The 57,671-nt window shown below is 41.2% G+C and carries 52 protein-coding genes, 1 pseudogene and 1 riboswitch (1 of these 54 running past the window's edge); of the genes and pseudogenes, 38 read left to right on the top strand and 15 right to left on the bottom strand.

The genetic code is table 11. From position 1 onward, the window contains the following. Both acnA and A8F95_RS05500 read left to right on the top strand, forming a co-directional pair. Positions 1 to 1,247, top strand: the 3' portion of a protein-coding gene (acnA, locus tag A8F95_RS05505; protein ID WP_065409628.1) for an aconitate hydratase AcnA. Its footprint begins 1,474 nt before the window's first position; only the last 1,247 of its 2,721 coding nucleotides appear in the window; the start codon falls outside the window, past its left edge; it ends in the stop codon at positions 1,245 to 1,247. Between the two features lie 223 nt (positions 1,248 to 1,470). Further along, on the top strand, positions 1,471 to 1,608 hold the full coding sequence (locus A8F95_RS05500; RefSeq protein WP_049661903.1) for an FbpB family small basic protein: 138 nt from the start codon (positions 1,471 to 1,473) through the stop codon (positions 1,606 to 1,608). 82 nt (positions 1,609 to 1,690) lie between these two features. On the opposite strand, the gene ggt is transcribed toward A8F95_RS05500, so the two are convergent. Continuing rightward, positions 1,691 to 3,382 (bottom strand): gamma-glutamyltransferase, encoded by a 1,692-nt coding sequence (gene ggt / locus A8F95_RS05495; protein ID WP_065409627.1) that lies wholly within the window; start codon positions 3,380 to 3,382, stop codon positions 1,691 to 1,693. Between the two features lie 24 nt (positions 3,383 to 3,406). Next, a complete protein-coding gene (locus A8F95_RS05490; protein WP_077247229.1) occupies positions 3,407 to 4,543 on the bottom strand; it encodes a M20 family metallopeptidase in 1,137 nt (378 codons plus the stop codon). Positions 4,544 to 4,685: 142 nt separating this feature from the next. On the opposite strand from A8F95_RS05490, the gene A8F95_RS05485 reads away from it, so the two are divergent. Beyond that, the gene (locus A8F95_RS05485) at positions 4,686 to 5,108 is read left to right on the top strand and encodes an acyl-CoA thioesterase (protein ID WP_065409626.1); all 423 of its coding nucleotides are present in this window, start codon (positions 4,686 to 4,688) and stop codon (positions 5,106 to 5,108) included. Positions 5,109 to 5,122: 14 nt separating this feature from the next. Then, positions 5,123 to 5,425, top strand: coding sequence for a hypothetical protein (locus A8F95_RS05480; protein WP_065409625.1), 303 nt, complete (start codon positions 5,123 to 5,125; stop codon positions 5,423 to 5,425). A gap of 138 nt (positions 5,426 to 5,563) precedes the next feature. Here the strand turns inward: A8F95_RS05480 and A8F95_RS05475 are convergent, their stop codons facing one another. Further along, positions 5,564 to 5,860 (bottom strand): HesB/YadR/YfhF family protein, encoded by a 297-nt coding sequence (locus tag A8F95_RS05475; RefSeq protein ID WP_065409624.1) that lies wholly within the window; start codon positions 5,858 to 5,860, stop codon positions 5,564 to 5,566. Positions 5,861 to 6,048: 188 nt separating this feature from the next. Here A8F95_RS05475 and A8F95_RS05470 point away from each other — a divergent pair, with 188 nt between their 5' ends. After that, on the top strand, positions 6,049 to 6,516 hold the full coding sequence (locus A8F95_RS05470) for a 2-thiouracil desulfurase family protein (RefSeq protein WP_065409623.1): 468 nt from the start codon (positions 6,049 to 6,051) through the stop codon (positions 6,514 to 6,516). A gap of 75 nt (positions 6,517 to 6,591) precedes the next feature. Here the strand turns inward: A8F95_RS05470 and plsY are convergent, their stop codons facing one another. After that, on the bottom strand, positions 6,592 to 7,173 hold the full coding sequence (plsY, locus tag A8F95_RS05465) for a glycerol-3-phosphate 1-O-acyltransferase PlsY (RefSeq protein WP_065409622.1): 582 nt from the start codon (positions 7,171 to 7,173) through the stop codon (positions 6,592 to 6,594). Positions 7,174 to 7,350: 177 nt separating this feature from the next. Here plsY and A8F95_RS05460 point away from each other — a divergent pair, with 177 nt between their 5' ends. After that, the gene (locus A8F95_RS05460) at positions 7,351 to 8,646 is read left to right on the top strand and encodes a purine/pyrimidine permease (RefSeq protein ID WP_065409621.1); all 1,296 of its coding nucleotides are present in this window, start codon (positions 7,351 to 7,353) and stop codon (positions 8,644 to 8,646) included. Between the two features lie 120 nt (positions 8,647 to 8,766). Here A8F95_RS05460 and A8F95_RS05455 read toward each other — a convergent pair whose 3' ends face one another. Further along, positions 8,767 to 9,189 carry a GlcG/HbpS family heme-binding protein gene (locus A8F95_RS05455; RefSeq protein WP_065409620.1) on the bottom strand — a complete coding sequence of 141 codons (423 nt, stop codon included), beginning with the start codon at positions 9,187 to 9,189 and terminating at the stop codon, positions 8,767 to 8,769. 277 nt (positions 9,190 to 9,466) lie between these two features. On the opposite strand from A8F95_RS05455, the pseudogene A8F95_RS05450 reads away from it, so the two are divergent. The 15 genes and pseudogenes from A8F95_RS05450 (at position 9,467) to A8F95_RS05380 (ending at position 27,580) form a co-directional block, all read left to right on the top strand. Next, a pseudogene (locus A8F95_RS05450) lies at positions 9,467 to 9,829 on the top strand (winged helix-turn-helix transcriptional regulator). Positions 9,830 to 10,027: 198 nt separating this feature from the next. Further along, on the top strand, positions 10,028 to 10,438 hold the full coding sequence (locus A8F95_RS05445; RefSeq protein ID WP_065409619.1) for a CoA-binding protein: 411 nt from the start codon (positions 10,028 to 10,030) through the stop codon (positions 10,436 to 10,438). 238 nt (positions 10,439 to 10,676) lie between these two features. After that, on the top strand, positions 10,677 to 12,632 hold the full coding sequence (gene parE / locus A8F95_RS05440; RefSeq protein ID WP_245671144.1) for a DNA topoisomerase IV subunit B: 1,956 nt from the start codon (positions 10,677 to 10,679) through the stop codon (positions 12,630 to 12,632). A 4-nt stretch (positions 12,633 to 12,636) separates the two neighbouring features. Next, positions 12,637 to 15,066 (top strand): DNA topoisomerase IV subunit A, encoded by a 2,430-nt coding sequence (gene parC / locus A8F95_RS05435; RefSeq protein WP_065409617.1) that lies wholly within the window; start codon positions 12,637 to 12,639, stop codon positions 15,064 to 15,066. 208 nt (positions 15,067 to 15,274) lie between these two features. Then, entirely contained in the window at positions 15,275 to 16,693 is a 1,419-nt protein-coding gene (locus tag A8F95_RS05430; protein ID WP_095407444.1) for an alanine/glycine:cation symporter family protein, read from the top strand. Between the two features lie 202 nt (positions 16,694 to 16,895). Next, positions 16,896 to 17,954, top strand: coding sequence for a HEAT repeat domain-containing protein (locus tag A8F95_RS05425; protein WP_141676229.1), 1,059 nt, complete (start codon positions 16,896 to 16,898; stop codon positions 17,952 to 17,954). Positions 17,955 to 17,971: 17 nt separating this feature from the next. Then, a complete protein-coding gene (locus tag A8F95_RS05420; RefSeq protein ID WP_065409669.1) occupies positions 17,972 to 19,378 on the top strand; it encodes a glycosyltransferase family 2 protein in 1,407 nt (468 codons plus the stop codon). Positions 19,379 to 19,427: 49 nt separating this feature from the next. Next, the gene (gene mscL / locus A8F95_RS05415) at positions 19,428 to 19,844 is read left to right on the top strand and encodes a large conductance mechanosensitive channel protein MscL (RefSeq protein ID WP_065409614.1); all 417 of its coding nucleotides are present in this window, start codon (positions 19,428 to 19,430) and stop codon (positions 19,842 to 19,844) included. Between the two features lie 3 nt (positions 19,845 to 19,847). Continuing rightward, a riboswitch (TPP riboswitch) is annotated at positions 19,848 to 19,948 on the top strand. 78 nt (positions 19,949 to 20,026) lie between these two features. Then, positions 20,027 to 20,791, top strand: a complete 765-nt coding sequence (locus tag A8F95_RS05410) for a thiazole synthase (RefSeq protein ID WP_065409613.1) — start codon at positions 20,027 to 20,029, stop codon at positions 20,789 to 20,791. Positions 20,792 to 20,848: 57 nt separating this feature from the next. Continuing rightward, entirely contained in the window at positions 20,849 to 22,027 is a 1,179-nt protein-coding gene (thiH, locus tag A8F95_RS05405; protein WP_065409612.1) for a 2-iminoacetate synthase ThiH, read from the top strand. Further along, positions 21,969 to 22,601, top strand: coding sequence for a thiamine phosphate synthase (locus A8F95_RS05400; RefSeq protein ID WP_065409611.1), 633 nt, complete (start codon positions 21,969 to 21,971; stop codon positions 22,599 to 22,601). Before thiH ends, A8F95_RS05400 begins: the two co-directional genes overlap by 59 nt. Further along, positions 22,585 to 22,788 (top strand): sulfur carrier protein ThiS, encoded by a 204-nt coding sequence (gene thiS, locus A8F95_RS05395; RefSeq protein ID WP_065409610.1) that lies wholly within the window; start codon positions 22,585 to 22,587, stop codon positions 22,786 to 22,788. The genes A8F95_RS05400 and thiS overlap by 17 nt, the downstream gene beginning before the upstream one ends. Positions 22,789 to 22,803: 15 nt before the next feature. Next, positions 22,804 to 23,817 carry a ThiF family adenylyltransferase gene (locus A8F95_RS05390; protein WP_065409609.1) on the top strand — a complete coding sequence of 338 codons (1,014 nt, stop codon included), beginning with the start codon at positions 22,804 to 22,806 and terminating at the stop codon, positions 23,815 to 23,817. A gap of 176 nt (positions 23,818 to 23,993) precedes the next feature. After that, positions 23,994 to 25,829 (top strand): DUF6583 family protein, encoded by a 1,836-nt coding sequence (locus A8F95_RS05385; protein WP_065409608.1) that lies wholly within the window; start codon positions 23,994 to 23,996, stop codon positions 25,827 to 25,829. 266 nt (positions 25,830 to 26,095) lie between these two features. Continuing rightward, a complete protein-coding gene (locus A8F95_RS05380) occupies positions 26,096 to 27,580 on the top strand; it encodes an aldehyde dehydrogenase family protein (protein WP_065409607.1) in 1,485 nt (494 codons plus the stop codon). 74 nt (positions 27,581 to 27,654) lie between these two features. Here A8F95_RS05380 and A8F95_RS05375 read toward each other — a convergent pair whose 3' ends face one another. Continuing rightward, positions 27,655 to 28,395 (bottom strand): YwaF family protein, encoded by a 741-nt coding sequence (locus tag A8F95_RS05375; protein ID WP_065409606.1) that lies wholly within the window; start codon positions 28,393 to 28,395, stop codon positions 27,655 to 27,657. A 181-nt stretch (positions 28,396 to 28,576) separates the two neighbouring features. Between A8F95_RS05375 and A8F95_RS05370 the strand changes: the two genes are divergently transcribed. After that, positions 28,577 to 29,209: an HAD-IA family hydrolase gene (locus tag A8F95_RS05370; protein WP_065409605.1), complete on the top strand. Its 633-nt coding sequence runs from the start codon at positions 28,577 to 28,579 to the stop codon at positions 29,207 to 29,209. A 133-nt stretch (positions 29,210 to 29,342) separates the two neighbouring features. Here the strand turns inward: A8F95_RS05370 and A8F95_RS05365 are convergent, their stop codons facing one another. Then, entirely contained in the window at positions 29,343 to 30,101 is a 759-nt protein-coding gene (locus tag A8F95_RS05365) for a TrmB family transcriptional regulator (RefSeq protein ID WP_065409604.1), read from the bottom strand. Positions 30,102 to 30,240: 139 nt separating this feature from the next. Between A8F95_RS05365 and A8F95_RS05360 the strand changes: the two genes are divergently transcribed. Further along, positions 30,241 to 31,425 carry an MFS transporter gene (locus tag A8F95_RS05360; RefSeq protein WP_065409603.1) on the top strand — a complete coding sequence of 395 codons (1,185 nt, stop codon included), beginning with the start codon at positions 30,241 to 30,243 and terminating at the stop codon, positions 31,423 to 31,425. 140 nt (positions 31,426 to 31,565) lie between these two features. Here A8F95_RS05360 and A8F95_RS05355 read toward each other — a convergent pair whose 3' ends face one another. Both A8F95_RS05355 and A8F95_RS05350 read right to left on the bottom strand, forming a co-directional pair. Further along, on the bottom strand, positions 31,566 to 32,273 hold the full coding sequence (locus tag A8F95_RS05355; RefSeq protein WP_065409602.1) for a glycoside hydrolase family 16 protein: 708 nt from the start codon (positions 32,271 to 32,273) through the stop codon (positions 31,566 to 31,568). Positions 32,274 to 32,286: 13 nt separating this feature from the next. Continuing rightward, the gene (locus A8F95_RS05350) at positions 32,287 to 35,451 is read right to left on the bottom strand and encodes a hypothetical protein (RefSeq protein WP_065409601.1); all 3,165 of its coding nucleotides are present in this window, start codon (positions 35,449 to 35,451) and stop codon (positions 32,287 to 32,289) included. Between the two features lie 230 nt (positions 35,452 to 35,681). Between A8F95_RS05350 and A8F95_RS23315 the strand changes: the two genes are divergently transcribed. Next, entirely contained in the window at positions 35,682 to 36,302 is a 621-nt protein-coding gene (locus A8F95_RS23315; protein ID WP_065409600.1) for a TetR/AcrR family transcriptional regulator, read from the top strand. A gap of 126 nt (positions 36,303 to 36,428) precedes the next feature. Further along, positions 36,429 to 39,506, top strand: coding sequence for an efflux RND transporter permease subunit (locus A8F95_RS05340; RefSeq protein WP_065409599.1), 3,078 nt, complete (start codon positions 36,429 to 36,431; stop codon positions 39,504 to 39,506). Positions 39,507 to 39,603: 97 nt separating this feature from the next. Here A8F95_RS05340 and A8F95_RS05335 read toward each other — a convergent pair whose 3' ends face one another. Next, positions 39,604 to 40,323, bottom strand: coding sequence for a class I SAM-dependent methyltransferase (locus A8F95_RS05335; protein ID WP_176713632.1), 720 nt, complete (start codon positions 40,321 to 40,323; stop codon positions 39,604 to 39,606). Positions 40,324 to 40,504: 181 nt separating this feature from the next. Here A8F95_RS05335 and A8F95_RS21580 point away from each other — a divergent pair, with 181 nt between their 5' ends. The 3 genes from A8F95_RS21580 (at position 40,505) to A8F95_RS05325 (ending at position 43,961) form a co-directional block, all read left to right on the top strand. After that, positions 40,505 to 40,639, top strand: a complete 135-nt coding sequence (locus A8F95_RS21580; RefSeq protein ID WP_077247227.1) for a YjcZ family sporulation protein — start codon at positions 40,505 to 40,507, stop codon at positions 40,637 to 40,639. A 681-nt stretch (positions 40,640 to 41,320) separates the two neighbouring features. Further along, positions 41,321 to 42,742 carry an amino acid permease gene (locus tag A8F95_RS05330; RefSeq protein WP_176713631.1) on the top strand — a complete coding sequence of 474 codons (1,422 nt, stop codon included), beginning with the start codon at positions 41,321 to 41,323 and terminating at the stop codon, positions 42,740 to 42,742. 103 nt (positions 42,743 to 42,845) lie between these two features. Continuing rightward, entirely contained in the window at positions 42,846 to 43,961 is a 1,116-nt protein-coding gene (locus tag A8F95_RS05325) for a M20 metallopeptidase family protein (RefSeq protein ID WP_065409597.1), read from the top strand. Between the two features lie 129 nt (positions 43,962 to 44,090). Here A8F95_RS05325 and A8F95_RS05320 read toward each other — a convergent pair whose 3' ends face one another. The 3 genes from A8F95_RS05320 to A8F95_RS05305 all read right to left on the bottom strand — a co-directional run bounded on the left by A8F95_RS05320 (position 44,091) and on the right by A8F95_RS05305 (position 45,183). Next, positions 44,091 to 44,327, bottom strand: a complete 237-nt coding sequence (locus A8F95_RS05320; protein ID WP_065409596.1) for a hypothetical protein — start codon at positions 44,325 to 44,327, stop codon at positions 44,091 to 44,093. A 282-nt stretch (positions 44,328 to 44,609) separates the two neighbouring features. Beyond that, positions 44,610 to 44,876: a hypothetical protein gene (locus A8F95_RS05310; protein WP_049661936.1), complete on the bottom strand. Its 267-nt coding sequence runs from the start codon at positions 44,874 to 44,876 to the stop codon at positions 44,610 to 44,612. Positions 44,877 to 44,895: 19 nt separating this feature from the next. Beyond that, positions 44,896 to 45,183: a hypothetical protein gene (locus A8F95_RS05305; RefSeq protein ID WP_245671140.1), complete on the bottom strand. Its 288-nt coding sequence runs from the start codon at positions 45,181 to 45,183 to the stop codon at positions 44,896 to 44,898. A gap of 138 nt (positions 45,184 to 45,321) precedes the next feature. Between A8F95_RS05305 and A8F95_RS05300 the strand changes: the two genes are divergently transcribed. The 8 genes from A8F95_RS05300 (at position 45,322) to A8F95_RS05265 (ending at position 54,279) form a co-directional block, all read left to right on the top strand. Then, complete coding sequence (locus tag A8F95_RS05300) at positions 45,322 to 45,795, top strand: Hsp20/alpha crystallin family protein (protein WP_065409594.1); 474 nt, start codon at positions 45,322 to 45,324, stop codon at positions 45,793 to 45,795. A gap of 76 nt (positions 45,796 to 45,871) precedes the next feature. After that, a complete protein-coding gene (locus A8F95_RS05295; RefSeq protein WP_065409593.1) occupies positions 45,872 to 47,149 on the top strand; it encodes a coiled-coil domain-containing protein in 1,278 nt (425 codons plus the stop codon). A 405-nt stretch (positions 47,150 to 47,554) separates the two neighbouring features. After that, positions 47,555 to 49,159: a diguanylate cyclase gene (locus A8F95_RS05290; protein WP_065409592.1), complete on the top strand. Its 1,605-nt coding sequence runs from the start codon at positions 47,555 to 47,557 to the stop codon at positions 49,157 to 49,159. Between the two features lie 29 nt (positions 49,160 to 49,188). Next, positions 49,189 to 50,787 carry a sensor histidine kinase gene (locus A8F95_RS05285; protein WP_065409591.1) on the top strand — a complete coding sequence of 533 codons (1,599 nt, stop codon included), beginning with the start codon at positions 49,189 to 49,191 and terminating at the stop codon, positions 50,785 to 50,787. A 20-nt stretch (positions 50,788 to 50,807) separates the two neighbouring features. Next, positions 50,808 to 51,167 carry a response regulator gene (locus A8F95_RS05280; RefSeq protein ID WP_049661942.1) on the top strand — a complete coding sequence of 120 codons (360 nt, stop codon included), beginning with the start codon at positions 50,808 to 50,810 and terminating at the stop codon, positions 51,165 to 51,167. A gap of 10 nt (positions 51,168 to 51,177) precedes the next feature. Then, positions 51,178 to 52,359 (top strand): M20 family metallopeptidase, encoded by a 1,182-nt coding sequence (locus tag A8F95_RS05275; RefSeq protein WP_281181741.1) that lies wholly within the window; start codon positions 51,178 to 51,180, stop codon positions 52,357 to 52,359. Positions 52,360 to 52,431: 72 nt separating this feature from the next. Then, entirely contained in the window at positions 52,432 to 53,175 is a 744-nt protein-coding gene (gene map, locus A8F95_RS05270; protein ID WP_065409589.1) for a type I methionyl aminopeptidase, read from the top strand. A 135-nt stretch (positions 53,176 to 53,310) separates the two neighbouring features. Continuing rightward, on the top strand, positions 53,311 to 54,279 hold the full coding sequence (locus tag A8F95_RS05265) for a metal ABC transporter solute-binding protein, Zn/Mn family (RefSeq protein WP_065409588.1): 969 nt from the start codon (positions 53,311 to 53,313) through the stop codon (positions 54,277 to 54,279). 44 nt (positions 54,280 to 54,323) lie between these two features. Here the strand turns inward: A8F95_RS05265 and A8F95_RS05260 are convergent, their stop codons facing one another. Further along, positions 54,324 to 54,941, bottom strand: coding sequence for a YitT family protein (locus tag A8F95_RS05260; protein ID WP_245671138.1), 618 nt, complete (start codon positions 54,939 to 54,941; stop codon positions 54,324 to 54,326). A 185-nt stretch (positions 54,942 to 55,126) separates the two neighbouring features. On the opposite strand from A8F95_RS05260, the gene A8F95_RS05255 reads away from it, so the two are divergent. Next, a complete protein-coding gene (locus tag A8F95_RS05255) occupies positions 55,127 to 56,647 on the top strand; it encodes an FAD-dependent oxidoreductase (protein ID WP_065409666.1) in 1,521 nt (506 codons plus the stop codon). 99 nt (positions 56,648 to 56,746) lie between these two features. Here A8F95_RS05255 and yhfH read toward each other — a convergent pair whose 3' ends face one another. Further along, positions 56,747 to 56,881: a protein YhfH gene (gene yhfH / locus A8F95_RS21575; RefSeq protein WP_077247226.1), complete on the bottom strand. Its 135-nt coding sequence runs from the start codon at positions 56,879 to 56,881 to the stop codon at positions 56,747 to 56,749. 294 nt (positions 56,882 to 57,175) lie between these two features. Here yhfH and cspD point away from each other — a divergent pair, with 294 nt between their 5' ends. Next, a complete protein-coding gene (cspD, locus tag A8F95_RS05250) occupies positions 57,176 to 57,376 on the top strand; it encodes a cold-shock protein CspD (RefSeq protein WP_049661945.1) in 201 nt (66 codons plus the stop codon). Positions 57,377 to 57,671 lie beyond the last annotated feature (295 nt).

Genomic DNA, 57,671 nt, shown 5'->3' with positions numbered 1-57,671 from the left:
ATGCTGGATTAATGGGCTATATGGAGAAACTCGGCTTTAACCTTGTAGGATATGGCTGTACAACTTGTATCGGTAACTCCGGTCCATTAAAAGAAGAAATTGAAAAAGCAATCGTGGATGCGGATCTTTTAGTAACATCTGTTCTTTCAGGTAACCGTAACTTTGAAGGCCGTATTCATCCGCTTGTAAGAGCGAACTACTTAGCTTCACCGCCATTAGTTGTGGCTTACGCTCTTGCTGGAACAGTAAACATTGACTTTGCTAAAGATCCAATTGGTAAAGATAAAGACGGCAACGATGTCTTCTTCAAAGATATCTGGCCAGCAACAGAAGAAGTGAAAGAAGTTGTACAGCGTGCAGTAACACCAGAATTGTTCCGTAAAGAATATGAGCGCGTGTTTGATAGCAATTCCCGTTGGAATCAAATTCAAACAAGCAATGAAGCTCTTTACAGCTGGGACAATGATTCAACTTACATCCAAAACCCGCCATTCTTTGAAGGACTATCTGCAGTTCCTGAGAAGATTGAAGCGCTTAAAGGCTTGCGTGTAATGGGTAAATTCGGTGACTCTGTGACAACTGACCACATTTCTCCTGCTGGTGCGATTGGCAAGGATACACCTGCTGGCAAATACCTACGTTCAAAAGGCGTAGAGCCACGTGACTTTAACTCTTACGGTTCCCGTCGTGGTAACCACGAAGTAATGATGCGCGGAACATTTGCTAACATTCGAATCCGTAACCAAGTGGCTCCTGGAACAGAGGGCGGATTCACAACTTATTGGCCAACAGGCGAAATTATGCCAATTTACGATGCATGCATGAAGTATCAAGAAGACGGCACAGGCCTCGTTGTTCTTGCTGGTAAAGATTACGGTATGGGTTCATCTCGTGACTGGGCAGCAAAAGGTACGAACCTTCTTGGTGTAAAAACAGTTATTGCAGAGAGCTACGAGCGTATTCACCGTTCAAACCTTGTTATGATGGGTGTGCTCCCATTACAATTCAAGCTCGGTGAAAATGCAACGACTCTAGGCTTAACTGGCAAAGAAGTGTTTGAAGTAGATTTAAATGATAACGTGAAACCACGTGACGTTGTGACAGTTACAGCGATCGATGAAGATGGCAACAAGACACAATTTGAAGCTCTTGTGCGCTTTGATTCTGACGTAGAGGTTGACTACTATCGCAACGGAGGCATCCTGCAAATGGTGCTTCGCGGCAAGCTGCAAGACATTAAAGCATAGTAAAAACAGTATTAAAAAGGGATCGGTAGGAATACTCATCCTTTACAGATTGCGCGTACAAAAAACCCTCATCGAACATATAAAGCTTTCAAGCGACTGGCATACTGCCAGTCGCTTTTTACTTTCTGCATAATTATTATAGTTATTAGAAAATTTAGTATAAAAAAGTTTTTTATGGGTAAGATAGTCGTAATGACTATTGATAGAAGGGAAGAAGTGCGCTATGAGAAAAAGACAGAGAAAGTCGTTTGCTGAGTTAGTAAAGGAAAACAAAAGTGAATTACTTCGAAATCCGGCTGCTATGAAAGAGATCGAAGACAGGTTAGAAGAACGTTTAGAAATTAAACGATCTGCTAAATAAAGCTTTTAAGGGGAAGTCGTGCAGCTCCTCCTACATAAGAAGAGCGGTCTCTCCTTTTGACAGGGGAGCCGCTCTTTGTGTTTTAGTTTAATTCAGATTTATTAACCCCTACAGGGATGCCTGGTCTTGATGAATCACTTGCTCCATATAATTGATTAGATTGATGATCAAATAGGACAGCCTGAACGTTACCCATTGGAAGAGCAATCTCGTCAAATTGATAGTTCATTTTTTCAAGCACCTGTCTCACTTCTTCGGGCAACCCTTCTTCCCACCAGATCAACGGTCCGGTACCGTTAAAGATGCGGGGTTCTTCAATCGCGTCCTTTAAGTCCATTTCATAATTAATTACATGAATTAGTGTTTGTAGGACAGAAGCAACGATCGTTGGACCGCCAGGAGAACCAAGTGTTAAAAATGGTTTCCCATCTTTAAAAACGAGGGTCGGTGTTTTCATGCTGACAGGATATTTATTCGCTTCTACACTATTAACGCCTCCAATGGAAGGGTCGAAGTCTGTCATATCATTATTTAATAAAAAGCCATAGCCCGGAACCATAATGCCTGACCCAAAATTATGCTCTAGAGAAGAGGTGCACATGGCAATATTGCCTTCCTCGTCCACCGCCACAAAGTGGGTCGTTTCGGAGCCAATTTCAAAAGTTTGTGCCTTTAGACCGCTTGGTTTTTTATCCTTATCATATTTCCAAGGGTTTCCGGCTGCAATTTTATCATTACGAAATGTAAAGTTATACAGCCGGATACGTTCATCCAGATAGTCAGGGTGAAGCAGACCTTCAAGTGGGATATCGTAGAAGGAAGGGTCGGTCATAAAGGTTAACTTATCGGCTGTCATGATTCGCAGGGTTTCCGCGATTAGATAGTATTTTTCCCACGACCGGACGTTATACTGTCCGATATTCAGCTTTTCTAATAACTTTAGCATGTAAAGAAGGGCAAACCCGCCTCCGTTTGGGGGGCTTGGTACGATGACATCAAATTCTTTATAAGTAGCTTGAAGCGGTTTGGCTATTTCTGCCTCATAATCAATCAGGTCCTCTAATACTAAGCAGCCTTTAAATTTTTGAACTTCTTCAGCAATCGCTTTTCCGATAGTCCCTCCATAAAAAGAGTCTGCGCCATTTTTTTGAAGTTCTTTGAGCGCGTTTGTTAAATCTTCATTCACAACTCTTTCACCTTTTGTTAAGGGCACATCGTCCGGAAAGAAAAAAGAGCGAGCTTCTTCTCCAAGGCGATTCCCAAATCTTTCGATCGCTGTGACCCATAAGTCATTGACTTCAATGCCTTCTTCGGACAAACGAATAGCGGGCTCAATCGCTTCCCCCCAGGTTTTACGTCCGTACAATTTAATCGCTTGATCAAACGCTTTGAGGATGCCTGGAATAGCGACAGCGGTACCGGGAGTTGATCGCTCTAAGAAAGGGATTACGTCCTGGTTCTCATCCACAAATATATTTTTTCTAGCATTCTTCGGCGCCTTTGAATGCCCGTGAATGACTTTTGTTTCCTGTTTTTTAGCATCATAATAAACGATAAAACCGCTGGCGCCAAGCCCAGTATTGAAGGGCTCTGAGACAGCGAGTGCAAATTGCATGGCGGCCAGTGCATCCATGGCGTTCCCGCCAGATTTCAACACTTCAGCGCCAATTTTCGAAGCTTCAGCTGTAGCGCTTGCAGTCATGCCAGCATCAGCCCAGGCTCGCTGTCCCTCATTTTCTCGTTTTTGGTTTTTTATGATATTTTGTACATTCATTTTCTTCACCTCAAGATTGATAAGTTACATAGATAAACGTTCAATTATTTTGGCTAATAAGATCGTTCGGTCCACTAAAGAATTCAAATCGGTATATTCTTCTGTTTCACTATGCGAGAATTCTCCGATAGGGCCGATCCCATCAATTGTTGGGATTCCTTTAGCCGCTGTAAAAGCTGCATCAGAACCACCGCCTGTGCTGACTTCATGAATCGTAAAACCAAGCTCTTTTCCGGTTTCTTTTATCATGTTGAATAGTTTTTTAGATTCTTCTGTCCGCTCCATTGGAGGACGGTCGATGGCTCCAGTTAATTCTGTTCGTGTGCCCTTCACTGTTTCTTCCCCAGCAATTTGATGAATAGAATTTGTTACATTCATCGCTTGGTCTTCATTTTTGATACGGACGTCAATTTCCGCTTCTGCATGGGGAGGGACGGTATTCACAGAGGTACCGCCCTTGATAAGGCCCACATTCACTGTTAATCCTTGTTCGTAATCATTTAATTGCTGAAGCTTGATGACTTTATAGGCTAGCTCTTCAATAGCGCTAATCCCGATTTCGGGTTCTACTCCGGAATGAGCACCTTTTCCTGTTACATTTACAGTGAAATGGCCAACTCCTTTGCGCTCTGTTACGACGCCGTCATTTGGCCGTCCACATTCCACGACAAGGCTATAGTCTTTCCCAACTGCTGCTTCTTCAATTAAGGATTTGGATGAAATAGAGCCGATTTCCTCGTCGCTGTTGAAAATGATATGGACATTGTTTACAGCTGGTGATCCGCTCTCTTTTAAAGCTTTCATCGCATAGAGAACTTGAACGTGACTCGCTTTCTCGTCGTTCACACCCGGTCCGTAGGCTTTATCTCCGATAACGGAAAAAGGCCGCTTCTTTGCTTCACCTTTTGGAAATACAGTGTCCATGTGGGCAATAATCAATATTTTCGGCTGGCTCTCTCGCTCTGCTTTGATTTCTAAATGATTGCCCTGCTCTGTTTGACGATGCACCTTTACATACATTCCAATATCTTCAAATTTTTCCTTTAGTAAAGCACCTACCTGATCAACGCCTTCTTTATCGTAAGAATTACTGTCAGTGTTGACGATGGTCTCTAACAGATCAATCATTTCTTGTTTTTTATCATGAAGATAATTAATCAAAAGAAACCCTCCTTAGCTCTTATCTTCTGTCCTTAAGTGATTCCCTCTTTGTTTGAAGGTGTAAACATGCTTTATTTTGCCAGCTGGCTAGGCTATACTGAGTAGATCAAGACGTAAAAAAGAAACAAGGGAGATTGGACAGATGTTTGTTTCAGAAAAAGAAGTACAAGTAAGGTATGCAGAAACTGATGCGATGCAAGTGGTGTATCACGGCCAGTACGTCGTATGGCTGGAGCTTGGCCGCACGCAATTAATTGAGGATTTAGGCTTTAATTATGCGGAAATGGAGAAGGAAGGGTATGTGGCCCCGGTGCTGGACATTCAGCTTTCCTATAAAAAGCCGTTTCGTTATGGGGATACGGCTTGGGTCTATTCTTGGATTGAAGAATATAATGGGGTCCGGACTGTTTACGGATATGAAATTAAAAATAAAGAGGGAGAGGTTTGTGTCACAGGGACAACATCTCACACTATTGTGAAAAAGGATACATTCCGCCCGGTGTCCATGAAGCGGATTTTTCCAGACTGGCATAAAGTGTACGAAGAAAATAAAAAGCAAGCATAGGATGGACGGAAGAGATGGCATTTGGCATTGATCGGCGAGAGCTGGCGGAGTGGAAGCAGCAGATTGACAAAGGGAATATTGCTTTTTTAACCCATTACTGGCTTGATGAAAGGTTTCCAGATTGTTATACCGTGACAAAAGTAGGGTGCCGGGATTTAGAGAAGCTTGCTCGCTGGGGAGAAAAATACGGGCTTAAAGAAGAGTGGATTGACCGAAGAAAGGGTGGTTATTCACATTTCGATCTGCTCGGCCGGCGGCAAAAAGAGATATTGGAAAAAGAAGGGCTGCAAAGTCATATTCAAAGATTTAAATTATAGGCTTTATTAAAGATGAAGGTTCTTTTTCAATAATTGTTTGTAGCGGAAAGCGTCCGCCTGCAACGAAGGTCAACAACCAAGTATAACAAAGCCACATTATAAAAAGCGAAAAGGCCACAAGTTGTGCCTTTTCGTTTTTTAAGAAGATTTTACGTATTCATATTCTGGCTCGTCCAGTTTTTCATTATAATTCACACGTAAATCGTGTCCATCAAAGTACCAAAGATCTTTTTGCTCTATGAAGTAAACCACTCCATCTAATTCGGATTTTACTCCGATTTCCATCGGTTCATCTTTTGATACGCCAAGTGAAAATCCTTCATGCAGCGGGCTGGAGCCTCCGTAGCGAACGAAGAAGCGTACATAGTCCCCTTGATTGACGTCCATTTCGTTTTTAAACCAAGCGCGGGCTTTTTCTCCTACTTGAATATTCATGATCCATTCACCTCTACTTTTCTTCAGTGTATCACGGGGGAAACAAATAATAAAAGCAGATGCCTGCCAAATTTAAAAGTTGGCTGACAGACCATATGGTTTTCATATTTCTGTGACCGCTAAGGGTATTGGCAAATTAGGAGCCACTGGTTCAGAAAACAAATGAAAGTAATAGCGGAGGTGAAAGAATGATTTTAGTGAGTTCTTGTTTAGCTGGTTTGCCGGTAAGGTATAACGGTTCGCACAGCTTGCATAGCAAGATTAGAGAACTGATTGAAAACAACGAGGCGATTGCCGTTTGTCCAGAGCTGCTGGGTGGCTTTGTAACACCGAGAGAACCGGCAGAAATCATCGGCGGCGACGGAGAGGATGTTCTGAACGGCCGAGCTAAGATTATAGAAAAGTCTGGACGGGATGTAACCGATCTTTACGTAAAAGGTGCCTATAAAACGCTCGAAAAAGCTCAAGAAATAAAGGCGGACACGGTTATTTTGAAAGAATTTAGCCCTTCCTGTGGAAGTGGAATGATCTATAATGGAGAGTTTAAGAATGAAAGGATAGCGGGTGTCGGGGTAACGGCGGCTTTGCTTCAAAGGAAGGGCTTTCAAGTCATTTCAGAGGAAAATGTAGAGCAGTTTTTGCAAGAAGTAGAATAAAAATAAAAAAGCACCGCTAGCGTTGGACATATGGTAGGTTACCATAAAGTATTGTCCGCACAAGCGATGCTTTTTTTACATCCATTTAATTTTAGGCTCTGTTTTATTTTTAATGCGTGAAATGTTGGCACGATGACGATAAATAACGAAAAAAGCTAAAAGACCAACGACAATAATAAGTGGAACATTTTGTAGGATAACCGCATAAGTAAAAGCGACAATCGCCACAATAATCGATGATAGCGAAACGTACTTCGTTAAATAAAGTGAAATAAAGAAGCTAAGCAGAATAACAAGAAACATGACTGGTTGAACGCCGAGCAGGACGCCGCCTGAAGTGGCTACAGCTTTTCCGCCTCTAAAGCCCGCAAATATAGGGAACATATGGCCGACAACGGCTACAACGCCAGCGATCAGTGGTTCAAGGTCAGAACCGAGCCAAAGCGGGAGCAGTGTCGCTACTGTTCCTTTTAAAATATCAGCAAGTGTCACAACGATGCCGGCCTTTACACCGAGCGTGCGAAAAGAATTGGTGGCACCGAGATTGCCACTGCCGTGTTGGCGGATATCAATGCCGAAGAAACACTTGCCAACAATTAAGCCGGAAGGAATCGACCCGAGTAAATAAGCTAGTAAAATAATAATTGCAGTAATCATAGACGTACTCCTTTAATCTAGTCCTTTACAATCATATGTATGAGAATGTGACCATACTGATTCTTATTTTAACATGTGAAGAATAAGAAAAGGAGATTTTTCCGTTGCTTGAACGAAAAAATTAGCGTACGCTGAATAAACGGAAGAAGTTAACTTTAGAAAGAAATAGGTGAAAGTATGGGATTATTTTTTAGCGCAGTCCAATGGCTGTTTTTTATCCTGGCGAGCTCTCTTGTAGCCCCAATTGCAATCGCGGGTTTATTTCATCTATCGCCAGCAGATACAGCAGAGTTTGTACAGCGAACGATGTTTGTACTGGGACTTTCAGGGATTATACAAGCATTGATTGGTCATCGGCTGCCTATTAATGAAGGGCCAGCGGGGCTTTGGTGGGGAGTTTTTGCCATCTATGCAGGCTTTGCCGGCACGATCTATTCTTCAACCGAGCAGGCATTACAAAGTTTAGAAGGCGGGATGATCGTCTCTGGGGTCATTTTCATTTTTCTCGCTGCTTTCGGCTTGCTTGAAAAGATGGCTAAATTATTTACGCCTACTGTGACATTTATTTATTTATTACTGCTTATTCTGCAGCTGAGCGGCTCTTTTTTGAATGGCATGTTCGGCTTGCCGAATGAAGCGGGAACCGTTCGTCCGCTGATTATGGCTGGAAGTGCCATGACATTGATCGCTGCTTTTTACTTTTCAGCACATCATGTCCACTGGATCCGGCAGTATTCAGTGATTATATCATTAGGATTTGGCTGGCTGCTGTTTCTTCTTATTGGCGAGGCCCCGCTTATGTCGGCTTCAGATAAACAATTGTTCAGCTTGCCGGGTTTATTTGTTTTTGGCCCGCCGCTGTTTGATTCAGGTACCATCGTCACAGCCGCTTTTATTACACTTCTTTTAACAGCTAATATGATCGCTTCGGTTAGGGTCATGGAAGAAGTGATGACTCATTTAAACAGTTCTATTCAAAAAGGCAGCTATCGCAGTGCTGGTTTGGCTGCTGGCCTTAATCAAATGTTAGGGGGGAGCTTCTCGGCGATCGGTTCTGTTCCTATTTCTGGAGCAGCCGGGTTCGTAGCTCAAACTGGCAATGCCTCCATTCGACCCTTTTTTGTAGGCTCACTGCTTGTCGTAGGGATGAGTATTTTTCCTCCAGTGATGAATATATTGGCTTCTTTGCCGGCTCCGGTCGGATATGCAGTCACATTTGTGATCTTTGCGCGTATGGCAGGCTTTGCTTTTGCCGAAATGGATAAAGAAAAGAATAAAGAACGTGTACGTCTCGTTGCCGGCATATCACTGCTGGCAGGAGTAGGAGCCATGTTTGTTCCGGCTGCAGCGTTCACTAATTTTCCAGCCGCTGCCGCTTCAATCCTTAACAATGGACTTATTCTTGGAACCATTATATCTATTTGTGTAGAGCAATTTTTACTAGCAATGACTAAACAGAAAGCGCACAATTAGTAATGGTAATAAGCCAAAAAGAGCCAGTGTATTCCACTGGCTCTTTTGTTGCGTTTTGACTTTTAGGTTCTTTTTCAAGTGATCTGCTTTAAAGTAGTAAATTATAATTAAAATGTATGATTAGGCAAACTTCGTGTCAAATACCTTAACCTTAATAGCCGCTTCGGCCACTTGAACATCATGTGGCACTGTGCTGCCGCTGACGCCTACAGCTCCTATTACTTTTCCATCGCTGACAAGAGAGATTCCACCGCTGAACATGACAAGGCGTCCATTGTTCATTGTGTTTAAACCGTATAGTTCAGCAGCCGGAACAGCAGCCTTGGCTAAGTTTGTGGCAGGCATTTTTAAGGCAACCAACTCCCAAGCCATATTCTGGGCAATGTCGATGCTCGCTAACCAAGCATCATCCATTCGATGGACAGCTACCATGCTTCCGCCTTCATCCACTGCTGAAATGACGATGGAAACTCCAATTTTTTTCGCTTCTTCTTCGGCACCTGCAATAATTTCTTTTGCTACATCTAGTGTAATTTTAATCATATGAATGAACCTTCTTATTTTTGATTATCCTGTAGAAAAATACATAATTTATGTGAAAAACTTCAAGGGTCAGCAGTAAACGGATTAAAAGTTCTCCGATTACTCCAGCGACATATTCACAATTCTTTTTGTGTTTTTCTATCAGAACAGCCCATGATGAAAATTTCCAACCGAAATTCATTCCAAAAGATGCTTTTTTTCTTATGGAAGAACGCACTTTTTGTGAGAAAGTTACTAAAAAGAAACTTTTAAGAAAGACAGGAAGAGGAAATTGTTTCTGGATGCTTTGCGAATAGAAATAAAAAAGAAGATAGAGGCGGGGCAATTTAACTGTGAAAAAGAGTTAACCTTATCGCTTATTAGCGGCAAGTATAAAATCACAATTGTTTATTATTTAGGAACCGATGGTACATTGCAGTTTAGCGAAATTAAACGACTATTTCCGAAGATTACCCATAAAGTATTAACGACTCAGATTCGCGAGTTAGAAGAGGATGGGATGATCAATCGGAGGGGATTTCCCGAAGTTCCTCCAAGAGCAGAGTATTCATAGACTGACATAGGACGAAGCTTAAAGCCTATTGTCCCAATAATGTACGAGTGGGGAAAGCAAAATATAAAGTTTTTTGTTAAGGAATAAGGATGGCCGTAAGTCTTCTATTTCTTTAAACTATTTGTGCTTGAGAAGGCAGCGGGTAAAAGTCTTTATTCAGGAGAATTAACACCGTATCCTTGATGTCGGGAAGTGTTTGAGAGCTGTACAAAGGGAAATAAAAGGGGATAGAAGGAAATGGATAGCCTAAGGCCGAATTAATACATTTAAGGAGGAGAGTTACGAATGATTACGAATCCAACAAGAGAAGAAATGGGACAATTATTAAAAAAAGCAAAGACGATTGCCGTGGTAGGGCTAAGTGATAATCCAGAACGTACGAGCTATATGGTATCAGAAGCGATGCAGAAGGCAGGCTATAAAATTATTCCAGTAAACCCTACTGTTGATGAAGTGCTTGGGGAAAAAGCAGTTGCCTCCCTTAAAGATATTGAAGGGCCTGTTGACATTGTGAACGTGTTTCGCCGCTCAGAGTTTTTGCCAGAGATCGCGAGGGAATTTGCTGAGATCGATTGCGATATTTTTTGGGCACAGCTCGGAGTAGCAAACGAAGAAGCTTATGAGTTTTTGAAGGAAAAAGGCAAAACTGTTATTATGGATAGATGCATAAAAGTGGAACACGCCCTCACAAAATAGGGAGCAATTAGCGAACAAGCGGGACTTCACCGCTTGTTTTTTGCTGTTACTTATTTGCATAAATGGCCTGTTGACCATACAATAAGGCAGAGGAAATGCAGACCGGCCCAGTACAACTGTAAGCTCCCATAGAATGAGGAGATGAAGCATTGGAATTTTTATGATATAATAAAGTGTACGAACGTTTGTTTGTTTCTCTAGGAAGTCTGAAAGGGGAATTTTTGTGACAAAAAAAGAAGTGACCTTTGACTACAATGATGATGCCATTCAGGTTCTCGAAGGACTAGAAGCAGTTAGAAAGAGACCAGGCATGTATATTGGCTCCACGGACACACGAGGGCTGCATCATTTAGTGTACGAAATCGTAGATAATTCAGTGGATGAAGCGCTTGCCGGCTATGGCAAGGAAATAAAAATTGTGATCCACAAAGACCAGTCGGTCAGCGTTCAGGATTTTGGCCGCGGAATGCCTACTGGTATGCATAAATTAGGGAAGCCGACACCCGAAGTCATTTTAACAATCTTGCACGCCGGAGGAAAATTTGGCCAGGGAGGATACAAAACGAGCGGCGGCTTGCACGGTGTTGGTGCTTCCGTTGTGAATGCTTTATCGGAGTGGCTGACTGTGACGATTCACCGCGATGGTTTTATTTATCAGCAGCGGTTTGAAAACGGAGGCGTACCGGTAACGACTCTTGAAAAGATCGGAACAACTAAAAAGACAGGGACCACCATTCATTTTAAGCCGGACCCCACTATTTTTAGTACGATTCACTACAACTTCGATACATTGAGCGAACGGTTAAGAGAATCGGCCTTTTTATTAAAAGGCATGAAAATTAGTTTGACTGATGAGCGTCAAAAATTAGAAGAAGTTTTTTATTATGAAAAAGGCATCGAGGAATTCGTTAAGTATTTAAACGGAGAAAAAGATACGCTGCACCAGGTCGTTTCTTTTTCAGGAGAGCAGAACAGCATTGAAGTAGATTTCGCTTTCCAGTTTAATGACGGTTATTCTGAAACGATCCTATCATTCGTAAACAACGTCCGGACGAAGGACGGCGGCACGCATGAAGCAGGAGCCCGCACGGCGATGACAAGAGTATTCAATGAATATGCCCGTAAAGTGAACTTATTGAAAGAAAAAGACAAAAACCTCGAAGGTACCGATATTCGTGAAGGATTAGCGGCTGTTGTGTCTGTACGCATACCAGAAGAATTGCTGCAATTCGAAGGACAGACAAAAGGAAAGCTCGGTACAAGTGAAGCTCGGTCGGCAGTAGACAGCGTCGTTTCTTCACAGCTGTCTTATTTCTTGGAAGAAAACCCGGAAACAAGCTCTCTCTTGATTAAAAAGGCGATTAAAGCAGCCCAGGCCAGAGAAGCAGCGAGAAAGGCACGCGAAGATGCCCGCAGTGGAAAGAAGCGGAAGCGGAATGAAGGCGTTCTTTCTGGAAAATTAACTCCTGCACAGTCACGAAACCCTCAAAAAAATGAACTGTATTTAGTAGAGGGGGACTCAGCTGGCGGATCAGCTAAACAAGGGCGCGACCGCCGGTTTCAAGCAGTTCTCCCTTTGCGTGGAAAAGTCATTAATACGGAAAAGGCCAAGCTGGCGGACATTTTTAAGAACGAGGAAATTAACACGATCATCCATGCGATCGGTGCAGGCGTAGGACCGGATTTCAATGTTGAAGACACGAATTACGACAAAGTGATTATTATGACGGATGCCGACACGGATGGTGCCCATATTCAAGTCTTGCTGCTTACATTCTTTTATCGTTATATGAAGCCTCTTATCGAAGCGGGTAAAGTGTATATTGCCTTGCCGCCGCTCTACAAAGTAAGTAAGGGAAGCGGAAAAAAAGAAAAAGTAGAGTATGCGTGGACAGATGAAGAACTCTCAGAAACGATGAAACGAGTAGGAAAAGGGTGCATGCTGCAGCGCTATAAAGGTCTTGGTGAGATGAACGCCGATCAGCTGTGGGAAACAACGATGAACCCGGATACGAGAACGCTGATCCGTGTGTTAATTGATGACGCTGCTCGTGCCGAGCGCCGCGTGACAACGTTGATGGGTGACAAAGTAGAGCCGCGCCGAAAATGGATTGAATCAAATGTTGCTTTTGGGCTGGAAGATGACAGCAATATTTTAGAAAATGAGAATCTTTCAGTCGGCAAGGAGGAATAAATAGATGCAAAAAGAAGTATTTCAAGACTTACCGCTTGAAGAGGTGCTCGGAGACCGATTTGGGCGTTATAGTAAATATATTATTCAGGAACGGGCGCTTCCTGATGCCCGGGATGGATTAAAGCCGGTACAGCGCCGGATTCTATACGCTATGCATACAGAGGGGAATACACATGAAAAGGGATTCCGAAAATCAGCTAAAACGGTCGGTAATGTAATCGGGAATTTCCACCCGCATGGTGACTCTTCTGTTTATGATGCAATGGTGCGGATGAGCCAGGAGTGGAAGCTTCGTCAGCTGCTTGTCGAAATGCATGGCAACAACGGTTCTGTTGACGGCGACCCACCGGCTGCGATGCGTTATACAGAAGCAAGACTGTCCGCTATTTCGGGAGAATTGTTAAAAGATATCGATAAACGTACGGTCGACTTTATTCCCAACTTTGATGATACGACAGAGGAACCGACTGTTTTACCAGCGCGGTTTCCTAATTTATTAGTCAATGGTTCAACAGGGATATCAGCGGGGTACGCAACGGAAATCCCTCCGCATCAGCTGGGCGAAGTCATTGATGCAGCAATCATGAGAATGGATCGTCCAGACTGCACAGTAGATGATTTAATGGAAGTGATCAAAGGACCAGACTTTCCAACAGGCGGCATTATCCAAGGGGTCGATGGCATTGAGAAAGCGTACAGAACAGGCAAAGGGAAAATTATTGTACGCGGAAAAGCTGAAATTGAAGAGATCCGGGGCGGAAAAAAGCAAATTGTTATCACTGAAATTCCTTACGATGTCAATAAAGCAACTCTCGTTAAAAAAATTGATGATTTCCGGCTCGATCGTAAAGTAGAAGGAATCGCTGAAGTACGGGACGAAACAGATCGCACGGGTCTTCGCATCGTAATTGAATTGAAGAAAGATGGCGATGCCCAAGGAATCTTAAACTACTTATACAAAGCAAGTGACCTACAAATTAGCTATAACTTCAATATGGTAGCGATCCATAATCAACGTCCAGTACTAATGGGGCTGCCAGAACTGCTTGATGCTTACATAAGCCACCAAAAAGAAGTGGTGACAAAGCGATCTGAATATGAACTAGCTAAAGCGAAAGCCCGCCAGCACATCGTAGAAGGATTAATCAAGGCGTTATCTATTCTTGATGAGGTCATTGCGACTATCCGGGCATCGAAGGATAAGCGTGATGCTAAAGCCAATTTAATGACTGCGTTTGACTTTACAGAAGCACAGGCAGAGGCCATTGTGAGCCTCCAGCTATACCGGTTGACCAATACAGACATTACAGCCCTGCAAAAAGAAGCAGAAGAACTTGCAGCAGAAGTAGAACAGCTAACGGCCATCTTAGCGAGTGAGAAAAAACTGACAAGTGTCATTAAAAAAGAATTAAAAGAAGTACGGAAAAAATACAATGACACGAGACGAACGGTTATCGAAAAAGAGATTGAGGAAATTAAAGTAAACCTTGAAGTCCTCATCCCTAACGAAGAAGTAGTCGTGACAGTTACAAAAGACGGCTATATTAAACGGACGAGCCTGCGCTCTTATTCTGCATCCGGCGGAAAAGATCTTGCTATGAAAGAGACCGACCGGCTCCTCTATAAAGAAGAAGTTCATACAACGGATGTATTGCTAGTGTTCACAAGCAAGGGAAGCTACTTATACTTGCCTGTGCATGAACTTCCTGATATTCGTTGGAAGGACCTTGGGCAGCATTTGGCGAGCCTTGTTACGCTTGAAAAAGATGAATCCATTGTGACGGCTTTTGCGATTAAAGATTTTCAAGAGCCGCTTTATCTGCTGTTTGCTACAAAAAATGGCATGATCAAACGGACTGAATTAGCGTCTTATAAAGTGCAACGCTATTCAAGGGCTCTCACAGCGATTAAATTAAAAGATGACGATGAGGTCATTAGCGTCCATTTAACAGATGGAAACAAACAAATTTTCTTAGCGACTCATTTTGGGTATGGACTATTATTCTCTGAAGAAGAAGTCAGTCTTGTTGGTCCGCGAGCAGCAGGAGTCAAAGGAATTAATTTAAAAGACGGCGACCATTTAGTGAGTATGGAAGTGTGGGAAGCCAACGAAGAAAAGGACTTACTGCTCGTTACCCATCGCGGAGCTGTGAAGAAAATGAAATCAACGGAATTTGAACCGCTTTCACGTGCTGCACGAGGAGTCGTCATGCTGCGGGAATTAAAAGGGAACCCACATCGTGTAGCAGGCTTAGCCGTAATCGATCAAAACGAACAGTTCGTACTGCAAACCGCAAAAGGAATCACTGAGCAGTTTGATTTTTCGGATTTAAAACGAAGCGACCGTTATTCCAACGGAACGTTCGTTTTAGACGAAAATGAGAGTGGAAAGGTCACCTCTATTTGGAAGCAGAGACAATTAGAGGATTCATAAAAGAACAAATAGGCTGACAGGATTAAGTTGATTAAAAGTGCTGAAGGAAGCTGGATACAAAACCCAGCTTCTTTTTGTTTGTTTTTATAAAAGAAAGGGAAAGAAAGAAGGGTACCTAGGTCAGTTGATTGCAAGTCAATCTTTTGGTAAATTGTAAAAGCTGATTTTTATAAATCAATATCAAGAAGGGACGCATTTTATGGATTTTATGGAAAGAATCGATCAGTACATATTATCAATCAACAATTATTTGTATTCTTATGTCATGATCGCTCTATTAATCGGGCTGGGCTTGTTTTTCTCCTTTAAAACGAAATTTGTCCAGTTTCGTTTATTTAAAGAGATGTTTCGTGTGATCTTTGAAAAATCAACGATCTCCACTGAAGGAAAGAAAGGGATTTCTTCATTCCAGGCTTTTACGGTGAGTGCTGCTTCAAGAATTGGAACAGGCAACCTGGCTGGTGTAGCGACAGCGATTGCGACAGGCGGTCCTGGTGCTGTCTTTTGGATGTGGCTCATTGCGTTTATCGGTGCTGCCTCTAGCTTCGTGGAAAGTACACTTGCGCAAATTTATAAAGTGAAAGATGAAAACGGCTTTCGCGGCGGGCCAGCTTACTATATGGAAAGAGGCTTAAATAAAAGATGGATGGGAATTATATTTGCTGTTACGATTACATTTTGTTTTGGTCTCGTCTTTAATGCCGTTCAATCTAACACCATTTCGATTGCGATGAATGAAAGCTTTCAAGTGTCAAAGCCGGTTGTGGGAATTATTTTATGTATTTTAACAGCTTTCATCATTTTTGGGGGACTTAAACGAATTGCTCATGTTACCCAAGTACTCGTACCGGTTATGGCAATTATTTACATCCTTGTAGCTTTTTTTGTATTGATCATAAATATAACAGAAATTCCAGCCATGTTTATGCTAATCATTAAAAATGCGTTTGGCATAGAAGAAGCGCTAGGCGGGACGCTCGGTGCCGCGATCATGAATGGAATCAAGCGCGGTCTATTCTCCAATGAAGCAGGGATGGGGTCAGCTCCAAACGCGGCAGCAGCCGCTTCTGTCAGCCATCCAGTGAAGCAAGGACTCATCCAGACGCTCGGCGTATTTGTCGACACCATCGTTGTTTGTTCGGCTACCGCTTTCATTATTTTGCTGTCGGGAGAATATTTACGGAAGGACGCTTCTTCGATTAACTTAACGCAATCGGCTCTTTCCGTTCATATAGGAGACTGGGCATCTATCTTTTTGGCTGTAGCTATTTTTCTGTTCGCGTTCAGTTCCGTGATCGGAAACTATTATTATGGAGAGACGAATATTGAGTTTATCAAAAACTCTCGAAGTGCTTTATTCATTTATAGACTAGCGGTTATTGGTATGGTGTACTTTGGTTCTGTTGCAAAGATTAGCCTCGTCTGGGATATGGCAGACTTGTTTATGGCGATTATGGCGCTCATTAACTTAGTTGCTATCGCTGGACTCTATAGAATCGCTGCAGCGGCATTGAAAGATTATCAACAACAGCGAAGGGCTGGAAAAGAGCCTGTTTTTTACTCGGATTCAATAGAAGGGATCGGGGAAGTAGATTGCTGGGAACGAAAACGGCTAAATGAAAAATAAGTATAGCGCAGCTTAGGCTGCGCTATGTTTATTTCGCATGTGTAAAAGTTAGAATTCTATTTCGCCTATAGAGTCAACAACCTATTTTTATTGTAAGAAATTTGATAAAATCTAAAGAACCATATTCGTTTATAGGTTTTTAATAGAGGAATATAAGGATAAATGGTGAAATTAGCCATTAAGCGAATGATAAAGCAGGTGAATGATATTGAGCAATGCCTTCGTTGTTTTGTTATATATTAATTTAGTTCTTGTCATTATTTTATTCTCCTTGCTTGCTTTTTTACTCATTCAAAAAGTAATCATTAATAGAAAAGCAGCTAAGGTAGAAAAAATAAAAGCTTATTTACGCCCCGATTTATTTGCTTATTTACTAGGGAATGAGGAAGCGTTATATAACAGGTGGATCAACGACACGCCGTTTAGCATACAAGCGCTTGAGGAGCTATTGGAAGAAGCCGCGATGATGTTAAAAGGGGAAGAAATAGGAGCGACTATTTCTTCACTCGCTGAAGAGCGCTTAACGGCTGAATATAAACGACGGCTGACAAAAAGACGGTGGAGTACACGAATGAATGTCCTTTACCGGATAGAAGGCTTTCATATGACCTCTTTTTCACCTCACTTGTGGCTTGCCCTGGCTGAGAATTCATTTCAAACAGAAGCAGAGCAGAAAGAGGCTATTAGGGTTCTTGCTTCTTTACAATCCCAAGCTTTGGCTAGGGATCTTGTTGATTTAGCCCCGCCGTATTCTAAAGGCTTATATAAGGATGTCTTGAGAAGATTTAATAATACATATCAATTGTTTTTCATAGAGAACTATGAAAAGTTAAACAATGTATTTAAACAAGCTATCATTGAGTGGATGGCAGAAAAACAGGATTACAGCAATATACCGTTTATTAAAGCCCAATTAAAACAGCCGCATTTAGAGCTTAGAATTGCCGCTCTAAAAGTGCTTTATTTATTTGGATATGCTGAAGAGGAGACGGATATCTATCCATTTAGCAGCTCTGTACATTGGCAAGAACGGATGTTGTTTGCTAAGTTGGCGGGAGCAGCAAAAAAGGATCGTTTTTTGCCCCAGCTGACAAAATTAATTGCCGATGAGAACTGGTTTGTACGCAATGCTGCCGGGGAAGCAATTCAAAAATACGCAGACGGTACGCTCATTTTGCAGCACATAGTAGAAACTCATCGCGACCGCTATGCAAAGGACATGGCTGCCCAGTGGCTCGAGAGTGAAGGAGTGACAGCGTGATGAACCAATTCATTAGCATGCTTGGTACTGTTTTGTCCTGGTTGTTTATTTCCTATACAGCTTTTGTGCTTTTATTTTACTTTATTATTCTGTTTATCTCAGCAAGGCAATTGCGCAGTGAATATGGCTTTAACTCCAGCGAAGCAGAGGAAGATCTGCTTGATTCCTTTGATACAAAGCCCGTTTCTATTCTTGTGCCTGCTTATAACGAGGAAGCGGGTATTTATAATAGTGTGCGCTCTCTCCTTAGCATTTATTATCCGGAATACGAGGTGATCGTCATTAACGATGGCTCAAAGGATAGAACTGCTGAAACGATGATCGAATCATTTCAGATGGTAAAGACAAATAAAGTATTGCGTACGAGAGTTCCAACAGCTGAAGTAAAAGGAATTTACCGTTCAACACTTTATAAAAATCTATACATGATTGACAAGAAAAATGGAGGGAAAGCAGATGCTTTAAATGCAGGGATAAACTTATCTCATTATCCATATGTCTGTTCACTGGATGGAGATTCCGTTTTAGAAAGAAATGCGTTTTTAAAAGTGATTAAGCCGATTTTAGATTCAAATGGTGATGTGATTGCTGTTGGCGGAAGCGTAAGAATTGCCAATGGCTGTTATATCGAAGGCGGAGAAGTGATGGAAGTGGGCCTATCCAACAAGCCATTTGTGATTATGCAGGTCATAGAATATTTACGAGCTTTTTTAATCGGCCGTATCGGCCTAAGCCGTCATAATTTGCTGCTTATTATTTCAGGGGCATTTGGTGTATTTGAGAAAGAGTCCGTTATTCACATTGGCGGCTATCGGACCAATACAGTAGGAGAGGATATGGATTTAGTCGTCCGGCTGCACCGGATGATTAAAGAGGAAGGAATAAATAAAAAGATACTATACGTACCTGACCCAGTCTGCTGGACAGAGGCTCCAGAGTCGGCTCTCTATTTACGCAGGCAGCGCCAGCGTTGGCATCGAGGGCTTTGTGAAGTCATTTGGAATAACAAGGATATGCTGTTTAACCCAAAATACGGCCTTGTCGGCATGTTATCCATGGCTTATTTCTTTTTAATTGAGCTGATGGGCGTGTTTGTTGAACTGATGGGTTATTTGCTTATTATATTCGGCTTGCTATTTTCATTTATTAATCCAGAAACGGCCCTGCTGATGGCCACTTTATCATTTTTATATGGCTCGATTTTATCCATGAGCGGTGTGCTCTTAGAAGAATGGAGTTTAAGGAAGTATCCAGAACCGTCTGATATTGTGAAACTATTTTTCTTTGCCCTTTCTGAAACATTCTGGTATCGCCCTTTAATGATTAAATGGCGGTTAGAAGGATTTTTTCAGTTTTTAGCTGGTAAGAAGGATTGGGGAGAGATGAAGCGGATTGGTGTCGGAGCGAAGACAGAATCAAAATAACGTTTAGTAACCATCACGAATAAAAGCAGCTGAAAGGAGCCTTATTCATTTGTTTCAGGAATTTAAAAAATTTGCCATGCGCGGCAATGTGATTGATCTAGCTGTCGGTGTCATTATTGGCTCGGCGTTTGGCAAAATTGTTTCTTCTCTTGTACAAGATATGATTATGCCCGTCATCGGCTTATTGATAGGAGGCATTAATTTTTCTAAATTGGTGTTCCAGTTTGGAAAAGCGGAAGTAAAGTACGGGCTTTTTATACAGTCTATTGTTCACTTTCTCATTATTTCTTTTGCTTTGTTTCTCTTTGTTCGTTTGTTCAACAAGTTGTATCATGAGAAAAAAGAAGAAGAGAAGGAACCTGTGCTTTCTAAGGAAGAAGAATTGCTTACAGAGATTAGAGATTTATTAAAATCGAAAAAAGTGCTTAACAATTTAGAAGATTCAGAGTATAATAGAGAAAATTAAATAAAAGTTAGCTAGGGGTGCCTTTATGGCTGAGAGGATGCAAGCATCTAACCCTTGAACCTGATTTGGTTAGTACCAACGGAGGGAAGCTGTATTTTATGTATGTATCTTTGTTTGTTGTACATAAAGAAAAGCCTGCCGTTGTGGCAGGCTTTTTTTCATTGTAAAAAGGAGGAATCACTATGGATGAATTAATCATTGGTCAAACGAAGTTAACGAACCGGCTCTTTACGGGTACAGGAAAGTTTGCGGATCACTCGGTCATGAGGCAAGCCTTTGCCCAGTCCGGTTCAGAAGTAGTCACGGTAGCTGTCAGAAGGGTGGACCTCGAAGCGGGGCATGAAAACATTTTGGAGGATATTCCGTCCAACATGATTATTATGCCTAATACATCAGGTGCAAGAAATGCGGAGGAGGCGGTCAGGATCGCTAGACTGGCGAGAGCGGCTGGAATGGGCAATTGGATTAAAATCGAAGTGATTTCTGATCAGAAGTATTTACTGCCAGACAATGAGGAAACGATTCGGGCGACTGATATCCTTTCTAACGAGGGCTTTGTTGTTCTCCCTTATATGAATCCTGATTTAATGGCAGCCAAAAAATTAGCGGATGCCGGCGCGGCCGCTATTATGCCGCTCGGTTCACCTATTGGATCAAATAGAGGCATTCGTATGAAAGAAATGATTCGCATTTTAATAGAAGAAAAAACGCTGCCTATTATTGTGGACGCCGGAATTGGCAGGCCGTCTGAAGCGGCTGAAGCAATGGAAATGGGAGCGGACGCTGTTCTTGTTAACACGGCCATTGCGACAGCGGACGACCCGGTAAGCATGGCAGAAGCGTTTAACTTGGCCGTTATGGCTGGACGAAAAGCATATTTAGCCGGACTAGGACCAGTCTCACAAAGAGCCGCTGCTTCATCGCCGCTAACTGGATTTTTACGTTAGCCTTTGCTTAAGGTGAACGCTGTTCTTTGATAGTAAATGATAGTAAGGAGGAATTTGATGAGTTTCTATGAGGTGTACGATTCAATCAAACATAAACCATATGAAACGATGTTAGAAAGCATGACCGTAAAGGATGTAGACAGGGCTTTAAATAAAACGGAACTAGACGAACACGACTTATTAGCCCTTCTTTCACCGGCTGCTGCTGAGCGCTTAGAAGAAATGGCGCAGAAGGCTCATTGGTTAACTGTTCAGAATTTTGGGAAAACGATTTCTTTGTATGCACCGTTATACTTAACAGACTACTGTGTAAATAAATGTGCTTATTGCAGCTTTAGTTTTGATAACGATTTTCCAAGACGGAAATTAACCGCTTTGGAAATTGATCAGGAGGCTAAAGCGTTAAAAGATATGGGCATCCAGCACGTTATTTTGCTGACAGGTGAATCTCGTGTTCACTCGTCCGTTTCATATTTGGCAGAGAGTGCCCGTATTTTAAGGAAGCATGCTGCTTCGATCGCGATTGAAGTGCAGCCGCTTGATGCGGAGGAATATCACCAGCTTTTCCAGGCCGGTGTTGATGGGCTGACTGTTTATCAAGAAGTCTACAATGAAGAAGTGTATAAAGACATTCATATAAAAGGGCCGAAACGGAATTATCGCTACCGCCTTGATGCACCGGAGCGAGGCTGTCAGGCCGGCATGCGGTCAATTAATATCGGGGCGCTGCTCGGGATGGACAATTGGCGAAAAGAAGTGTTCTTTACGGCTTTGCATGCCCGCTATTTACAGAAAAAATACATCGAAACAGACATTGCTGTTTCCTTTCCGCGTATCCGTCCGAACCTCGGTGGCTTCGAGCCGCGAGTGAACGTAGAGGATAAAGATCTTGTTCAGGCCATGCTTGCTTTCCGCTTATTTATGCCGCGTGCAGGCATTACGCTCTCCACTCGTGAAGAAGCAGAACTTAGAGATCACCTTATTAAGCTTGGCGTAACAAAAATGTCCGCCGCTTCTTCTACAGTTGTTGGTGGCTATGCGAATAAAAAAGAAGATAACAGCCAATTTGAAATTTCCGATACCCGTTCGGTAGAAGAAGTAAAGCACCGGCTTAAACAGCTCGGTTATCAGCCGGTTTCTAAAGACTGGGATATTTTAGCAGGTGAGGAGGAGAAAGATGCCTTTTCAGCTTCATGTGATTACGACCGGAAAGCTCGAACTGGTGCAGGCGTCTAATATCGCCGCCGAGATTCATTCTTTCGTTGACTTCATTCACATAAGAGAAAAACAGCGCAGTGCCAAGGAGTTATTCCATTGGGTTGAAACTTTTATCGTTAACGGCGTTCCTAAAGAAAAAATTATCATCAATGACCGTGTAGACGTGGCACTTGCCACTGGAGCCGGCGGTGTGCAATTAACAGAGAACAGTTTGCCGCCGCAAATTGTAAAAACGTTTAGTCAACAGCTGAAAATGGGCTGTTCGATCCACGAGCCCGCAGCTGCTGTAAAGAAGGCAGCAGGACAGGTAGATTGGCTGCTATTTGGCCATATCTATGAAACAGCTTCTAAGCAGGGTAGAAAACCTAGAGGACTAGACCTGTTGAAAAAAACAGTCCGCGCTTCATCTGTCCCTGTTGTGGCAATTGGTGGAATTAGGCCGCAGCATATCCGAGAAATAAAAATGACGGGAGCGAAAGGCATCGCTGTGATGTCAGGGATTTTTGCTAGCAAAGAGCCAGGGAAAGCAGCTGCTTGCTATCACAATGAAATAAACAAGGAGGAAAAAGAGGTATATGAATATCATCATTAACGGCAAAGAGGAACAAATGGCTTTGCAAGAACCAACGCTTGAACAGTTGCTCGCTGCTTATTCACTGCAGGGCAAATCGGTGATCATTGAAGCAAATGGACAGATTGTTCCAAAAGAGAAGATTGGTTCGACGACTGTAAAAGAGGGCGACCGTATTGAAATTGTTCAATTCGTTGGCGGGGGTTAAGAAGGAGGAAGGATGATGGAAAGCCGTTATTCCAGACAAGAATTGTTTTTAAAGGAAGCCCATCCTTATACGGATAAACACGTATTGATTGTAGGGGCAGGGGCGCTCGGTTCATCCTTGGCAGAAATGCTCGTTAGGGCGGGAATCGGAAAGCTTACCTTGATTGATCGTGATTACGTTGATTGGACAAACTTGCAGCGACAGCAGCTTTATAAGGAGCAAGATGCCAAAGAGCGTCTGCCAAAAGCAGAAGCAGCTAGAACAAGAATTCAAGAGATTAATTCTGGCGTAGAGATATCCGCTATCACTGCAGATGGAGGACCAGAGGAGCTGTCAACTCTAATGGAGGATCAACGTCCAGATCTGCTGCTGGATGGAACGGATAATTTTGAAACACGATTTTTAATCAATGACTTGTCTCAAAAATATAACGTTCCATGGATCTATGGGGCATGCGTCGGCAGCCAGGGAATTAGCTGCGTCATTATCCCTGGAGAAACACCGTGTTTCACTTGCTTGCTGGATGTGCTCCCAGCCGAGGGAATGACTTGTGACACAGCGGGAATTATTGCCCCCGCCGTGCAGATGACGACCGCCTTTCAAGGGGCGGAAGCATTGAAAATCCTGGCAGGCAGATGGGGAGATGTACGGCGAGAGCTTGTTTCATTTGATGTATGGAAAAACACTTATTCCTCTATTAAGATAGAGGCGTTAAAGAAAACAAATTGTCCATCCTGCGGAGAAGAGGCAAGATATCCGTATTTAACCGAAGACAATCGGACAAAAACAGCTGTTTTGTGTGGAAGAAACACGGTGCAGGTAAGACCGCCAAACAACAGAACGTTTAATTTAACAGAGCTAGCTTCCATACTTGAGAAGCAAGGAGCAAAAGTAACAACAAATGGCTTTTTGCTTTCCGCTGTCATTTTAGAAAAAAGAATTGTTCTTTTTCAAGATGGCAGGATGCTTGTACACGGCTCAAAAGATCCAGAAGGGGCTAAAAAGCTTTATCAGCAATTGCTAGGTTAATAATGAAGGAAAAGACTGTCGGCGCGCAGAGGCTGGCAGTCTTTTTCTCATTGTACAAAATGGCCGCTTACTGTTCTATTTCTCCAGCCGCAGCGATATAAAGGAAGGGAGATAGTCTATTCAGAAAGGGAGAAACATCTTTTTACATAGCGTACAGAGAAAGGGGAAGAGGTTGAATGAAAAGCTGTTTACAGTGTGGAAGGACGAGCAGACAAGAGAGAGAAAAATGTCCTTTTTGCGGCATAAGAACAGCGGCTGGGCAAACGGCAGCTACACTTGAAGCGAACAGGCAGAAACAGAGGTGCTGGATGATGTTTTTGCTTATTTTATTGTTGGGTGGAGTAGTAGCGATAGCTTTTTTGTTCCATACATCACCGAAAGAGCTTTTTTTATTATCTGAATACGAAAATTACAAACAAATGAAAGCCGACTTTACTGAACAATATGGAGAAGCAGTCGAGTTCTCTAACAAGGTGACAGAGCAGCCCTCAATTTCCCATATCACACTGCAAGCCGGAATGAAAATGAACCCTCTGCCTTCTCATTCCCAAGCTGCGATGTTAGGAGAACGATTCAACAAAGCGAAAATGGCCATAAAAGCACAACGAGATCCACAGAACAACGCAGGGCATTATAATGTTGCTCTCAATCTTGAAAATGAAGACATCCTCGACATGGATTTCATTCATACAGATACACAAATGGGGATTAAGGTACCCACGCTTTACTCTAAGCTTTTCTATCTGAACTTGGGAGAATACGGTGATTTTATGGGGAAAATCGAGCCATCTTATGCCGGACCTGAAAAACTAGAATTCTCAACCGTAAATTGGAAAGAACTTGAGCTAACCGAAAAAGAAATAAATTACTTGCAAGAACGGTATATCCCTTTTCTAATAGAACAGCTAAAGGAGGAGAATTTTGCTCTTGAAAAAGGGATAGAGTATTCGGTTAAAGGAGAAAAGCTGAAGCTTAAAAAAGTGACCCTTTCATTGACAGCAGAAGAGACAAAAAGCTTCATGACTCTCTTCATAGATCGGTTAATTCAAGATAAAAAACTTCATTCCATGCTGGCGGCCCGGATAGAAAAGGCGGCAAAAGCAGGAGCTATTATAGAGGCAAATGGAGAAGTGCCTAGTCAAAAGAGGATAGAAGCCGATATGGTGAATAATTTAAAACAAGAAAAGAAAAAGTTACAGGAAACAACATTCCCAGAAGGCTTTTCTTCTATTTTGCTTATAGATAAAAAACAGAGGATAGTTGAGCGGACATTGAAATGGATAGTTGCTTCATCGGCTGCTGGTCAAGTCGCTTGGTCTATTCAGACAAAGGATGTTCCTTTTGGAAAAGAACAGAGTTTAAAAGAGTGGACAGTAAAGGCCGTACCGAAAGAGCATAGAGGAGAAATAACCACTGTTCGATGGACAAAACATATTAAAGGGAAAGAGAAAGGACGAACAGAAAAGGCACACCTTTCTTTAAAAGCGAACGGCAAAACGATCAATTTCAAAATGAAATCAACATTTAATAGAAATTCAGGAGAAAAGCAAAAGGTTAACCGTTTCTTTGCCATTGCGGCTCAAGGGATAAGGAATCGTGAAAGGTTCTCTAACATTAGCGGAAGCGTCAAACAAGTTCAGGACATCAATATGGATAAGAAGTATTTAAACGACAAGCTGGATGTAACCATCAACTATGGTGACGAAGTAGATAGGGGAGCGTTTTCTTTTTTAATCGAGTCGAAGTCAAAGCTAGTGGACAAAGTTAAAACCGTTTCATTCTCAAATGATCTTAAAAACAGTGTAGACGTGAACAGGATAACAGAGGCCCAAATGGCGCAAATCCAGCAGGAAGTCGTCTTAAATGTCATAAATTTTATAAATAGATTAGGGCTGCTTGGAGGGGCTCCTCTCATAGATGACCCTCAAGCGGAAGACTTGTATAAGGAGGATCCGGAATCTGAAGAAGTGTTTCGTAGCGAGACATTGGAACATGAAAAGGGAGTTTTCTAACTAGCCGTGCTCCTTATTAAAATCCATCAAGCATGAATAGGTGAAATGGTCATGAAAACAATCTGTTTAGCGAGACCGAACAGGTTGTTTTTTATATTATCAACTGCAGTATCCTCGTTTCAAAGAATAAGAGAATATATGTAACTACTCTTGCATATTATAACATGTCCTGCATCTATGATTCTTTTAATCTTTGCATGGAAAGCCGCAGTTCTCCTATACCAAAGGAGCTGCCACACGTTATCAAAGAAAACGGAGGGGTTACAATGCAAAAACTACTTTCAGTACTGCCGCGTGTTCAGGAGTTTTTAAAAGGAACGAAAAAGCTGTTCATAAATGGGGAATGGGTTAGCCCAGTGTCAGGAAAAACATTTAAAACTTTTAATCCGGCTACAGGAGATGTGCTGGCTCTTGTGGGAGAAGCACAGAAAGAAGATATTGATAAAGCTGTAAAAGCAGCGAGAAAAGCATTTGATGAAGGCCCGTGGTCAAAAATGAGTGCAGCGGACCGCAGCCGGTTGATTTATCTGCTGGCGGATAAGATGGAAGAACATAAGAAGGAACTTGCGCAGCTTGATACACTGGACAGTGGTAAGCCAATCCGTGAATCGTCAGCGGCGGATGTCCCGCTTGCCATTGAGCATTTCCGCTACTTTGCTGGCTGGTCTACAAAGATTCTTGGTCAAACGATCCCAGTGAGCGGCAACTATTTAAATTATACACGCCATGAGCCTGTAGGGGTTGTGGGCCAAATTATTCCGTGGAACTTCCCGTTATTAATGGCAACATGGAAGCTTGGAGCCGCTTTGGCCACAGGTTGTACAGTTGTGTTAAAACCGGCAGAGCAAACGCCGCTCTCCGCTTTATACTTAGCAGGGCTCGCCCAAGAAGTCGGATTTCCACCGGGCGTTATTAATGTGGTAACAGGGTTTGGAGAAACAGCAGGTGCACCGCTCGTTAACCATGAGCAAGTGGATAAAATTGCTTTTACCGGATCGACAGAAGTTGGAAAGTTGATCATGCGGCAAGCTTCCAGCACGTTGAAGAGAGTGACGCTTGAGCTAGGCGGGAAGTCGCCCAATATTATCTTGCCAGATGCCGATTTAAGTAAAGCAGTGCCAGGGTCTTTATCTGGCATTATGTTTAATCAGGGGCAAGTTTGCTGTGCAGGTTCCCGTTTGTATGTACCGAAAAAACAATATGACAACTTCTTAGCAGATATGGTCGGCCATGCTAAAAAAATCAAACAGGGACAAGGGATCGATCCGGCTACTGAAATGGGGCCGCTCGTCTCTGATGAGCAGCAAAAAAGAGTAATGACCTATATCCGGAAAGGAAAAGAAGAAGGAGCGGAAATTTTAACGGGCGGAACGGTGCCTTTTAAACAAGGATATTTTGTTCAGCCGACGATCTTTGCGGATGTCAATGACTCTATGACCATCGCGCGGGAAGAAATATTTGGGCCTGTCGTTTCCGCGTTGCCTTATGAAGACATCGATGACTTAATTGAACGGGCCAACAAGACAAACTACGGATTGGCTGCCGGTGTCTGGACGGAGAACTTAAAGAATGCTCATTATATAGCGAGCCGTCTAAAAGCGGGAACAGTATGGGTGAATTGTTATAACGTATTAGATGCAGCGAGTCCGTTTGGTGGATATAAACAATCAGGCCTTGGCCGGGAAATGGGATCTTATGCCCTTGATGCATATACAGAAGTGAAAAGCGTATGGGTCGATTTAAAAATGTAACCCTTATGTAAAGCAGAAACTAAACGAAGAAGCATTTGACTGATTTTGGTCAAATGCTTCTTTTCTCACTTATTTCAAAAATAATGATGAAACTCTTTCTCCGCGATAACCGTCGCTGATTTTCTTCGAAATAACAGCCAAACGAATATGCTTAAAGTAAAGGCTACTCCTTCAAGTGAAAGAATATACCAAGGGTAAGGTCCAAGAAAGTCAAGCAGGCTGGCCGTTGAAGGCTTATGGTGCAAGTAGAGATAATTTCCCTCTGTGAGTTGATTGATGAATGAAATAACAGGCACAAGCAGATTAAGAAAAATCATCGTCTTGATAACCGATGTAAAGGTAGGTCTGTAGCCTTTTACCCACGTAAAGTAAAGGGGGGTGCAAACGATTAGAATATGTGTACAAAAGAAATGAAAAAATCGAAAATGCGGAAAGCCAAAAAACAAATAAGGAGTAATTAAGGCTTGAGACGCTCCAAGTAAGCCGATAAATAACAAAATCTCATAAAATATATTTTTCCTCGTTATCAGGAGAAGAATAGTAAAGAAAGTGGCAAAGCTGCACAGTTCAAGCGGAAGAGACCGGTCGGCTGTCCATGTGCCGGTGTGAAGCATCCAGATATGGTAAGTCGCCTCGATTCCAATTAAGAAGAATGCAACCGCTAATTCAACGGTCCGCATGTTTCTGTTACGCAGCTTGTCTTTAAATAGAAAAATAGAAAAAGCAATCAGAACCAATAGGATTAACGCCGCAATATGGCTAGCAGAAAACATATGGAAATGAACGTGTTTGTAACTGCCGCTGAACCAATCCATCTATTCGTCCCCCTTATTTGAATATCTTACCATATAGGAATCCATTAAATAACCATCCTATGAAAAAGGCAGTTTATTGATTTATACGCACATCAAAAATATAAAATACTGCATAGTTGTACATGAAAGTAAAAAGAAACCGGTATAATTATAGTAGGAAAGAAATTACAGGGGGTTCATTATGGTAAAATATATCGTTTTTGACTTTGACGGTACGCTGGCAAATTCGCTTGAGTTATTTATTGCCGGATACAACGACCTCGCTGCTAAGGAAGGCTACCGTGAGGTGAAGAAAGAGGACATAGATTCTTTAAGTAAGATGACGATTCCAGAGAGGTGCCGCCATCTGAATTTTCCAATGAGAAACATTCCCTTAGCAGCAACGAAACTGTACCGATATTTAAGGAAATCAGAGAGGGGGCTTCCGCTTTACTCAGGAGTTAAAGAAATGCTTGATCAACTTCATCAAAAAGGATTAAAGGTTGCCATTATTTCGTCTAATGCGACGGACATTATTAGCCGTTCACTTCAAGACCATCAAATTAGTTACGTAGATGATATACTATGCTCTAAACATATTTTCAGTAAAGATAAATTGATGAAGAAGCTGATGGCAAAATATAAGGTACAGCCATCAGAGGTGTTATATGTGGGGGATGAAGAAAGGGATATTTTGGCCAGTAAAAAAGCGGGAATAAAAGTTGTTTGGGTTGATTGGGGATACGATGATGAGGCGATTGCTTTGAAAGCAAGCCCGGATTTCATTGCTCGGCAGCCTTCTGATATCTTGACAGCTGTAGCGGAGATACAATAATATTCAAATCATTAAGAGAAAGCTGTCGCCTGGCCGGAAAATGAGCTGGACGACAGTTTTTTTTGGAGAAGCCTTGGATTTATTTACTTGCTGCCTTTTGCTATACTTGAGCCGTTTAGAGCGGAGTGACCGGTCAATATCTTAAAGTAAGCAGTAAATCACGAATAGAAGGGTCTTTCATAATGGTGTCTCTGTACTTATAAGTAATTTCTGTCAAAGCGACATCATGATAGAAAAATTCAGTGAAGAATTTTACTAATGGCTTCGACATCGTATGGATCGCCTGCCATTTATGTTCCTCAATGCCCGCAAACAGCATTTCCCGGCCGTCGACTATTAAGATTCGGCTTTTTTCCAAATGGTTGTGATTCTTATCCGGAATCAACGTCGTGACTGAAGAGATGGTTGTAGAAATTTCACCAATTACGTGAATTTTCACTTCCACTCCATTACGATATTTATCTTCTAGAAGAGGAAGATAATCAGGGAAGTCGTCTGACCATCCGGAAATAATAATAGAATGAGCCGCTTTTTGAATGATACTTTTCAATAAAGCTTGAATAGAGCGATTTTCTTTCAGTGTCCAGACACGGTCATCTGTAGTTGTCTGCCTCATTTTAGCTTTACGCAATTGATCAATATGCGAATCAAAGTCTGCTCTTAGCTTCGCGATGGCAGACTCAACCGGAAGAGCGGTGTACAGCCGCTTTTTTTCAATTGTTGATTCAAGAATCATTCCCTTTTCTCCCATTCGATAGAGCACTTCATATACTTTTGCACGGGGAACGCCGGATAGTTTAACGATGCTTGTTGCATCTAATGGTTCTCCGGTCGAGACAAGAGATTCATATACTTTGCTCTCGTACTGAGAAAATCCAAATTGTTGAAGCATGGTTTGACCCCTCACTCATCTTTTTTAAACACATCATAACATAACCATAAAATATCACAGGGTGAAAAAATTTTTTCTTGTCTTTTCTCTATGTAAAAGTTACTCTTTTAGTAGTAACTTTTACAGGAAGGGTGCTTGCATGGATAAAAGAGTGTATTTATTAACCATCGTATCCTTTGTTGTTGGAATGGTGGAATTAATTATTGGCGGGCTGCTCGATTTAGTGGCTCAAGACTTAAATGTAAGTCTTGGACGCGCCGGGTTTTTAATTACGGTCTTTTCACTCGTATTTGCTGTTTCGGCGCCAGTTTTGTTAACTTTAACTGCAAACATTGAACGAAAAAAGTTAACTTTACTTGCTTTGGTTACTTTCTTAATTGGCAATATTGTGGCTGCTGTCAGCCCATCTTACAATTTATTATTGTTTGCTCGGATACTCTCGGCTGCGAGCGGCTCACTGCTTGTTGTACTTTGTGTAACAATGGCATCAAATGTTGTTTCGCAGGCGTACCGGGCCCGAGCGATTGGAATTGTATTCATGGGAATTAGCGCATCACTTGTGCTGGGGGTGCCAATCGGATTGGTGCTTGGAAATGCTTTTGGCTGGAGAGCTCCCTTTATTCTTATCTGTCTGTTAACTGTGCTTTCCATAACCGGCGTGTATTTTTTTATGGGAAAGCTGGAGGCAAGACCCTCTATCCCATTTAAAGATCAGCTGCGGACGCTAAAAGAAGGGAAGATTCTTCTCGCTCAATTGATTTCTTTCCTGTTTCTTGCCGGTCATTTGACGCTGTATGGATACTTGACTCCTTTTTTAAAGAGCTCGATGCATTTAGATGGAACGTGGGTGAGTGCTGTCTATTTCATTTTTGGCGTAGCAGCTGTGTTAGGCGGGGGACTTGGCGGAGTGCTGGCCGATCGGTTCGGCACTAAACAGACAATTCTCTCTGTTCTTATTCTATTTGCTGTTACTCTTTTTTCTATTCCATACACAACATTTGCTTTGCCGCTCTTTCTAATGATCATGATTATATGGAGCATGCTGAGCTGGGCGATTACACCCGCGATGCAAAGCTACTTAATAGAAGTTTCTCCAGAAACAGCTGATATCCAGCAAAGCCTGAACAATTCGGCCCTTCACTTCGGCATTGCCTTCGGCTCATTTATTGGTGGACTTGTGATTGAACATGCGTCTGTTGAACAGAATGCTAGTGTTGGCGGAATATTTATTTTAATCGCTCTTATAACAGCTATTTTTTCTGTAGCAAAAGAAAATAAAAGAGCAGTGAACAATGAAGAACTGGAAAGGGTAAAGCAATTGTGAAAAATATGTTTCGCTATGTTAAGAGGTTCTATTATTTGTTACAAGGCATATTTGCCAAACGAAAAACCGTGCAGGAAGTTGTAGCTTCCTGCACGGTTTTTTTTTCTGTCGAACTGTCTTGATGGGGAAATAGGCTGCTTTTAATACTTTCTATAGCTCACTTTATCGATAACCGTTGCGGACGGTGCCGGTCCTTCTATCTCAAGCCATGAAGGATACCAGCTGTTAATCATCAGCTGCATCGGTTGGGAGCTGAAATTGCCTTTCCAGGACTGGATTAGCTCTCCATCAATCAGAAAGCGTGTTTCTTCAGGCAGGACGTCCATTCGGTAATCGTGAAATTCCTGCGTTGGATCAAATGGAAGAGGGTATTCCTGCTGTTTCGCCACTTTTCCATTTTCGTAAATCGTAAAAAGCACTTTGCTCTTTCGTTCGTTAAAAATCTCGATATCCACCTCATGGTATAAATCAGGTGGGGCGTAGAGAAAGAATCCTGTAATCGAACCAGGGGAATGGGCCGTTTTAATGCTGGCTTCAAATTGCCCGTATTGAAAAAATTCCTTCGTTCGGATTTCTCCACCGGCTGCTGTTTGGTTGTTTAGTTCAATTTTTATCGTGCCGGAACCTGGTTGAACTTGCTGAGCTAGCAAGTAGCCGCGCCCCAATTTAAACTGCTCTCGCACCTCCCATTTTTTATTATCCAGACTCTGAAAGGTGTCGACGGTTGACGGTGTAAAATCTACTGTTTCTTTTTCTGAAAACAAGTTTTTCTCCTTTAGTAATAGGAGAACCAATGAAAAAGCCGCTATGAACAACAACAAGCTTGAAAGAAGTAACTTCTTTTTCATTTACCTATCTCCATTATTTGTATTTAGCAAATTCTTTTTGGATGATCTCGTACGACCTCTTTAATCGCTCTTCATATTGAGGCTGCTGCCAAGTTTTCCAGCTGTAAGAGAAGAAGTCGTCTGTATTCAGGCGGCTTTGCTTGGAGCTGGCCACAGCCGCAAGTGAGATGTCTTGAATCTTTTGGGAAGCTTCCGGGCCGCCTTTCCAGTAGTCGCCAGCAATTTCTTTCGTACTTGGATCTTTTACATTAAGAAGCATCCATGGTATACGAATTTCTACTATCCCGGTTTTCTTATTTATTTCGTAATCAGCTAAAGAGTCGTAGTTTTGAGCGTCTGGATTGCCATTTCCTTTTTCCAGCTTGCCTGTTTCGAAAGATTCAAAAGGATATACCTCTTTCGTGACAGGGTTCGTTAGGGTTTTATTTAAAGCCATCTCGATTTTATGAAACTGGCCGTTATTTTTTCGAGAAGCATAAGGCTTTTTAGGAATAAGCTTTAATTTTTCCCCGTACATAAAATAGTGGCTGTCATAATAGCTGTCAACAAGCATTCGGGAATCGTTCTTTCCATTCAGGCGCAAAAGAAAATCGATGCCCCGTTCGGAGGCAATGCCGCCGTTATAGGAAATACTTTTGTTTCCCTGCTCTGGAATCGTATCAATTAAAAGGGTTGTATCCATGCCGGCATCCTTTGCCTGTTTATAGTCCAGGCGGATATATAGGTATCTTTCATCATGAGTGACAAACATTTTCTTGATGACTTTGTTTGTCTTCAGCTTTGCTGGTTTAATTTTTTCTTTTTTCCAGTCGTCTGTTTTTCCGTCGACCCGAATTTTTAAGCGATCAAAGCTTAGAATTCCGAATTGCTGCTCGTTCGTTTGGGCATTTGACCAATACGGGCGCCGGTTAGGATCATCAAAGTCCATTGTATTCCAAGTCCGTTTGAACCATTCATCCTGCCAGTTGAAGACAAGCCCGCCAGTATAACCCTCTTTCAGAATATCCTCAAAGCGTTCGGTGACGACTTTGCCTTGTTTCTCTTCGCTGTTATGGCCTTGATTCCAGCCGTACGGGTTGGAATGGGTAATACCCCGCGAGGCAGGAAGGCCGAATTCAGCAATTAGAACAGGCATTGTGTGAGCTTTCTTTAAGTCATGCAAATAGCCTGCATAGCTGTTTGCTTTGCCGCGATGATCTTTATATTTCAAGTAGTTTTTATCAATGTTCAGAAAATCCGGATAGTAAGGGTACACATGATAAGCAGCGAAATAGCCTGCTTTCAATTGTTCTGTCGGATGGATGACATTCGGGTTAATTCCAACTAGATCTTCTTTTTTAAGCGGCTCATATGGGTGATCTAGTAAGTCGGTTGTGACCCAGTTTGTAAAGCTGATTGGATGCTGCGTACCATAGTTTTGAGATTCTTGCTGAATCGTGTAATCCATCATGGAGGCGAGCCAGTATTCGAACGGCTGAGCCTGTTTGGTCCTCATATAGGTGCCGGAGAAATCGCCTTTTCCTTGATGTTTTTTATTTGTGCTGTCCACCATATCAGGGTACCACTCGATTCCGACAATCCAGCCGATTAAATAAGGGGATACATCCGCCTTGTACGAACCGCTGGCATGTCCTGGCTTTTCGGGAACCGTAGCATTGCCATGTACGACGTCTACGATGGTTTTAATGTCAGACTTAAATTGTTTCACAATGCCGCTATCAAATGCATCCAGCTTCTCTTCAAGCGGCTCTTCATCAATCCAGATGCCGTGGAATAAATAAATAGGTGTTTCAGCTTGTTCATTGTACCGTTTTAATGCCCGATAGAACCCAGGTGGATGGAGAGTATAGACACGGATCGCATTGGCATTCATTTTGCCGATTTGCTGAATCCACCGATAATATTCGTCTTCCGTAATCGCAGCTTCTCCAGGCCATGCACCCGGTTTTCCCATTCCCATGTTGACTCCCTTAATGGTCATCGGTACCCATTTGCCGTTTTTCAGGATTTGAAAACGATCGCTTTCCAGCTTTGCGTTGATGGATATACCGTCTACTTTCTCTTGTTCAACCTTGGCGGTTTCTTTCTTTTTCGGAGAGTGACTTGCTGCTTCATCAAGGATAGTTTCCATCAGAGGGGCATACGTGTTCCAGTAAAAAGCTTCGCTGTCGGCTGAATTTTCTTTTGTAAATAGGCTCTTCATTTTAATAAGGCCAGCCGTTTTATAGAAAGAAGGTAGATGGTTCGTATCATTATAGTCTCCTGCAAAGTAAAAAGCGGGGGAGCCATTTTTTTCTGTCTTCGTGATGGCCGCAAACTTTTCAGGAATTCCGTGCTTGTTGAGCCATTTTTCCCCTTCATTCGTTAGGCTCCATTCATAGTTAGCGATCACTTCTTTTCCATTCCGTGGAGTAATGACGTCAAACCAATAGTTATAGCGCGGGCTTTCTTTCAGGTTGAATTCCTTTTTTCCTGAAGAGGTAAACTTTAGAGTCAGCTGATTGGATTTCAGATGACCTTCTTCTAATACAACTACTTGTCCATCCTCATGGATAAATACAAAGCCGGGACCTGATTTTTTCCATGGCTGTTTTTCTTGAGCTTCATAGGCACGAATAGCTGTATCAGGTATTTCTTTGTTTTTCGCGGGGTCTAGCTCCTCAAAGCTGCGTCCAATCCACCCAGTCCAGTTAATATTCAAAAAGCTAAGAAGACCTTCACGCACATTTTTAGGGGTGGGAGAAGCAAAGCTATTATATTCTGAAACCCAGACAGGCTGATGGTCATAATACAGCTCTTGCAGCTTTGTCCATTCTTGGTTGCTTAATCCTCCATAAGAGCCTTTAGAATGGGGAGTATCAATTCCATATGTGTCGGCTGTATAAATAAGTTGTGGTGAGTTAGATATTTTAGAAATAGACCGATTTGTATATTTTTTTCCGTCAACCGGAACGATTCCCGCATAATCCATTTCTTTTCTGTAAGGTTCGCCGGAAGGATGGTTATATTTTTTGTAGTTTAGCAGCCACGTTAACCCTTGATGTTCTCGGAAGGTATGATCAGGCACCGTTTTATCGAAGATTAATAGATTCATTTTTTTCGCTGGCTTTGCGTACCAGACGAGTATGGGAGATGCGATTATAATAAGCAGGATGACAAGCCAAAGCCACTTTCTCATCTTATTTAGCTCCTTTACCAAATTAATAGCTTCTGCTCATTATATCTCTCTTTTACCAATAAAATAAACAATCGTTTACGGGACAAAATTAGAAAAGGAAAAGAAGAAGCAGGATAGAGAATAACGATGAAGAAATCAATATAAGCCTTTCAAAGGTTGACTCGTCATAAAAATCATATTATGATTTTATCAACCGATAGGTTTTTGCTTGAATGAAAGGGATTTTGAATATGAATCATCAGTTAGAACATGACAGGAAAACACGTCAGAAAATTGTCAAGGTAGCCCGTGATCTTTTTATGGAATTAGGTTACAGAGCTGTTTCTACCCGGAGAATTGCTGATGTCTGCGGCATTACTCAGCCTACTCTTTATCATCATTTTAAAAATAAAAAGGAACTTTATATGGAAGTATTAAAGTCTGAGCTGCTTGATATGCAAACAGCCCTTGACCGAATTATTAAACGGTTCGAAAATCATCTTGAAGAGTGCTTATTTCAAGTTACATACTATATACTGATTAATAAGCCTGCTGGAATAGGGCAGATGTTTCATGACATTGAAAAAGAGTTAGGTAAAGAGCAGCAGGAGGAAATCAAAAAAAGATGGATTGAAGCTTACCAGGCACCTATAGCTTCTATTTTTGAAAAAGGAATAAGAGAAGGAAAGCTTAGAAATCCTGCTGAGTTTGGCTCAGATCCTGTTCTTTCTTCTTATTTACTTTTGAATTTGATTTCATCTAGAAACACAGATCATCCTGTGCCGGAACCTGTAGCAAAAGCACAAGCAAGACTTTATACGAACGTCCTTCTATATGGGTTAGCCTCTCCGGATGAAGAAACAAAAAAATAGTAGACTTTAACAAACTATTCTGTTGAAGTTTCTTTTTTTGACAAAAAACCTATCAGTTGATAGGGAGGGTGGTTAAGTATTTTACTTTAGATAAATAAGAAGACATGAAACAGAGGAGGAAAGAAGATGGGATTTCTAACGAAATTCAGCTTGGAAAATGCGGTTGCTGTATTCATTGTTTCATTTTTATTAATACTGGGGGGCGTTTATTCTTTTTCTAAACTAAAGGTAGATCAATTTCCGGATATCGAGTTTCCGCAAATTTCTATAGAAGCCATCTACCCAGGGGCCTCACCGGATGACGTTGATCAGCAGGTTGTGTCAAAGCTTGAGAATCAGCTTAATTCTATTGAAGGCGTCACGAAGATGACTAGCTCTGCTTATGATAGCATCGGCATCATCACATTAGAGTTTCCGTTTGATACAGATCTTGATAAGGTAGAACAGCAAGTTAATTCTGCAGTAGACGAGGCAGGATTGCCTGATGACGCCGACATTAAGTTAAACCGCCTATCGTTCGGATCTTTTCCGATTTATAACATTTCAATTTTTAGTAAGAATGGGGAAAGCATTGAAAAGTTAATGAAGGAGGAGATCATTCCTGAGCTCAAGAAAATAAAAGGCATTAATAATGTGTCTGTAGCTGGACTAACGAATAATCTAGTGCAAATAACAGTCGATCAGGAAAAAGCAGAACGAGCGGGTCTTTCTCTTAACAGCATAAAAGAGCAAATCAACGAGAAGTATTTATCCTTCCCGGCAGGTGAGCTAACAGAGAATAAGGAGCAAATTCCCATCCGGGTAGAAGAAAATCTTGAGTCCCTTTCCAAACTGGAAAATTTAAAGTTAAAGCCTGCATTTGGAGCAGCTGTTTCAGAACAGCAGCCGGGGACCCAAGGTGCCCCAGCACCGCGAGAAGATGTAATCCGCTTGAAAGATGTGGCCTCTATTAAAAAAGTAACCGATCAAAGTGAAATGGCCCGTTACAATGAAAAAGAATCTTTATCGATGGCTATTACGAAAAAGCAAGAGGCTAATACGGTTGAAGTGGCAGACAAAGTCATGGATGTTCTAAAGAAATATGATGACAAGATCGCTTATGAAATCGGCATCGATTCTGCAAAGGACATTGAAAAATCCGTTAGCACGTTAGTGAAGGAAGGGTTACTTGGTGCTCTATTTGCCTCTATTGCTGTTTTGGTGTTCTTGCGCAACGCAAGAGCGACAATTATTGCCATTGTGTCCATTCCGTTGTCGCTCCTAATTGCAGCCATCTTTCTGAATCAGCTTGATATTTCGTTAAATATTATGACACTTGGGGGAATGGCGGTCGCTGTGGGGCGTGTCGTAGATGACAGCATCGTTGTCATTGAAAATATCTTCAGACGGGTTCGAAAATCAAATGAAGGCATGTCTGACAAAATTATTTTAGAATCAACAAAAGAAATATTAAAGGCGATCACCTCATCAACCTTAACAACGGTTGTTGTTTTTCTTCCGATCGGCTTCGTAGGGGGAATAACAGGGAAATTCTTTTTACCCTTTGCTTTAACGATTATTTTCTCTTTACTAGCTTCATTGCTTGTTTCGATTACGATTGTGCCTATTTTAGCGAAGTTCTCATTTAAGAAAGTGCCTGCTGAGGAGAAAGAAGGCGTTCTTCAAAGGATCTATGGCCGCTTAATCGAAACATCATTAAATCACAAGCTTATTATTTTATTCGCATCTATCTTACTGCTTGCTGGATCATTTGCTGTTGTCCCTTCATTAGGATTTACCTTTATTCCTAATGAACAGTCAAAAACATTAACGACTTCTATTGAGCTGCCATCTTCGGCTTCTCTTGAAAAAACCAATAACATTTCATTACTTGTCGAAGATATGCTTAGCAAACAAACAGAAATCGCAAACGTAACAGCCTCTGTAGGAGCCAGAGATTTTACAACGGGGCTCAGGCTCGAAAACAAAGCAAGCTATTTTGTTAATTTAAAAGATAACACTGACGTTGAAAAAACAATTAAATCGCTAGAGAAGAAAATGGAAGATATTTCCGATAAGGAACAGGCTGATGTAAAAATAAGTGTTCGGGAATTAGAAACAGGAGGTCCTCCTTCAAATAACAATGTGGATGTTGACTTGTTTTCTAATGATTTAGATAAACTGCAAAAAGCTGCGAAGCAAGTAGAAGACTATATGCAAAAAAACAATGATTTAAAGTATATTACGAATAATTTCAGCGAAAAGCAAAAGCAGTTCTTAGTCGAAATCAATCCTGATAAAGCGAGTGAGTATGGATTATCAGGTTTCCAGATTCTTGGAACAGTAAGTGAGCAAACGAAGCCGGTGAATGTTGGAACTTTAACATTAGACGGTAAAGAGCAGGAGATTCAGCTATCTGTTGATAAAAAGCTGCAATCAAAGGAGCAGTTGGAGGACGTTGTTCTCTTTTCTCAAAAAGGCCCTGTTAAACTTTCAGAAGTAGCCGCTATTAAGCAAGTTAATGCCTTTACGTCCATTCAGAAGCTGGATGGCAAGGTGTATGCGCGTGTTTCTGGACAGGTAAAAGGAAATGATGTGCAGGGTGTATCATCAGAAGTAAAAGCCGGAGTAGAAGAGCTTGATTTACCTAAGGGTGTATCTCTAACAAGCGGTGGGGGAAATGATGAAACCGTTGAAATCTTCCAATCATTAGGGGTGGCTATTATTGTCGCTATTGGACTGGTGTATTTGACGATGTTAATCACGTTCGGAAAAGCACGCATTCCCTTTATTATCTTATCTTCACTCATTTTTGTCCCGATCGGTTCACTTGTTTCACTTTATGTGGTGAAAGAACCATTATCCGTCAGTGTTATGATTGGTTTCTTAATGTTGATCGGAATTGTGACAACAAATGCTATCGTGCTCGTTGATCGGGTTGGCCAAAATAGAACGAGAGGATTAACCATAAGAAAGTCTTTAGTAGAAGCAGGAAAGACAAGATTACGGCCGATTTTAATGACAGCATTTGCCACCATTGCAGCCCTCATCCCGCTTGCGATGACTACTTCATCAGGGACGCTGATTTCAAAAGGGTTAGCGATAACAGTCATTGGAGGGTTAACGTCATCCACGTTATTAACCTTAATTATTGTTCCTGTTGTGTATGAATTATTTTTCTTTAAAACTTCTAAGAAAGAAAGAGAAATAGCGGCCAAGCAGTAAAACTTTACTTTCTGTTCTTGATTTGAATTACACTATAAAAAGGATTGCAGTAGATTAACCACTGCAATCCTTTTTTGATCTTTAGGCTTTTACTGAACTATTTGGTACAGGAGAATACTCTAAAGTCCAAAATCCCTTTGTACTTTGCTGTCATATATACGTGCTTCTCAGATACACTATAGAGCTGGGGCTCGATATATTCTGAGTATTGGAATTCAGGAGGAGAAATATTTTGAAAGATAGAAGGGTTGACTGGGTGGATTTTTCTATTTTTAAAGCCGGTTCTCTCAAATAAAGTGATCCAATCTGTTTCTGTCAGAAGGGACTCAAATCCATAAAATTGGATGATTTCTTCGGCATGAGGTGATCCTAATCGTTTATTAAGCGTGAGTTCATTTGCAAGAAATCGGCCGTTATCCTTTAGCAAGCGATAAATTTCTTTAAGAGATTTAGGCTTATTGACAAAAGCAAGAACAGATTCAGAAATGATAAAATCAAATGTACCGTCCGGTAACGGGAAATCTTCGATTGAACCTTGAACAATTTCCACTGGTAAGTTAGATTCTTTCATTCTATTTTTAGCTTTTTCGATCATAATCGGGTTAATATCCACCCCCATTACTTTAGCTCCATATTGACGGGCCAGATAGGCAGCCGTTTGACCTGTACCGCATCCTACGTCTAAAACATAAGATGTTTTATCTATTTTTTCCGCTTTAATAATTTCTTTTGTTAAGTTAATACCGCCGGGATGCGCGCCGCCAATACCAAATTTAGATAAAAAGTCTAAGTATATTGACTTTTTAATGAGAACCACCTTCTTTATTTATTCATATGTATCGTATGAAAATAAAATAAGAAGGTTCCTTTTAGGCTCATATCCATTTTGAGTACCCATCCTTAAATTTGCTCAAGAAACGGAATAACGTATAATATTTGTTCCCATTTGATGGTGCTGTCATAAGCTATAGTAGCTTATGAAAAAGGTGGTGCGTTCAATGAGTGCAAGAGGATGTGGATATGGAGCAGGCTTTGCCTTGCTTGTTGTGCTGTTTATCCTATTAATCATCATAGGAGCTTCTTATCTTGGCTGTGGAGGATATGGTGCTGGATACGGTGCAGGCTTCTATTGATAAGTGCAAGATAGCTTACGAAAGCAAGGGAACAGACGCCTAGTCTGTTTCCTTATTTTTTTATATCGGTTTAATCCAGTTTTCGATTTATTTTGTACCATCCAACGCAAAGCTATTTGTTTTATTTTAATGATATCGGTATTCCTAATAAAATTTTACTACAAAGCTGCGCAAGCCGTTTAAGTTAGTAAAACGAACTCATTTAACTTAATACACAGCAGAGGGGTGAAAATTATTTTACACTAGTGAAATAATTTTCACCCTATTTTGTTGTTTAGTATGTTTATTGCTGTATTTTTAATTATTTATTAAACATTCGCAATTGGCACAATAATTGCAAAGCAGAAAAGATAGAAATCTATGCGAGAAGGGAGAATGGAAGTTTTGAGAAATGAAATCGTTTTCGCAACAGGGAGATTTTTAGATGAACTCTGGGTAGAAAGTTGTTGATGCAATAGGCTCTATATGCTGTTTATCCTTGAATTAAACGATCTGCGATGAACCGTTCTGTTGAAGCATTGAGTATAGTGATACGTTTGTTCATTGCGTGAGTTATTTAAGCCGATTAGTTACTAGGTGGAAAAGTCATTCCTTCTATGTTCGCCATGCCGAATGGCCTTTTGTATTAAACACAAAAAGAAAGTTGTGATGAAAAAAATTTAAAGAAAAGGGATGAACACTATGGAAAATAAAACCTATAACTTACAACGCGGGCTGAAAAGCCGGCATCTCACAATGATTTCCATCGGTGGAACGATTGGAACAGGATTGTTCCTTGCTTCTGGAAATGTAGTGTCGAAGGCTGGTGCTCTCGGCGGCCCAATAGCATATTTAGCTATTGGAATTTTAGTATATGTTTTAATGAAGGGTCTTGGCGAAATGTCAACTTTTATGCCAATTCCCGGTGGTTATACGACTTATTCGGGGTTGTTTGTTCATCCAGTTCTGGGCTTTATGGTAGGTTGGAACTTGTGTATTAACGGATTCCTCGGACTTGGGGCTGAGATCGTTGGGGGCGGAATGATTTTAAACCAATTCTTTCCTGGCATTCCTCCCGTTGCATTCTGTATTGGGCTTTCCTTATTAATTCTAATGTTGAATATGATCGACGTAAAATCATACGGAGAAGCTGAATTCTGGTTTGCTGGTATCAAGGTTGTCGCTATTATTATTTTCTTAATTGTCGGTGTCCTTATGGTTTTTGGATTGATTGGAAATCAAGGATTTATCGGGTTGTCAAACTGGAGTAGCGATTCGATGTTCCCACATGGATTTGCGGCTGTTATATTAATGATGACCGGGGTCATTTGGTCTTATCTTGGTGTTGAAACAGTTGTCGTTGCAGCGGGGGAAGCGGAAAAACCACAGCATAATGTGCCTCGGGCTATTAACACTATTTTCTTCCGGATATTAATTTTTTATGTGGGTTCTGTGACTGTAATGGGATTGGTCGTTCCTTATGAGAATGTCAGCGTTTTAAGTAACGGCTACGCAGGTCTGTTTGAAATGGCTGGTATTCCAGGGGCAGCTACTATTATGAATATTGTCATTCTAACCTCTTTGGCTTCGGCGGCAAATTCAATCGTATATGCACTGAGCAGAACGCTAGTTGCATTGTCAAAAGAGGGAAAAGCACCAAAAGCATTGTCCAAAGTAAATAAGCGTGGTATTCCGGTAAATGCGGTTATTCTTACTTTGTTCCTCGGCCAAGTCTCTTTGATCACCAGCTTTGTTTCACCGGATAAAGTGTTTGTTTGGCTGATTTCGATTGCAGGTTTCAATACATTGCTTGGCTGGTTCGGAAGCTTCCTTGCACACTATAGATTTAGAAAATGGCTAGTGGCGAACGGCGGATCTGTAGATAAGTTGAAATTTAAAATGGGCACTTATCCAATTCCAACTATTATTTGTTTGGCTGCTTTAATTGCTATTGCTATTTATACAGCTTACAGCGCCGACACTAGATTTTCATTTTATATCGGAGCGCCTATGTTAGTGCTATACTTTATCATTGGCACTTATTTGAGTAAGAAAGGAAAACTGCAGGAACCAGATTACAAGCCGTATTTAGAAGCGCACATTGATGAAACAGAAATAAAATAAAGAATCATGAATGTTTAAAAGGACCTCTGCTAAATCCCTGGTGATCGACTTGGAGAGCCAGGGGTTTGTATGGAAGAGAAAATGAGAAGGAGTCAGAATAACCATGGAAAAGAGAAATCTGGGATTAGTAAAACAACTGCGTCACGAATTGCACCAGCACCCTGAACTTTCGAATCAAGAGGTCTGGACAAAGCAGCATTTAATCAATTTTCTGAAAGAGCATACGAACTTAGAAATTGTCGATAATGGTTTGTGGTTCTATGCCATTTATCGCGCAGGAGAAGGCAAAAAGAATATTGCATTTCGTGCGGATTTTGATGCTCTTCCTATGGAGGAGAGAATCGATATCCCGCATGCTTCTCAGTTTCCAGGCGTTTCTCACAAATGTGGACATGATGGCCACTCTGCTACACTTGCCGGATTTGCTTTGGAAATCGACCAAAAGGGAGCTGATAAAAATGTCTTTTTTCTTTTTCAGCACGCAGAAGAGACGGGAGATGGCGCTGCCCAGTGTGCCTCTTTCATTAAAGAAAATAGCATTGAAGAGATCTTTGCTTATCACAATATGAGTGGCATGCCTCTTAAATCCGTCAATATTATGGATGGTACCGTTCAGTGTGCTTCCAAGGGGATGACGATCCATATGGAGGGTTCCCCGGCTCATGCGAGTCAACCGGAAGACGGGGTTAACCCGGCTTTTGCGATTGCAAAAGTCATTGACGCTATCCCGGAGTTTATTTCTCCGGAGAATAATAAGGGTATCGTGCTGTGCACAGTCGTTCAGGTAGATATCGGTGAAAGAGCTTTTGGAATATCGGCAAGCAAAGGGGACTTATTGTTGACGATCCGTGCTCTATATGAAGAGGAAATGAATGAACTTCAGAAGAATCTTGAAGAGCTTGCCCAAGCCCAAGCAGGAAAGTACGGTTTAAAAGTAAGCTTCTCTTATAATGATGCTTTTCCAGAGACAACGAATCACAAAGAAAGCTCAGATAAAATCCGTCAGGCCGGTAAGACAAAAGGACTGCAAGTTATCGAAATGAAGAAAGCCTTGCGTCCTTCTGAAGACTTTGGCCATTATTTGAAGCTGACAAAAGGGGCAATGTGCTACATCGGAAACGGCGAAAATTATCCGCAAGTGCATACATATGAGTATGACTTTCGAGACGACATTATCGAAACGGCAGTAGACGTATTTAAAGGTCTCGTTGATTTATAAAAAACACTCAAAAAATTATAGGAGATATCTTTATGTTTCTATATAAATGGTGATGAAAAAGAGCCCCTTAAAGGGCTCTTTTTCACATGGACAAAGGACGTGGTAAATATTTTCTTCGGAAAGATGACTTTAAACGACGCTATTTTTGACGGATGAACTGTCATTGCCATCGGGATCAAATACAGCAGCTGTTGGAATGCCAACCGGAGACAGATCGCCATTTTGTTCCCCGAAAGCTTGGTTTCGCTTATAGCTCACAAATTGGTCGATAAATTGAACAGAGCCCATATTGGCCACGGCTCCATTATCCATCGTATTAATTTTAAATCCAAGAACATTAATAACCATCGGAGTGATAAAAGCCATATAAACACCTCCTTCTGTTGAAATAAGATCAGTCTTTACAAAAGGTGCCACTAGAAGAAGCTTGATTTGGCTGACGGGCTGTCAATAGCATCCATATCCCACACGGCAGATTGAGATAGCACTGTAGGAGACAGGTCCCCGTTCTGCTCCCCAATCCCTTGGTTCCGCTTGTACGAAACAAACAGGTCTATATGTTGACTTGAGCCAAGATTGAGAACTGTTCCGTGATCAATGGCGTTAACTTTTATTCCTAATACATTGATGACAACAGGCGCAAACATTTTATGGTATCACTCCTAACGGGTTAGGCAAATTAGCGGTTTCAAAAGAAGCATTGGAATCCACTTGATCCCGATCATCAACGCCGCTTCTCGTACCAAGAAAATTACTGCCGTCTCCCATGTTTTGTCCTAAGCCCATGTTTTTCTTGTCTGAATTATGCCATTCCGCCAATAAATTTTGGCCAACATTGATAGCTGAGGCGTTCTCAAATGAATTCACTTTAATAATATTTATATTGATATTGATATAAGGAACCGGGCCAGTCATGCTAAACCTCCTTAGCATTTTAAATGGACTGATGATTTGATTTTTCCCTGCATGAATCTACCGTATCATGATCTATTGTCCATGTTTTTGAAAACATTCTTAGGGTTCCATCTGCCATCTGTTGTCCGAACCCTTGGTTTTTCTTAGCACAGACATTTCTATTTCTCTTAACGGTAGAACTAAAAGATACAGCACTTAGATGATCGCTATTATTCACTTTAACATGATTGATATTTACCTTGGCCGGTAAAAAGAACATAGCTTCTTCTCCTTTCTTTTCGTTCTCTAAGTATTTAAAGGTATGCACTTCAAACGAAGATTATGTTATCTGCCTGCTTCCATGGCATATACATGGTAATAGGGTTGTTCGTTATGATGAACTAAAGACAAGATATACAGAAAACTCCATATAAATGATTATGATACGTCACAAGGGGGACCCCTCATGGACATGGATAAAATATTGCAATGGATGGATATAGCGAAAAAGTATCAAACTACTAATTTTTGGGATGAAATATTTGAGAATTCCTCCTTTAATGAATTTATGAAAAACCATTCAGGGGTTGCGCAAGACGGTGAATCGCCTCTTAAAACGGAGCAAGGGAAAAAGTTTCCGCCAACAGATATTTACATGACAGATGAAGAGATTTTATTAGTATCAAATTTGGCCGGTTATCCGAAAGAAAACATCCAAGTGTCTGTATCAGGCATAAAGCTATTAATTAGAGGAAGCGATAGTCAGATGAATAAAGGAGAACTGGTACAGCAAGAGATATATCAAGGAGATTTTCAACGCATCATTCAGCTTCCAGAGCCTGCCTATCCAAATCAGATTCGCGCAAGGTTTCATAATGGCCTTCTCTTTATCTCGTATAATCGACAATTTAGAAGCGAGGAACAAGTCCCCATTGAGTAATACAGCCTGTTCAGCGTTCCCGGCTTTTCATTAGTCTCTTTTCTACAGAATAAATAAATAAGTGTGGGGATCTGCTATGGCTATGAAAAGAATTTTTAATCAAAAAGGTCAGAACAAGAAAGACGATAAGAGTGAGCTTGAAAAACAAATTTTACGAATAAATGCGCTTGAAGTTCATGTAAAACAGTTATTAAAGTTTGAAAATCAAGCTCGAAGCTCCATGTTTGAGATGAGTAGAGAAAAAACAGTGCGGAGAGCGAATGAACATGATCAAAAACTGATAGAGCTGAATGAGAGAACTAGTAAGTCTGAACAAACCATTCGGCAAATTACACAATTTATAAATCATAATCAAACTGCCTCCGTGGAAGAAGGGAGAGTGAGGGAGGAGAGGCTGCTTAGCTTAGTAGAGGAGCGGTTGACTGCTCATATTAATAAGGAAGAAAGAATGCAGGAAACGATTCAGAAATGTGAATCGTATGATCGAAAACTTGAGGAGTTGAATGAGCGGCTTAATCAATTCGAACAAACCGTCCGGGAAGTCATCCTATTTATTCATAACCGTTATGACAAGGCTGCATCTGTGGAGGAAAGATGGCTTGATGTAGAGGAGAAGTTTGAGAAGAAATTAGCTGCCCATACAGCGAAAGAAGACATGCTTCAAAAGAAAATAAGCTCATTAGAAAGTCAAATCTCCAAATTAATGGAGCAGGAACAGCATTTATCTAACGACCACTTAAGAAACGAGGAAAGAGATCAATCAGATAAAGAAGAGCTAATAGTAAGCGATTCATCGCCTGATAGCAGAAGTGAGCAGAGAAGAGAAGCAGAAGAGATGGATTCCATTTCCTTACCTCTTCAAATGAGAATTCTTGCTCTGGAAAAAAATTATTTATTGGTGAATGAAGTACAGGCTGGGCTGCTCAAACGAGTGGACGAGCTAATAGAAAAATGGAGTGGGGCAACGAAGGAAGAAGCAGAAAATTCACCTATACAACAAGAATCTGTTTTTAAAACTCTGTATATAGACAAGCTTTATTTAGACAAGTACGAACAAAACAACAACTTTGAACAGCTTGGAATCAAGAGCTTGAGTGGTGCTTTGAATATAGGTGCGACTTATGGAAAAGAGGCTGTGCCAAAAGAGATAACGGAACAAGTAAAAGAGGATATGGAAAAAATGAAAGTCGCAAAGGAAGAAATGGAAAAACCGCAAACGAGCACAGAAGAACAGTCAGCTCCGCCAAATGATGGACTTTCCTCCGAGTGGAATTCTAAAGTGTTTGAGGAAGAGGCCCCTTATACGGATATTGTGATTGAGGATGACCCTTCGCTTGGGGAAGATCCTGTTTAGAGTTGAAATGACGTATTGAAGAGAGGAGAACATGGTCCATGCATCGAAAGAGTCCATTAGTTGAAAAGAGGAAGCTGTAAAATCGAAGAAGCGTTATATCTGTCCAATACGTCTTATTTTTTCTGTTAAACTTAGAAAGAGAAATAAGTGGCTGTCTCACAGGCAATATACAATAACTGTGAGACAGAGTCATTTCACTTGAGTAGATAAAAAGCTTTATTTTATGGCAGATACTGGCTTAATTAATTGTGGCAATGAAGAAACATATGTACAATATTTAGATAAGGCTTTTTAAGATCCTTTCCCTAATGTCAGGTGCGTTAAAAAAGCCGAAATGAAAATGTTTATCATGCATAACTAGATAAGGTGCATTTTTGCAAAGCATACATAAAGGGCGGGATACACTTGAAAAAGTATCAGCAAATCTTCCTCAAAAAAATGGATACAACTTTTCAGCTCTGGAAAAGCCAGCCGTTTGTTACGGAAAAAGAACTGTACCGATTTCTTCATTCGTTAAAAGGGACAGCTGGTTCTATTGGTCTTGAGGAATTAGCGGATATAGCAGCTGTTAGACTAAAGCAGCTAGATGAAGATAGAGAAAAGCAATGGAGTGCCGATGAATGGCAATCTTTTATAGCGGAATTAATAGGAAATCACAATGTGATAGAACAAGAGGAGCTTATTGAAACAGAAAGCGAAAAAAAGCCCGGCAGTGAAATCGTCCTTTTGATAGAAAGTGATATTGAGAAATTGACAGTTTTAAGAAAAGAAATGGAAAAAAAAGGCTGGGGCGTGCTGGCTGCGATGACTGCAGAAAAAGGGCTATCCATCTTTTTATCGAAGCATCCTGATCTTGTGGTCATCGATCTTGACCTTCCAAAAAACAGCGGAATGGAACTGCTCGAAAGAATTAAAGAGACGGCTGGGAATCGCCTTACGCCAGTAATCGCTATAAGCAGAGCGAAGGAGAAAGAGAAGCGCCTGAAAGCGTATGAAGCGGGAGTACTCGATTATATTGAAATGCCGACAGATCTAGATGAAATTCTTATTAGGATTAAAAACAAAATGAATTATCGAGATTTAATGAGGGAAGTTGTATTAATAGATGAACTGACAGGGGCTTTTAATCGTAAGTTCTTTAATGTTGAAGTGAAGCGGCAGCTGCAATTATTAAAGGAATCTAATGTATCTTTCTCTTTGGCCATATTGGATTTGGATCACTTTAAAAAGATCAACGATACGTATGGCCATACTGCAGGTGATGAGGTACTAAAAGAATTTAGCTTCATCGTTAGAAACCGCATTCATCAAGATGATTTTTTTATTCGCTTTGGCGGAGAGGAATTTGTCTTACTAATGCCGGAATGCTCAGGAGAAAAGGCAAGGAACATTATTCAATCGATTATCAATGAATTTAAACAGCAAGAATTTGTATTTGAAGATCAAACTGTTTCTTGCAGCTTTTCTGCAGGGGTAGTGGAAGCAAATTATTCTGAAGAACGCCCAGGAGAGCTTTTGAAAAAAGCAGATCTGGCTCTTTATTCCTCTAAGATCAATGGCCGCGGTAAAGTTACTTATTATCAGGACATGAATCCTTCTGCGGACAAAGAAAAATGGCTGCGTATCGGCATTATTGATGATGACGCGGTAATGCGCCAAATTTTAGAAGACCAGCTGCGCCGGATGTCGTTTGGAAACTACCGGACAGAGGTCCGTTCATTTAGAGAAGGAGAAGCTTTTTTCAAGGATGATTGGTACAAGCAGGGCGGCAAGTATATTATTTTACTCGATGGTGTTATGCCACGCATGGATGGAATAGAAGTGTTACAGCGATTGCGAAATGAATTTCGCGAAGAGGATTTTGTTATCATTATGCTGACAGGAAGAAAAAGCGAGAAAGATGTTGTAAAGGGACTTGAGTTAGGGGCAGACGACTATTTAACGAAACCTTTTAGCATTAAGGAATTAGAAGCTCGAGTGCGCCGGCTGGCTATGAGGATAGACCATTAATCTATTTTGACTGGTGAACGGGGGAGCGTATGATTACAGGATTTCGTAAAAGTATTCGAAAGCAATTTTTATTCATTATGCTTGCTATGCTTTTTCTTTTAATGATGGGAGCGGCTGCTGCTTATTTGATTGGGGAGCAGTTAACGGAAGGTTACAAAGAAAAAAGAAAAGCAATGAATGAGAAAGTGCAAACAGTCCGTTTTGTTGAGAGCAGCTTTAAAAACACTGTATTCTCTATGAGAGGCTATATTGCTTTTGAAAATGAGAAAGAGCTGCAGCAAGCTTATGACAGTTCAAGGGATCTGCAACGAGCTATTCGTGAGTTTGAACCGCTTGCTTCTTCTTCTAGAGAGAAAAAATTATTTACTGAGTTGGCAGATTTTCGCCGCCTATATATGAATCATGTTGTTCCTAAGGCTACCGTCTTTGTAAAAGACGGCGATCATGAGAGTATCCATCAATTGTGGGCTTCAGGGGTAACGGATAGCGTTAACTTCCTTATTAAAGAAATTGAAGCGGAGAGAGCAGGTTTAAATGAATCAATCGATTTACAGTACCAGCAGTTTTTAGAACAAACAAAGAAACTTAATATTTTTACAGCCATTTACGTTGTTTTTGTATTAGTCGTAACGAGCGGAGCAGTTTGGGTGCTCTTCAGAAGAATAGGACACCCGCTTCAAGAATTAACAACTGCCGCTGAGAAGCTGGCTGCCGGTCATGAAGTACAGATTCGGCAGTTAAAGAGGAGAGATGAGCTTGGTGTGCTGTCCACCGCCTTTGTCCACATGGCTAGGACTATACAGGAGAGAGAGCATGACCTAACAGCCCATAATGAGGAGCTCGTTATGCAGCAGGAGGAGCTGGAAAGAATGCTGGCAGAAACAGAAAAGATGAAAAACCGGCTATTAGAATTGGACCGGCTGAAATCTGAGCTTGTGAGCACGGTCAGTCATGAGCTGCGTACTCCTCTTGCTAGTATTCTCGGTTTTACCGAGTTAATGATGAAGCGTTCATTAGGGGAAGAAAAACAAAAAAAATACTTAACTACTATTCACCAGGAAGCGCTCCGCCTTACGAATTTAGTGAATGATTTTTTAGATTTACAGCGAATGGAATCAGGTGCTTTCATCTGCTCGTTTGAGCGGGTAGATCCCAAGCTTTTAATCGAGCGGGTGATAGAAGCCGTTAGCCATACGGCTCATCACCATCACTTTCAGCTAGTCGATGAGCGCTCGCAAAAGTGGCTGAATGGTGATGAGGAAAGACTTATTCAGGTATTTACAAATTTAATCAGCAATGCCGTTAAGTTTTCTCCTAAGGGTGGTATGATCGCCGTTCACTTGGAGAATGACGCCCATAACATGATAATAAACGTCAAAGATGAGGGGCTTGGCATACCGGCTGCTGAAATACCACATTTGTTCAAGAAGTTCCATCGTATCGATAACTCTGACCGTCGCAAGATTGGCGGCACGGGTCTGGGGCTTGCTATTTGTAAAGAAATTATAGAGGCTCACGGAGGAGAAATTATGATTTCTTCAGAGTACGGAAAAGGGAGCGTTTTTTCTATTGTCCTTCCACTTCCTGCGGAGGGGCAACAGGCAGATCACAAGACAGAAGCGAATTGAAATGGACGGGGAGAAATTAGATGAATATACTGATCGCCGATGATGAAGAAGTACTGCGAATGTTAATTGTTGATACACTAGAAGAAGAGGGGCATGTTCTTACAGAAGCTGTAGATGGGAAAGATGCTATTGAGCAGTTTCAGGAAGGGAAGTTTGACCTCTTGCTCGTGGATTATATGATGCCAAGAATGACAGGAATAGAAGTGATTCGCCAAGTAAGAGAGACGAGCAAGGTTAAAATTGTCATGCTCACAGCCAAAACACAGGAAAAAGATGTAGAAGAAGCAAAGGAAGCGGGAGCGGATTTTGTTTTTCCAAAACCATTTAGTCCATTTAAGCTAATTGAACTGATTGAAGAATTAGATGGAGAGCAGAAATAGGGGGGAGACTGTGTTAGAGGAAATTTACAAGCAGTTAGAAGAAAATTTTGAAGAGACAGTCAGCATAAGAAGATACTTGCATCAACATCCAGAGTTATCGTTTGAAGAAGAGAAGACGCCGCAGCTTATTGCCCGCCACTTAACAGAATGGGGAATAGAAGTAAGAGAGGGGGTTGGCGGCCGTGGAATAGTAGGCACCATTCGCGGTGGTCAGCCGGGAAAAACAGTTGCCTTACGCGCGGATTTCGATGCGCTGCCCATTCAGGATTTAAAAGAAGTTCCATATCGTTCAACGGTTCCCGGAAAAATGCATGCATGTGGACATGACGCTCATACGGCCACTTTGCTGTCGGTCGCTAAAGTATTGCAGGAAAAGCGGGATTTACTGCGAGGAAATATCGTGCTCATCCATCAATTTGCAGAAGAGCTTGTGCCAGGTGGAGCAAAAGAAATGATTAAAGATGGCTGTTTAGATGGGGTAGATGTGATGTTTGGGACGCATTTATGGTCTACTATTCCAGTCGGCCGGGCTGCTTTCCAGCCACGCGCGATTATGGCAGCTGCTGATCACTTCGAAGTGGAGATCATTGGCCGAGGCGGGCATGGCGGGTTGCCGCATGAAACAGTTGACCCCATTGTCCTCGGCATGAACTGGGTGCAGCTTATTCAACAGATTATTAGCCGCAATGTCAGTCCGTTAGATTCAGCTGTTATTTCTGTTGGTGCCTTTCATGGCGGAGATGCTTTTAACATTATTCCAGAGAAAGTGGAGATTAAGGGGACCGTTAGGACTTTACGCACGGAGGTTCAGGAAATGATCGAGCGGAAAATGGAGTCCATTTTGCACTCGTTATGTGAAGCAGCAGGGGCTTCTTATCAATATCAATATATAAAGGGGTACCCGCCTGTTGTAAATCATGCTGCTGAAACGGCCTTTGTTCGTTCGTGTGCCGAAGACATTCTCGGTACTGATCAATGCTATCTAACAGAGCCGTTAATGGTGGGAGAAGACTTTTCTTATTATTTACAGCACGTTCCTGGCACGTTCTTTCTAACAGGTGCTGGCAATCCCGAGAAGAATGCGGTGTATCCTCACCATCACCCGATGTTTGATATTGATGAGCGAGCGATGCTTCATGCTGGGAAAATTCTTGCTTCTGCTGCATGGAGGTTTTTAAACGACGAAAGTTGAACGTCTTTTCAAGTAGACGCATTTTCTGTATAGTAGTTACGGGAAAAATTTTAAAGAAAAAGGAAGAGTTCGATGATTATCAAAACGGAAGAAGAACTGGAGTCATTCAAAAAGATCGGAAAAATTGTTGCAGAAATTCGCGATGAAATGCGTCGTGCAACAAAGCCAGGCATTACAACAAAAGAGTTAGACGAACTGGGCGGCAAACTTTTCGAGGAGAAAGGTGCGGTATCCGGACCGAAAAGTGAATATGATTTTCCAGGGTATACATGTATTAGTGTAAATGACGAAGTGGCCCATGGTATTCCAGGCAGCCGTGTTATTAAAGAAGGGGACTTAGTCAATATCGATGTCTCGGGTTCATATGATGGCTACTTTGCGGATACAGGTATTTCATTTGTTGTAGGAGAAGGCGATCCTATGCTTTTCAAGCTATGCGAAACGGCGGAAAAAGCGTTTGAGCGTGGATTGATGAAAGCAAAAGCTGGAGCAAAACAAAACCAAATCGGAAAAGCAGTCATGAACGAAGCAAAGCACAATGGTTTTACAGTTATTAAAAATTTAACTGGTCACGGCATTGGACGCGCGCTTCATGAAGCACCTGACCACATCTTAAATTATTTTGATCCGTGGGATAACGATTTATTAAAAGAAGGAACGGTGATTGCATTTGAGCCTTTTATCTCTGCAAAAGCAGACATGATCGTAGAAGGCGGCGATGGCTGGACGTTTAAAACGCCAGACGGCAGCCTCGTTGCTCAAATCGAACATACCATTGTGATTACGAAAGACGAGCCCATTATCTTAACAAAATAATGTAGAGAGCCAAGTGCGAAGAGCATTTGGCTCTTTTCGATCGAAACAAATCGAAATGATTACTATTTACAAAGCGAAATGATTACGATATAATGCTTTTGGATATATATTTTGCGTTTTTGAGGAGGAATTATTTTGCCCCGCTTTTTAAATGTTTTATTTGCCTTGACAGCTATTTTTCTTCTTTCCGCTTGTGGACAGGAAAAAGCAAATAAACAAGATCATCAAACAGAAAAAGATGGATTAAAAGTATATACAACGATCTATCCGTTAACCTTTTTTACAGAAGAAATCGGTAAAGAATATGTAGATGTGAAAAGTGTTCTGCCTGCCGGAGTGGATGAACATACATATGAACCGACAGCTAAGACAATTGTTGATATCGCTGACGGTGATTTATTTATGTACAATGGATTAGGGCTTGAACCGTTCGGTGAAAAGATAAAAAAATCCTTGAAGGATGAACATACACAGGTTATCGAAGTAGGAAAACATGTTGACTTGCATCGATATAAAGAAACGGGAGAAGAGGCTGGACATGACTCTCACGATGAAGAGCATGAAGGGCACTCGCATGGGGGGACAGATCCACATATATGGATTGATCCTGTGCTAGCTATGGATATGGCAAAAGTGGTCAAGGAGGAATTATCAAAGCTTGACCCCGATCATCAGGAAGAATTTGAAAGAAATTATGAAGAGTTGAAGGGAAAATTAATGAAATTAGACGGGGACTTCCGTAAAATGGCTAACCAAGCAGCTGATAAAGAGTTCCTTGTATCACATGCTGCTTTTGGCTATTGGGAAAAAGAATACGGACTTAAGCAAATTAGTGTTGCTGGCTTGTCACCTACAAACGAACCTTCACAGAAGCAATTAAAAAATATGATTGACATAGCAAAGAAACATCAAATTGAATATGTTATTTTCGAACAAAATGTTACGCCAAAAGTGGCGAAGGTAGTACAGAAAGAGTTAAAAGCGAAAACTCTTCATATCCATAATCTGTCGGTACTTACTGAGAAAGATGAGGCAAAAGGAGAAAATTATTTTACCCTCATGGAGCGAAACATTCAAACGTTGAAGAAAGCAGTTAAAAAATGAAAATAAAAAGGCGGTTTTACAGCTTCAACTGTAAAACCGCCTTTTTATTTACTAGGAAAAGTAAGGATACGCAAAATCGGGTATTTTTCTATTGAGATGGAGTGAAGAAGGTCAATAATTTTTCCGCTTATCCATTGACAGGCTAATGCGTAAAAAATGGTTTTCACATCTACGATGAAGCCGGCTAGAAGAAGAATTGTCGAATTAATATAGAAAAGCGTTCTTCCCGGTTTGCATCCTCTCCACTTAGAAATAATTAAAGCAAGAATATCCATTCCACCAGATGAAGCGCCAAGCCGAAATAGAATGCCGAGGCCGATTCCGAATATAATGGCTCCTATGGCTAAGTCAACAGCTGGATAGCTAAGGGGCTCCGTTATAAATGGGGAAAAAACATGAATCGTAACAGCCGTCACGGTTACACAAAACATTGTCCCGGCGGCATTGCTTTTTCCTAACTGCCTAAAAGCTATTACAATCATAATAGCATTTAACATCCATAATGTCGCTGAGTAAGGCGTTTGAAATAAAAAATTTAAAATAATGCTAATTCCTGCTGCTCCGCCAGAGGAAATTTGATGCGGGAATAAAAAAAACGTCATGGCGACCCCTTGCACAAAAGCTCCAAACGCTAGAGCAGCGATTCGTAATGCTATGCTCACAACCGATCCTCTTCTCTATCTTTGTCTATATTTACCTTAACATATTTATCAACTGGAAGTAAGCCGCATTTAAAAGGATCTATGAGGAGGTGAGTAAAAACCTTCTCTTTTTTTGGCATACATTTCCTCAATAAAGGAAAGATATAAAAAAGTATCATATTGAAGGAGGAATAGAATTGAATGAAATGAATCATGAGCCGTTATGGAGAGCAGATACGAAATTGCCCTCTTTTTCTCCGCTAAAGGAGCAAGTATTTGCAGACGTCGTTATCGTGGGAGGCGGCATTACAGGTGTAGTTACGGCGTATATGCTCACAAAAGAAGGAAAGAAAGTTATCATTTTAGAAGCAGACGAACTGTTAAACGGAACGACTGGCCACACTACGGCAAAAGTAACAGCCCAACATAATTTAATTTACGATCAGTTAATTCAATCAGTAGGAGAAGATGGGGCAAGGCTGTACTACGAGGCAAATGCTGAAGCAGCCCATTGGATCAAAAAAACAATAGAGCAGGAAGGGATTGAGTGTGACTGGAAGGAAGAAACAGCCTATGTCTATACAAATGATGATGCAAAAGAACAAAGTCTTCAGAAAGAAGCAGAGAGCTATCAAAAACTAGGAATAGACGGGTCGCTCGTTGATTCGATGCCTTGGAAAACTCCTTTCAAACAAGCACTTCAAATGAATGGCCAGGCTCGATTTCATCCATTAAAATTTTTAAAGCCACTTGTTGAATTCATTGTAATGAATGGTGGAGCGATCTATGAGCATTCGCCGGCTGAAGATATAGAGAAGGGAGAAAAGCCAGCTGTTGTATTAAAATCGGGCGTGAAAGCCGTAGGAAGCAGTATCGTGATTGCTACTCATTTTCCTTTTTATGATAACGGTTTTTACTTTGCCAAATTGTATCCGACACGTTCTTATATTATTGCTATTAAGCCAAAGAAAGAATTCCCAGGAGGTATGTATATTACAGCCGAGCAGCCAACTCGCTCTGTAAGAAGCACAGTCTACAATGGCGAAGAAGTGCTTTTGATCAGCGGAGATGGCCATAAGACAGGGAAGGGACAGCCAACCGTTAACCATTATGAAAACTTAAAAGAGTTTGCAGAAAAAGAGTTTGGTATAGAAAAGTTATTGTTTTTTTGGTCCACTCAAGATCTCGTTCCCATGGATAAGATTCCTTACATCGGAAAGGCTGATGAAAATGAAAATATTTATTCAGCGACCGGCTTTAAAAAATGGGGAATGACAACGAGCGTAGTGGCAGCAACTCTTATGTCAGATTTAATTGTCAATAAACAAAACCGTTATAAAGATTTGTTCTCACCTAACCGTTTTAAAGCTGACCCTGGCGTCAAACATTTCGTCAAGCAGCAAAGTGATGTGGCAGCAACATTTGTGAAAGGCAAGCTGGATTATTTCTTTAAAGATGGAGAAAAGCTTCCGGTGAATCAAGGCGTAGTCATCAACTGGGAAGGAACGCGGACTGGAGCGTATAAAGAAGAAAACGGGACCATTCATCTTGTAGACACAACCTGTACTCATATGGGCTGCGAGTGCGAATGGAACGATGCGGAACGGACTTGGGATTGTCCATGTCATGGCTCGCGTTATTCCATTTCAGGAGAAGTAGTGGAAGGACCGGCAAAGAAACCATTGAAAAACCTTGGAGAACTTGGCGATCAAACATGGCAAGAATAATTGGATCATGACAATAAGTTTAATATTGATAACATAAAAAGCTGACTCAGTAAGTAGTTGACGTACTGTAGTCAGCTTTTTCTTGCCTTCTTTTTCAATCTATTCATCTTTTTTTGACAGGCAACGATCGCATTCCATCATATAAGATTCCGCTTGCTCTTGCATATGCTCCCCGCATTCTGGGCACATTTTTGGCGGCAAAGTTCTAAAAAACTCTAAAGGACTCATCATCATGTTAATTCCTCCTTTTATAAAACAGATTTTTTAATATCCTTCTGTTATAATACAGTATATGCACTTTCTCTTTTGTTGTAAACAGTAAAAATAAATATTCTGAAAATTAGTTAGATTGTCCTAACAGATAAAATAGAACACTTTCTTGATTTTTACCGGCAGAGATGATATAGTATGACTAGTTGTTTAAGTTCGTTTCAAAAGAGAGCAAGTTTGAATAAAATTGTTTTCGTCTTGAAATAGTAATAAACAGCAAGAAATGAATGAGCAAGTGAGCTCGAGGAGGATATTTACATGTTACAAGGTAAAGTTAAATGGTTTAATGCAGAAAAAGGTTTCGGATTCATCGAAGTTGAAGGACAAGACGATGTATTCGTACATTTCTCAGCTATTCAAGGCGACGGCTACAAAACTTTAGAAGAAGGCCAAAGTGTTTCTTTCGAAGTTGTTGAAGGACCACGTGGACCACAAGCTGCTAACGTAGAAAAACAATAATTAAAACATACAACAAAAGGCAGTGTGCGAGCATACTGCCTTTTTTATTTGTTTCTTTAAAGAAAGCTAACTATTATAAAGAGTTATTTCTATTGTGAATGATTAATGGAATAAAAATTTGAAAGTGTATTGACTTTATTATTGTTCTGGTGTTACAATTTGAATTCACCGTCAGATAAGACGGCTTTGAAAAAGAAACTTTAAAAACAGTTGACTTTTATAATGATGAAGTGATATTATAATAGAGTTGCTGTTGAGAGTAACAAAATTGATCTTTGAAAACTGAACAAAATAC

This window comes from Pseudobacillus wudalianchiensis, assembly GCF_001685015.1.
GTDB classification, from domain to species: Bacteria; Bacillota; Bacilli; order Bacillales; family Domibacillaceae; genus Pseudobacillus; species Pseudobacillus wudalianchiensis.
The sequence above is the reverse complement of the archived record's forward strand: the minus strand, read 5'-3'. Positions and strand labels throughout refer to the sequence as shown.

Excerpts from the sequence above, each read along its gene's own strand:
- A8F95_RS05500 (WP_049661903.1), top strand. The coding sequence starts at position 1,471 with ATGAGAAAAAGACAGAGAAAGTCGTTTGCTGAGTTAGTAAAGGAAAAC.
- ggt (WP_065409627.1), bottom strand. The coding sequence starts at position 3,382 with ATGAATGTACAAAATATCATAAAAAACCAAAAACGAGAAAATGAGGGA.
- A8F95_RS05485 (WP_065409626.1), top strand. The coding sequence starts at position 4,686 with ATGTTTGTTTCAGAAAAAGAAGTACAAGTAAGGTATGCAGAAACTGAT.
- A8F95_RS05480 (WP_065409625.1), top strand. The coding sequence starts at position 5,123 with ATGGCATTTGGCATTGATCGGCGAGAGCTGGCGGAGTGGAAGCAGCAG.
- A8F95_RS05475 (WP_065409624.1), bottom strand. The coding sequence starts at position 5,860 with ATGAATATTCAAGTAGGAGAAAAAGCCCGCGCTTGGTTTAAAAACGAA.
- A8F95_RS05470 (WP_065409623.1), top strand. The coding sequence starts at position 6,049 with ATGATTTTAGTGAGTTCTTGTTTAGCTGGTTTGCCGGTAAGGTATAAC.
- plsY (WP_065409622.1), bottom strand. The coding sequence starts at position 7,173 with ATGATTACTGCAATTATTATTTTACTAGCTTATTTACTCGGGTCGATT.
- A8F95_RS05460 (WP_065409621.1), top strand. The coding sequence starts at position 7,351 with ATGGGATTATTTTTTAGCGCAGTCCAATGGCTGTTTTTTATCCTGGCG.
- A8F95_RS05455 (WP_065409620.1), bottom strand. The coding sequence starts at position 9,189 with ATGATTAAAATTACACTAGATGTAGCAAAAGAAATTATTGCAGGTGCC.
- A8F95_RS05445 (WP_065409619.1), top strand. The coding sequence starts at position 10,028 with ATGATTACGAATCCAACAAGAGAAGAAATGGGACAATTATTAAAAAAA.
- parC (WP_065409617.1), top strand. The coding sequence starts at position 12,637 with ATGCAAAAAGAAGTATTTCAAGACTTACCGCTTGAAGAGGTGCTCGGA.
- A8F95_RS05430 (WP_095407444.1), top strand. The coding sequence starts at position 15,275 with ATGGAAAGAATCGATCAGTACATATTATCAATCAACAATTATTTGTAT.
- A8F95_RS05425 (WP_141676229.1), top strand. The coding sequence starts at position 16,896 with ATGATATTGAGCAATGCCTTCGTTGTTTTGTTATATATTAATTTAGTT.
- A8F95_RS05420 (WP_065409669.1), top strand. The coding sequence starts at position 17,972 with ATGCTTGGTACTGTTTTGTCCTGGTTGTTTATTTCCTATACAGCTTTT.
- A8F95_RS05410 (WP_065409613.1), top strand. The coding sequence starts at position 20,027 with ATGGATGAATTAATCATTGGTCAAACGAAGTTAACGAACCGGCTCTTT.
- thiH (WP_065409612.1), top strand. The coding sequence starts at position 20,849 with ATGAGTTTCTATGAGGTGTACGATTCAATCAAACATAAACCATATGAA.
- A8F95_RS05400 (WP_065409611.1), top strand. The coding sequence starts at position 21,969 with ATGCCTTTTCAGCTTCATGTGATTACGACCGGAAAGCTCGAACTGGTG.
- thiS (WP_065409610.1), top strand. The coding sequence starts at position 22,585 with ATGAATATCATCATTAACGGCAAAGAGGAACAAATGGCTTTGCAAGAA.
- A8F95_RS05390 (WP_065409609.1), top strand. The coding sequence starts at position 22,804 with ATGGAAAGCCGTTATTCCAGACAAGAATTGTTTTTAAAGGAAGCCCAT.
- A8F95_RS05385 (WP_065409608.1), top strand. The coding sequence starts at position 23,994 with ATGAAAAGCTGTTTACAGTGTGGAAGGACGAGCAGACAAGAGAGAGAA.
- A8F95_RS05380 (WP_065409607.1), top strand. The coding sequence starts at position 26,096 with ATGCAAAAACTACTTTCAGTACTGCCGCGTGTTCAGGAGTTTTTAAAA.
- A8F95_RS05375 (WP_065409606.1), bottom strand. The coding sequence starts at position 28,395 with ATGGATTGGTTCAGCGGCAGTTACAAACACGTTCATTTCCATATGTTT.
- A8F95_RS05370 (WP_065409605.1), top strand. The coding sequence starts at position 28,577 with ATGGTAAAATATATCGTTTTTGACTTTGACGGTACGCTGGCAAATTCG.
- A8F95_RS05365 (WP_065409604.1), bottom strand. The coding sequence starts at position 30,101 with ATGCTTCAACAATTTGGATTTTCTCAGTACGAGAGCAAAGTATATGAA.
- A8F95_RS05360 (WP_065409603.1), top strand. The coding sequence starts at position 30,241 with ATGGATAAAAGAGTGTATTTATTAACCATCGTATCCTTTGTTGTTGGA.
- A8F95_RS05355 (WP_065409602.1), bottom strand. The coding sequence starts at position 32,273 with ATGAAAAAGAAGTTACTTCTTTCAAGCTTGTTGTTGTTCATAGCGGCT.
- A8F95_RS05350 (WP_065409601.1), bottom strand. The coding sequence starts at position 35,451 with ATGAGAAAGTGGCTTTGGCTTGTCATCCTGCTTATTATAATCGCATCT.
- A8F95_RS23315 (WP_065409600.1), top strand. The coding sequence starts at position 35,682 with ATGAATCATCAGTTAGAACATGACAGGAAAACACGTCAGAAAATTGTC.
- A8F95_RS05340 (WP_065409599.1), top strand. The coding sequence starts at position 36,429 with ATGGGATTTCTAACGAAATTCAGCTTGGAAAATGCGGTTGCTGTATTC.
- A8F95_RS21580 (WP_077247227.1), top strand. The coding sequence starts at position 40,505 with ATGAGTGCAAGAGGATGTGGATATGGAGCAGGCTTTGCCTTGCTTGTT.
- A8F95_RS05330 (WP_176713631.1), top strand. The coding sequence starts at position 41,321 with ATGGAAAATAAAACCTATAACTTACAACGCGGGCTGAAAAGCCGGCAT.
- A8F95_RS05325 (WP_065409597.1), top strand. The coding sequence starts at position 42,846 with ATGGAAAAGAGAAATCTGGGATTAGTAAAACAACTGCGTCACGAATTG.
- A8F95_RS05320 (WP_065409596.1), bottom strand. The coding sequence starts at position 44,327 with ATGGCTTTTATCACTCCGATGGTTATTAATGTTCTTGGATTTAAAATT.
- A8F95_RS05310 (WP_049661936.1), bottom strand. The coding sequence starts at position 44,876 with ATGACTGGCCCGGTTCCTTATATCAATATCAATATAAATATTATTAAA.
- A8F95_RS05300 (WP_065409594.1), top strand. The coding sequence starts at position 45,322 with ATGGACATGGATAAAATATTGCAATGGATGGATATAGCGAAAAAGTAT.
- A8F95_RS05295 (WP_065409593.1), top strand. The coding sequence starts at position 45,872 with ATGGCTATGAAAAGAATTTTTAATCAAAAAGGTCAGAACAAGAAAGAC.
- A8F95_RS05285 (WP_065409591.1), top strand. The coding sequence starts at position 49,189 with ATGATTACAGGATTTCGTAAAAGTATTCGAAAGCAATTTTTATTCATT.
- A8F95_RS05280 (WP_049661942.1), top strand. The coding sequence starts at position 50,808 with ATGAATATACTGATCGCCGATGATGAAGAAGTACTGCGAATGTTAATT.
- map (WP_065409589.1), top strand. The coding sequence starts at position 52,432 with ATGATTATCAAAACGGAAGAAGAACTGGAGTCATTCAAAAAGATCGGA.
- A8F95_RS05255 (WP_065409666.1), top strand. The coding sequence starts at position 55,127 with ATGAATCATGAGCCGTTATGGAGAGCAGATACGAAATTGCCCTCTTTT.
- yhfH (WP_077247226.1), bottom strand. The coding sequence starts at position 56,881 with ATGATGATGAGTCCTTTAGAGTTTTTTAGAACTTTGCCGCCAAAAATG.
- cspD (WP_049661945.1), top strand. The coding sequence starts at position 57,176 with ATGTTACAAGGTAAAGTTAAATGGTTTAATGCAGAAAAAGGTTTCGGA.